At 62.4% G+C, this 56029-nt stretch carries 57 protein-coding genes and 1 tRNA gene (2 of these 58 only partly in view); 39 read left to right on the top strand and 19 right to left on the bottom strand.

Annotated elements, in window-relative coordinates; all coding sequences use genetic code 11:
• The 11 genes from purF to BLP10_RS12820 all read right to left on the bottom strand — a co-directional run.
• Positions 1-182: the 5' portion of an amidophosphoribosyltransferase gene (gene purF, locus BLP10_RS12875; RefSeq protein ID WP_091135111.1), read on the bottom strand. It extends 1306 nt beyond the left edge of the window; only the first 182 of its 1488 coding nucleotides appear in the window; it begins with the start codon at positions 180-182; its stop codon lies off the left edge, out of view.
• A 111-nt stretch (positions 183-293) separates the two neighbouring features.
• Positions 294-917, bottom strand: coding sequence for a CvpA family protein (locus BLP10_RS12870; RefSeq protein ID WP_091135003.1), 624 nt, complete (start codon positions 915-917; stop codon positions 294-296).
• 183 nt (positions 918-1100) lie between these two features.
• A complete protein-coding gene (locus BLP10_RS12865) occupies positions 1101-2006 on the bottom strand; it encodes a calcium-binding protein (RefSeq protein WP_091135001.1) in 906 nt (301 codons plus the stop codon).
• Positions 2007-2147: 141 nt separating this feature from the next.
• Positions 2148-3548 carry a DNA repair protein RadA gene (gene radA / locus BLP10_RS12860; RefSeq protein WP_091134999.1) on the bottom strand — a complete coding sequence of 467 codons (1401 nt, stop codon included), beginning with the start codon at positions 3546-3548 and terminating at the stop codon, positions 2148-2150.
• Positions 3548-4660, bottom strand: coding sequence for an alanine racemase (gene alr, locus BLP10_RS12855; protein ID WP_091135109.1), 1113 nt, complete (start codon positions 4658-4660; stop codon positions 3548-3550). The genes radA and alr overlap by 1 nt, the downstream gene beginning before the upstream one ends.
• Before the next feature lie 44 nt (positions 4661-4704).
• Positions 4705-6198 carry a replicative DNA helicase gene (locus BLP10_RS12850; RefSeq protein WP_091134997.1) on the bottom strand — a complete coding sequence of 498 codons (1494 nt, stop codon included), beginning with the start codon at positions 6196-6198 and terminating at the stop codon, positions 4705-4707.
• Positions 6199-6469: 271 nt separating this feature from the next.
• Complete coding sequence (gene rplI / locus BLP10_RS12845; RefSeq protein WP_091134996.1) at positions 6470-7033, bottom strand: 50S ribosomal protein L9; 564 nt, start codon at positions 7031-7033, stop codon at positions 6470-6472.
• Positions 7034-7058: 25 nt separating this feature from the next.
• Positions 7059-8021, bottom strand: a complete 963-nt coding sequence (locus BLP10_RS12840) for a DUF2232 domain-containing protein (RefSeq protein ID WP_091134994.1) — start codon at positions 8019-8021, stop codon at positions 7059-7061.
• Between the two features lie 128 nt (positions 8022-8149).
• Positions 8150-8410 carry a 30S ribosomal protein S18 gene (gene rpsR, locus BLP10_RS12835; RefSeq protein WP_036353512.1) on the bottom strand — a complete coding sequence of 87 codons (261 nt, stop codon included), beginning with the start codon at positions 8408-8410 and terminating at the stop codon, positions 8150-8152.
• A 2-nt stretch (positions 8411-8412) separates the two neighbouring features.
• On the bottom strand, positions 8413-8814 hold the full coding sequence (rpsF, locus tag BLP10_RS12830) for a 30S ribosomal protein S6 (protein ID WP_091134992.1): 402 nt from the start codon (positions 8812-8814) through the stop codon (positions 8413-8415).
• A gap of 985 nt (positions 8815-9799) precedes the next feature.
• Complete coding sequence (locus BLP10_RS12820) at positions 9800-10039, bottom strand: hypothetical protein (protein WP_091134988.1); 240 nt, start codon at positions 10037-10039, stop codon at positions 9800-9802.
• 126 nt (positions 10040-10165) lie between these two features.
• Between BLP10_RS12820 and BLP10_RS12815 the strand changes: the two genes are divergently transcribed.
• From BLP10_RS12815 to era, 5 genes are all read left to right on the top strand, one after another.
• Positions 10166-10924, top strand: a complete 759-nt coding sequence (locus BLP10_RS12815; protein ID WP_091134986.1) for a pyridoxine 5'-phosphate synthase — start codon at positions 10166-10168, stop codon at positions 10922-10924.
• The gene (gene acpS, locus BLP10_RS12810) at positions 10921-11355 is read left to right on the top strand and encodes a holo-ACP synthase (RefSeq protein ID WP_091134984.1); all 435 of its coding nucleotides are present in this window, start codon (positions 10921-10923) and stop codon (positions 11353-11355) included. The genes BLP10_RS12815 and acpS overlap by 4 nt, the downstream gene beginning before the upstream one ends.
• A gap of 179 nt (positions 11356-11534) precedes the next feature.
• A complete protein-coding gene (gene lepB / locus BLP10_RS12805; protein WP_091135107.1) occupies positions 11535-12290 on the top strand; it encodes a signal peptidase I in 756 nt (251 codons plus the stop codon).
• Between the two features lie 3 nt (positions 12291-12293).
• Positions 12294-13004: a ribonuclease III gene (rnc, locus tag BLP10_RS12800; protein WP_091134982.1), complete on the top strand. Its 711-nt coding sequence runs from the start codon at positions 12294-12296 to the stop codon at positions 13002-13004.
• Entirely contained in the window at positions 12991-13905 is a 915-nt protein-coding gene (era, locus tag BLP10_RS12795) for a GTPase Era (protein WP_091134980.1), read from the top strand. Before rnc ends, era begins: the two co-directional genes overlap by 14 nt.
• 59 nt (positions 13906-13964) lie before the next feature.
• Here era and BLP10_RS12790 read toward each other — a convergent pair whose 3' ends face one another.
• Positions 13965-14882 (bottom strand): OmpA family protein, encoded by a 918-nt coding sequence (locus BLP10_RS12790; protein ID WP_091134978.1) that lies wholly within the window; start codon positions 14880-14882, stop codon positions 13965-13967.
• 1111 nt (positions 14883-15993) lie between these two features.
• Between BLP10_RS12790 and recO the strand changes: the two genes are divergently transcribed.
• On the top strand, positions 15994-16725 hold the full coding sequence (gene recO / locus BLP10_RS12780) for a DNA repair protein RecO (protein ID WP_091134974.1): 732 nt from the start codon (positions 15994-15996) through the stop codon (positions 16723-16725).
• A gap of 67 nt (positions 16726-16792) precedes the next feature.
• The gene (gene parC / locus BLP10_RS12775; protein WP_091134972.1) at positions 16793-19039 is read left to right on the top strand and encodes a DNA topoisomerase IV subunit A; all 2247 of its coding nucleotides are present in this window, start codon (positions 16793-16795) and stop codon (positions 19037-19039) included.
• A 167-nt stretch (positions 19040-19206) separates the two neighbouring features.
• Here parC and BLP10_RS12770 read toward each other — a convergent pair whose 3' ends face one another.
• The 5 genes from BLP10_RS12770 to hemB all read right to left on the bottom strand — a co-directional run bounded on the left by BLP10_RS12770 (position 19207) and on the right by hemB (position 24240).
• The gene (locus tag BLP10_RS12770; protein ID WP_091134970.1) at positions 19207-19953 is read right to left on the bottom strand and encodes an arginyltransferase; all 747 of its coding nucleotides are present in this window, start codon (positions 19951-19953) and stop codon (positions 19207-19209) included.
• 102 nt (positions 19954-20055) lie between these two features.
• Positions 20056-20541: an RDD family protein gene (locus BLP10_RS12765; protein ID WP_091134968.1), complete on the bottom strand. Its 486-nt coding sequence runs from the start codon at positions 20539-20541 to the stop codon at positions 20056-20058.
• A 12-nt stretch (positions 20542-20553) separates the two neighbouring features.
• The gene (locus BLP10_RS12760; RefSeq protein WP_091134966.1) at positions 20554-21795 is read right to left on the bottom strand and encodes a threonine ammonia-lyase; all 1242 of its coding nucleotides are present in this window, start codon (positions 21793-21795) and stop codon (positions 20554-20556) included.
• Positions 21796-21824: 29 nt separating this feature from the next.
• Positions 21825-23102, bottom strand: a complete 1278-nt coding sequence (locus BLP10_RS12755; RefSeq protein ID WP_175493900.1) for a branched-chain amino acid ABC transporter permease — start codon at positions 23100-23102, stop codon at positions 21825-21827.
• 97 nt (positions 23103-23199) lie between these two features.
• A complete protein-coding gene (gene hemB, locus BLP10_RS12750) occupies positions 23200-24240 on the bottom strand; it encodes a porphobilinogen synthase (protein WP_091134962.1) in 1041 nt (346 codons plus the stop codon).
• A 191-nt stretch (positions 24241-24431) separates the two neighbouring features.
• Here hemB and BLP10_RS12745 point away from each other — a divergent pair, with 191 nt between their 5' ends.
• From BLP10_RS12745 to BLP10_RS12690, 12 genes are all read left to right on the top strand, one after another.
• Complete coding sequence (locus BLP10_RS12745) at positions 24432-25484, top strand: enoyl-CoA hydratase/isomerase family protein (protein ID WP_091134960.1); 1053 nt, start codon at positions 24432-24434, stop codon at positions 25482-25484.
• Positions 25484-25942, top strand: a complete 459-nt coding sequence (locus BLP10_RS12740) for a DUF6163 family protein (RefSeq protein WP_091134958.1) — start codon at positions 25484-25486, stop codon at positions 25940-25942. Before BLP10_RS12745 ends, BLP10_RS12740 begins: the two co-directional genes overlap by 1 nt.
• A 273-nt stretch (positions 25943-26215) precedes the next feature.
• On the top strand, positions 26216-27475 hold the full coding sequence (locus BLP10_RS12735; protein WP_091134955.1) for a L,D-transpeptidase family protein: 1260 nt from the start codon (positions 26216-26218) through the stop codon (positions 27473-27475).
• 172 nt (positions 27476-27647) lie between these two features.
• Positions 27648-28946 carry a serine hydroxymethyltransferase gene (gene glyA, locus BLP10_RS12730; protein WP_091134954.1) on the top strand — a complete coding sequence of 433 codons (1299 nt, stop codon included), beginning with the start codon at positions 27648-27650 and terminating at the stop codon, positions 28944-28946.
• Positions 28947-28961: 15 nt separating this feature from the next.
• The gene (gene nrdR, locus BLP10_RS12725) at positions 28962-29468 is read left to right on the top strand and encodes a transcriptional regulator NrdR (RefSeq protein ID WP_091134952.1); all 507 of its coding nucleotides are present in this window, start codon (positions 28962-28964) and stop codon (positions 29466-29468) included.
• Positions 29465-30580, top strand: coding sequence for a bifunctional diaminohydroxyphosphoribosylaminopyrimidine deaminase/5-amino-6-(5-phosphoribosylamino)uracil reductase RibD (gene ribD, locus BLP10_RS12720; protein WP_244510506.1), 1116 nt, complete (start codon positions 29465-29467; stop codon positions 30578-30580). The genes nrdR and ribD overlap by 4 nt, the downstream gene beginning before the upstream one ends.
• Positions 30580-31215, top strand: coding sequence for a riboflavin synthase (locus BLP10_RS12715; protein WP_091134950.1), 636 nt, complete (start codon positions 30580-30582; stop codon positions 31213-31215). The genes ribD and BLP10_RS12715 overlap by 1 nt, the downstream gene beginning before the upstream one ends.
• A 168-nt stretch (positions 31216-31383) precedes the next feature.
• Positions 31384-31872 carry a 6,7-dimethyl-8-ribityllumazine synthase gene (gene ribH / locus BLP10_RS12710; protein ID WP_091134948.1) on the top strand — a complete coding sequence of 163 codons (489 nt, stop codon included), beginning with the start codon at positions 31384-31386 and terminating at the stop codon, positions 31870-31872.
• A gap of 2 nt (positions 31873-31874) precedes the next feature.
• Positions 31875-32357, top strand: a complete 483-nt coding sequence (gene nusB, locus BLP10_RS12705) for a transcription antitermination factor NusB (RefSeq protein WP_091134946.1) — start codon at positions 31875-31877, stop codon at positions 32355-32357.
• Between the two features lie 26 nt (positions 32358-32383).
• Positions 32384-33370 carry a thiamine-phosphate kinase gene (thiL, locus tag BLP10_RS12700; protein WP_091134944.1) on the top strand — a complete coding sequence of 329 codons (987 nt, stop codon included), beginning with the start codon at positions 32384-32386 and terminating at the stop codon, positions 33368-33370.
• Entirely contained in the window at positions 33345-34550 is a 1206-nt protein-coding gene (locus BLP10_RS12695; RefSeq protein ID WP_091134942.1) for an MFS transporter, read from the top strand. Before thiL ends, BLP10_RS12695 begins: the two co-directional genes overlap by 26 nt.
• Before the next feature lie 156 nt (positions 34551-34706).
• Positions 34707-36833, top strand: a complete 2127-nt coding sequence (locus BLP10_RS12690) for a sodium-translocating pyrophosphatase (RefSeq protein ID WP_091135101.1) — start codon at positions 34707-34709, stop codon at positions 36831-36833.
• A gap of 93 nt (positions 36834-36926) precedes the next feature.
• Here the strand turns inward: BLP10_RS12690 and BLP10_RS22855 are convergent, their stop codons facing one another.
• Both BLP10_RS22855 and BLP10_RS12680 read right to left on the bottom strand, forming a co-directional pair.
• Positions 36927-37616 (bottom strand): hypothetical protein, encoded by a 690-nt coding sequence (locus BLP10_RS22855; protein ID WP_139165494.1) that lies wholly within the window; start codon positions 37614-37616, stop codon positions 36927-36929.
• 17 nt (positions 37617-37633) lie between these two features.
• Entirely contained in the window at positions 37634-38089 is a 456-nt protein-coding gene (locus tag BLP10_RS12680; protein ID WP_091134938.1) for an outer membrane protein assembly factor BamE, read from the bottom strand.
• Positions 38090-38192: 103 nt separating this feature from the next.
• On the opposite strand from BLP10_RS12680, the gene BLP10_RS12675 reads away from it, so the two are divergent.
• From BLP10_RS12675 to BLP10_RS12580, 20 genes are all read left to right on the top strand, one after another.
• On the top strand, positions 38193-38738 hold the full coding sequence (locus BLP10_RS12675; protein WP_091134935.1) for a ubiquinol-cytochrome C chaperone family protein: 546 nt from the start codon (positions 38193-38195) through the stop codon (positions 38736-38738).
• Positions 38735-39250: a YceD family protein gene (locus BLP10_RS12670; protein WP_091134933.1), complete on the top strand. Its 516-nt coding sequence runs from the start codon at positions 38735-38737 to the stop codon at positions 39248-39250. Before BLP10_RS12675 ends, BLP10_RS12670 begins: the two co-directional genes overlap by 4 nt.
• A gap of 145 nt (positions 39251-39395) precedes the next feature.
• Positions 39396-40430 carry a phosphate acyltransferase PlsX gene (gene plsX / locus BLP10_RS12665; protein WP_091134931.1) on the top strand — a complete coding sequence of 345 codons (1035 nt, stop codon included), beginning with the start codon at positions 39396-39398 and terminating at the stop codon, positions 40428-40430.
• A 13-nt stretch (positions 40431-40443) separates the two neighbouring features.
• Complete coding sequence (locus BLP10_RS12660; RefSeq protein ID WP_091135100.1) at positions 40444-41421, top strand: beta-ketoacyl-ACP synthase III; 978 nt, start codon at positions 40444-40446, stop codon at positions 41419-41421.
• A gap of 127 nt (positions 41422-41548) precedes the next feature.
• Positions 41549-41860 (top strand): integration host factor subunit alpha, encoded by a 312-nt coding sequence (locus BLP10_RS12655; protein WP_091134929.1) that lies wholly within the window; start codon positions 41549-41551, stop codon positions 41858-41860.
• Positions 41861-41881: 21 nt separating this feature from the next.
• Complete coding sequence (locus tag BLP10_RS12650; RefSeq protein ID WP_091135098.1) at positions 41882-42379, top strand: MerR family transcriptional regulator; 498 nt, start codon at positions 41882-41884, stop codon at positions 42377-42379.
• A gap of 160 nt (positions 42380-42539) precedes the next feature.
• Positions 42540-42616 (top strand) — tRNA-Asp (locus BLP10_RS12645).
• Positions 42617-43131: 515 nt separating this feature from the next.
• A complete protein-coding gene (locus tag BLP10_RS12640) occupies positions 43132-43497 on the top strand; it encodes an NADH-quinone oxidoreductase subunit A (protein WP_091134927.1) in 366 nt (121 codons plus the stop codon).
• A complete protein-coding gene (locus tag BLP10_RS12635; protein ID WP_091134925.1) occupies positions 43488-44072 on the top strand; it encodes a NuoB/complex I 20 kDa subunit family protein in 585 nt (194 codons plus the stop codon). The genes BLP10_RS12640 and BLP10_RS12635 overlap by 10 nt, the downstream gene beginning before the upstream one ends.
• A gap of 15 nt (positions 44073-44087) precedes the next feature.
• Entirely contained in the window at positions 44088-44690 is a 603-nt protein-coding gene (locus tag BLP10_RS12630; protein ID WP_091134923.1) for an NADH-quinone oxidoreductase subunit C, read from the top strand.
• A gap of 18 nt (positions 44691-44708) precedes the next feature.
• Positions 44709-45899 (top strand): NADH-quinone oxidoreductase subunit D, encoded by a 1191-nt coding sequence (locus BLP10_RS12625; RefSeq protein WP_091134921.1) that lies wholly within the window; start codon positions 44709-44711, stop codon positions 45897-45899.
• Between the two features lie 118 nt (positions 45900-46017).
• Complete coding sequence (nuoE, locus tag BLP10_RS12620) at positions 46018-47070, top strand: NADH-quinone oxidoreductase subunit NuoE (RefSeq protein WP_091134918.1); 1053 nt, start codon at positions 46018-46020, stop codon at positions 47068-47070.
• A 13-nt stretch (positions 47071-47083) separates the two neighbouring features.
• On the top strand, positions 47084-48385 hold the full coding sequence (nuoF, locus tag BLP10_RS12615) for an NADH-quinone oxidoreductase subunit NuoF (protein WP_091134916.1): 1302 nt from the start codon (positions 47084-47086) through the stop codon (positions 48383-48385).
• A 7-nt stretch (positions 48386-48392) separates the two neighbouring features.
• A complete protein-coding gene (gene nuoG / locus BLP10_RS12610) occupies positions 48393-50471 on the top strand; it encodes an NADH-quinone oxidoreductase subunit NuoG (RefSeq protein WP_091134914.1) in 2079 nt (692 codons plus the stop codon).
• Positions 50472-50488: 17 nt separating this feature from the next.
• A complete protein-coding gene (gene nuoH / locus BLP10_RS12605; RefSeq protein ID WP_091134911.1) occupies positions 50489-51514 on the top strand; it encodes an NADH-quinone oxidoreductase subunit NuoH in 1026 nt (341 codons plus the stop codon).
• A gap of 10 nt (positions 51515-51524) precedes the next feature.
• The gene (gene nuoI / locus BLP10_RS12600) at positions 51525-52013 is read left to right on the top strand and encodes an NADH-quinone oxidoreductase subunit NuoI (RefSeq protein WP_091134909.1); all 489 of its coding nucleotides are present in this window, start codon (positions 51525-51527) and stop codon (positions 52011-52013) included.
• A 141-nt stretch (positions 52014-52154) separates the two neighbouring features.
• Complete coding sequence (locus BLP10_RS12595) at positions 52155-52769, top strand: NADH-quinone oxidoreductase subunit J (RefSeq protein ID WP_091134907.1); 615 nt, start codon at positions 52155-52157, stop codon at positions 52767-52769.
• A gap of 11 nt (positions 52770-52780) precedes the next feature.
• A complete protein-coding gene (gene nuoK, locus BLP10_RS12590) occupies positions 52781-53089 on the top strand; it encodes an NADH-quinone oxidoreductase subunit NuoK (RefSeq protein WP_091134906.1) in 309 nt (102 codons plus the stop codon).
• 23 nt (positions 53090-53112) lie between these two features.
• On the top strand, positions 53113-55140 hold the full coding sequence (nuoL, locus tag BLP10_RS12585) for an NADH-quinone oxidoreductase subunit L (RefSeq protein WP_091134904.1): 2028 nt from the start codon (positions 53113-53115) through the stop codon (positions 55138-55140).
• A 2-nt stretch (positions 55141-55142) separates the two neighbouring features.
• Positions 55143-56029: the 5' portion of an NADH-quinone oxidoreductase subunit M gene (locus BLP10_RS12580; RefSeq protein WP_091134901.1), read on the top strand. 625 nt of this gene lie beyond the right edge of the window; 887 of the gene's 1512 nt are visible here — the first part of the coding sequence; it begins with the start codon at positions 55143-55145; its stop codon lies off the right edge, out of view.

Here is a 56029-nt window from a genome sequence, read left to right as displayed (position 1 = left end):
ACGATGCCCGCCGCCTCCTGGCCGCGGTGCTGCAGGGCGTGGAGCCCCAGGGCGGTGATCGCAGCGGCATCCGGATGACCGTAGATACCGAAGACACCGCATTCTTCACGCAGGGTGTCGCCGTCGAGGTCGAGGTCCACCTTCTTGGGGGTGACCTGCCACGTCTCAGACCTGGAAGACATCATGATTTCCTTGGGATCCGCGCCCCCACCGGCGCGAGCCCTATGTAATCGCCCGAAGGCGAAACGCCAATGGGTTTTCCTGTCGCTCTTCAAAGAGTGAACAGAAGAGGATCAGCTCCGGCGCTGGGGTGCCTGCGGTGCGGCAGGGGCGGCTGGGGCAGGGGCGGGCGCGGTGCCGCGCTGCGGATCGGGCTCAGCCGGCTCAACAGGCTCGTTGCCCTGGGCGTCAGGGTTCCGGAGTTTCTGGATCAGGGCCTCGGCATTTTCCGGCAACATGGCAATGATGCTGTCGCGGGTGTTCTCCATGGCCGGACGGGTGCGGGAGGCGGTGGCCCATTCAGGCTCCTTGCCCTGGAGCAGCCAGCTCAGGAAAGCCCAGCCGATCACGCAGATCAGGAAGCCGCGGGCCGCGCCGAAGACGAGGCCGAGTGTCCGGTCGATGGCGCCGATGCGGGAATCGAGGATCAGGTCGGAAATCTGGACCGTGATGATCGATACGATGATCAGGGTGATGACGAAGATGCCGCCGATGGCAGCCACGAGCGCGACCGTGCCGCTGCTGATGTATTGCTGCGCGATCGGCAGGGCGGCGGGGTGGAGGTACCAGGCGGCGGCGGCGGCCACGACCCAGGCAACGATGGCAAGGACCTCGCGGGTGAAGCCGCGCACGGCTGCCAGGAGAGCCGAGATCAGGACGATTCCGAGAACAACGAGGTCTAGGACAGAAAAGGGCATGGGCCGAGCCTACGCAGAAACAGGGACAAGGGCCGCAATCGCGGATGGAGGCCAGGGTGTATAGCCTCAAGCGATGCTTTCGTCACCCCTGTGATATGCGGTGTGGATGCGCAAGCCGCCAAGAGCAACGAAAAAGACCCGGCGGAGACCGCCGGGTCAAGGTGAGAGGAACCGTAGCTACCCTTAGAGGAAGAGGAGGTTGTCGGCCGTCAGATTCAGGCCTTTGGAGAGCTTCGCAATCTCGATGCCCTTGCCTTTGCCGGAGCCGTCGGCGTCGAAGTAAAGGAAGCCATTCTTCGAGTTGTAGTAGAAGAAGTCGCTCGAATCCTTGGCCTTGTCGGCGAGACTGAAGAACTTGTCTTCCAGCTTGCCCTTCTTGAGGACCTTGTCGAGCCTGAAGTCGGCCTTCTTGTTGCCGCCCTTGTCCTTGCCGCCTTTCATGGCGCCGAGAACATCACTCTTGGACATCTTGACCTTGAAGGAGCTGAGGGCCGAGAGATTGATCTGAATCGTGTCTTCGGCGACGTTGAAGTCCACGATGTGGTCGAAGTGACCTTTCTTGACCTTGGTGTCGAACACGAAAGTGTCCCTGCCGGCACCGCCGTAGAGGATGTCCTTGCCAGCGCCGCCGCTGATCAGATCGTCGCCGGCCATGCCATAGATCTTGTCGTTGCCGGCACCGCCGTAGATGGCGTCGGCGTTGTCCGTGCCATTGATCTTGTTGTTCTTCGATGTGCCGTTGATGACGTTGTAGTTGTCGTTCACGTCGTCCGTCACTGTGATCGTGAAGGCCACATTCTCGACAAGCGTGCCGTTCTTCATATCCTCAGCATTGATCGTGATCGCGAATTCCTTGAGCGCCCCGTTTTCGAAATCGAAAAACTCGCTGCCTTCAACCTTCGTGACCAGCTGATAGACCTTGTTCGCGGTATCGTATTTCACCTCGAAGCGATCGCTCGTGCCCCAGGAAAAGGACCAGTTCGCGTCAGCGGCGCCGCCCTCGATGCTGAAGGTGCCGATGACGGTGCCGACCTTCGCGGATTCGATGAGTGTCGTATTCGAGAGCTTGATTACAGGGGCTTCAGCCATTTTTTCCTCTAAGGAATTGAGGTTAATCTCGTTAGCTCTCGATGATGCAAACCAGCAGAGCTTAAGCTCGACTGTTACTATATAACTACAATGGGTCAATTAGGCCATATGGCCTAGCAGGGCGGACCGGGCGCAGGCGCTTTATGAGGCCCGCCGTCTGCGTGCAGCGATGCCGGCCACCAGATCGGTGATATGGCCGATGGAAGAGGCCGCGAGAGGCAGCTTTTCCTTTTTGCCCTTATCCACCCGAGGAGCCGGGGCGACGGCGCTGGAAAAGCCGAGCTTGGCCGCTTCCTTGAGGCGAGCCTGTTCCTGCGCTACCGGGCGGATCGCGCCGGAGAGGCCCAGTTCGCCGAAATAGACCGTGTCCGGCGGGAGCGGATTGCCGGATAATGACGAGACGAGCGCGGCCGCTGCCGCAAGATCCGCAGCGGGTTCGGTGATGCGCAGTCCGCCGGCTACGTTGAGATAAACATCGTGCATGCCGAGCTTGAGGCCGCCATGGGCCTCCAGCACGGCGAGAACCATGGAAAGGCGGCTTTGATCCCAGCCCACGACAGCGCGGCGCGGCGTGCCGAGGGAAGAGGGGGCAACGAGCGCCTGGATTTCCACAAGGAGAGGGCGGGTGCCTTCCATGCCCGCGAACACCGCCGTCCCTGCCGTCGCCATGTCGCGACCCGCGAGGAAAAGCTCTGACGGATTCGGAACCTCGCGCAGGCCCTGGTCCGACATCTCGAACACACCGATTTCGTCGGTGGGGCCGAAGCGGTTCTTGACCGCCCGAAGGATGCGGAAATGGTGCCCCGTATCGCCCTCGAACGACACCACGGCATCGACCATGTGCTCGACGACGCGCGGACCCGCGATCTGCCCGTCCTTGGTCACGTGGCCGACGAGAATGACGGCGGTGCCGGTCGTCTTCGCGAAGCGGATCAGCGCCTGCGCCGAGCCGCGCACCTGGGTGACCGTGCCGGGCGCCGATTCCACCGTCTCGGTCCACATGGTCTGAATCGAGTCGATGATGGCGAGCGCAGGCGGACGTCCCTGGCTCAGGGTCGCGATGATGTCTTCCACATTGGTCTCGGAGGCGAGTTCAACGGGAGCCTGGCCGAGGCCGAGACGTTCCGCGCGCAGGCGCACCTGCGCCACCGCCTCTTCGCCCGAGATATAGGCCACGCGTTCCCCGCGCATGGCGAGCGCTGCGGATGCCTGCATGAGGAGCGTCGATTTGCCGATGCCGGGATCGCCGCCGAGAAGGATGATGGAGCCGTGCACAAAACCACCGCCGGTGACGCGGTCGAGTTCCGCGATGCCGGAGGGCGTGCGCGGGGCTTCCTTGGTTTCGCCGGAGAGGCCCTCGAGCGGGAAAATTCGGCCCTTCGCCCGCGACGGACGCGTGGCGACCGGACCCGACATGGGACTTGCGGAACCGGTTTCCTCGGCAATGGTGTTCCAGCCGCCGCAGGCCTCGCACTTGCCCTTCCAGCGGTTATAGACTGCGCCGCATTCCTGGCACACGAAAGACGGATGACGCTTCGCCATCAGCCCTGGCTCTCGGTGTAGGTGCGCGCATAACGACGGCCCAAATTCGTGAGGATCTCATAGCCGATGGTGCCGGCGCGCCGGCCGACCTCATCGATGGTGAGGGAGCCGCCGATCATGGTCACGGTGTCGCCGCGCCTGACCTCGTTTTCGGGAATGTCGGTGACGTCGACGGTGATCAGGTCCATCGAGACGTTGCCTGCGAACGGGCAGGGGTGTCCAGCGACGAGAACCTGTCCGGCGAGCAGCTCCTCGCCGCTCTTGCCGCGCGCGCTCGCGGAGCGCGGATAGCCGTCCGCATAACCGATCGAGAGGGTCGCGATGCGGCGGCGGCCGAGTGCGAGCCAGCGTGCGTTGTATCCGACGGTGTCATCCTCGACCCAGCGCAGTTGTACGATGCGCGCCTTGAGGCCTGCGACGGGGCTCATGGGGTTGTCGTGATCCGGCGTCGGGTTGCCGCCATAGAGCGCGTAGCCCGGGCGCACGAGATCGAAATGCGGCTTCTCCTTGAGGAAAATGCCGGAGGAGTTGGCAAGCGATGCGCGCACGCCCGGAAGCGTTTCGCGAACCGCCCTGAAGGCTTCGATCTGGCGAATGTTGAGCGGGTTGTCGCTTTCTTCCGCGCTGACGAAATGGCTCATGAGAAGCGCGGTCTCGAAATCCTTCAGCTCCGCGCGGTCCTTCAGCGTCAGGCCTTGCTGAACCGTGAGCCCCAGGCGATTCATGCCCGTATCCACATGGATCGCCGCTTCCCGCTTCCCCCCTTGCGAGCGGCAGAAGGAGGCCCATTCCTCGATCTCCTCGAAGGAGCCGAGAACGGGACGCAGGTCGTGCTCGACATAAGTGGAGCAAGTGCCCGGAAACAGACCGTTCAGCACGTAGATCGTGGCCTCGGGCGCAACAGCGCGCACGCGGATGGCCTCGCTGAGGTGGGCCACGAAGAACGTGCGGCATCCCGCCTGAGCCAAGGCGGGCACGGCCTGCTCGATGCCGGTGCCGTAAGCATCCGCCTTGACGACGGCGGAGGCTTCCGCGCTGCCCGCATTGTCACGCAAGGTGCGCCAGTTGGAGGCCAGCGCCGCGAGGTCGATATGAAGCAGGCCGCCGGCCATCTCGGGGAGAATGCGGCTGGCGGTGCTGGTCTGTTCGGTCTTGGTCAATCGCCGATCCGTTCGGGTAGCTTGTCTTCGTCTGCGAGGTTGGTGAAGCGGGTGATGTCGGCCTGGAACGCAAGCTGCACGGTGCCGGTGGGACCGTGACGCTGCTTGCCGATGATGACCTCGGCCTTGCCGTGGACCTGATCCATCTCCGCCTGCCACTTGAAGTATTCCTCGGTGCCGGGCTTCGGCTCCTTGTTCTTCAGATAATACTCGTCGCGGTAGACGAACATGACCACGTCGGCGTCCTGCTCGATGGAGCCCGATTCACGAAGGTCGGAGAGCTGCGGCCGCTTGTCGTCACGCGATTCCACCTGACGGGAGAGCTGGGACAGGGCGATCAGCGGCACCGAGAGCTCCTTGGCCAGCGCCTTCAGGCCGGTGGTGATCTCGGTCAATTCCTGCACGCGGTTCTCGCCTTTCTTCGACGAGCCCGAGAGCAGCTGCAGGTAGTCGACGATGAGAACGTCGAGACCGCGCTGGCGCTTGAGACGCCGGGCGCGGGCGGTGAGCTGCGCAATCGAGATGCCGCCGGTCTGGTCGATATAGAAAGGGATCGACTGCATTTCACGGGCGGCTTCCGTGATCTTGTAGAAATCGTCCTCGCGCATATCGCCGCGGCGGATCTTGTAGGACGGAACGCCCGATTGCTCTGCGATGATACGGGTGGCGAGCTGTTCTGCCGACATTTCGAGCGAGAAGAAGCCGACGATGCCGCCGTTGACGGTCTTCATCGTGCCGTCCTGCTGCTTCTCCGCCTTGTAGGCCTTGGCGATGTTGAAGGCGATGTTGGTAACAAGCGAGGTCTTACCCATCGCCGGTCGGCCCGCGAGGATGATCAGGTCGGAAGGCTGGAGGCCGCCGAGGGACTTGTCGAGGTCGATGAGGCCCGTCGAGACGCCGGACAGCGCGCCTTCGCGCTTGTAGGCCGCGGCCGCCATGTCGATGGCGGCAGTGAGAGCATCGGAAAAGCGCTGGAAGCCACCGTCGGTGCGGCCCGTTTCGGCAATCGAATAGAGCCGCCGTTCCGCCTCCTCGATCTGGTCGCGGGGAGAGCTGTCGACAGGGGCGTCGAAAGCCACGTTCACCAGATCCTCGCCGATATTGATGAGGCTGCGGCGGATGGCGAGATCGTAGATCGTGCGGCCGTAATCCTCGGCGTTGATGACCGTGGTCGCTTCAGCGGCGAGGCGGGCGAGGTATTGCGAGACGGTGACGCCGCCCAGGTCCTGGTCGCCCAGGAAGGTTTTCATCGTGATCGGAGTCGCGACCTTGCCGGCCTTGATGAGGCCCGTCGCGACCTCATAGATGCGCCGGTGCAGATCCTCGATGAAATGCTCGGCTTCAAGGAAGTCGGAAACGCGGTAGTAAGCGTCGTTATTGACCAGGATCGCGCCCAGGAGGGCCTGTTCTGCCTCCAGGTTGCTTGGAGGCGTGCGGAATTGCGGCTCGGCGGTCTCTAAGCGGGCGATCAGGGCATTGGCGGTGGCCATCTGGCGCTCCGGAAACGGGGTTGGAGGGTTTAGAACCTCATAGACCCCAATTGGTGTTCGAACCGTTGCCGATCAGGGACAGTTGAAGACTCCGGAAGGGCTTTCCTCGCTGTCCTCGATTCTCACAAGCATGCTCCTTTTCGCCGGCTGCTCGGCTTGACTCCGCAAAACAGCGAAACCCAACGAAAAAGGCGCCCCCATCGAATCGATGGAGAGCGCCCATTCTGGAACAAAACAGGAACCCGAGCAAGGCTCAGGTTCGCGTTTGATCTTAGAGCTCCACGTCGCCGGCTTCGGCGAGAGCAGCGCCGACTTCGAGGCCGAGGTCGTCGAGGTTGGTCTCTTCGCGGGCGGTGACCGCCTCGCCACGAGCCTGACGCTCAGCTTCCTCGGGGCTGCGGGCGATGTTCGCCGTCACAGTCACCTCGACCTCCGGATGGAGGGAAACCGGCACGCTGTGCATGCCGAGGGTCTTGATCGGGGTGTTGAGAACGATCTGGTTGCGGTCAACCGTGAAGCCGTTCTGGGTCATCACCTCGGCGAGGTCACGGGTCGAAACCGAACCGTAGAGCACGCCGGTCTCGCCGGACTGGCGGAGCAGGATGAAGCTCTGGCCGTTCAGCTTCTCTGCCACGGCTTCGGCTTCCTTGCGGCGCTCGAGGTTGCGGGCCTCGAGTTGGGCGCGCTGCGCTTCGAAGTGCTTCTTGTTGGCCTCGTTGGCGCGCAGAGCCTTGCCGCGCGGCAGGAGGAAGTTGCGGGCGTAGCCCGAGCGAACCTTAACGGTTTCGCCCATCTGGCCGAGTTTTGCGACGCGCTCGAGAAGGATCACTTCCATCTGTTTTCTCCTTGAATGTTCGTGATCAGGTTGAAAGGGTTGGTGGTTGCTTAGGCTTGTTCCCGCCAAAGCGGCGGCGAAAGCCGAAAATCGTGTCGGCGAAGCCGAAGAAGGAAAGCGCCGTGATCATGATCCCCTGGGTCAGGAACAGCAGCGTATAAAGGCCGACAAGGATGAATCCTCGTCCCGGCTTACCCTGAGTGCGGTCATGGATGACGGCGAGGCCCTGCAAGGTGAAGGCCATCAGGAGCGCACCGAAAAGGGCATAGCCGAGGGCCCCTGCGAAGCCCTCGAACTGCGTCAGGATGAAGGCTGCGGGAAGCGCCCAGAGCACGGTGCGCGGCATTTCGAGACCCGGCACCGGGGGCCAGGGACGCGGCAGCCTTCCGGACGCCGAGACCACCTTCGCCGCGAGCCAGAGATAGAGTCCCATGAAGAACGTGAAGCCGAAGGCGGACAGGGCCGGTGCCATGGTCGCCAGCGTCTCCGTGAGGGATTCGCGCACGTTCTCGGTGCCCTGCTCGGGGGCTTCGAAGAACATGGTGACGAAGGCTTCGGATATCTGACGCGACCTGGATTGGAAAACCGAGTAGTCGCCGCCCGAGGAGATGATCCCGGTGGCGATGATGGTCAGCGCCGCCGTCGCTGCAACCCAGCCGAGGAGGCGCCCGATCGGGTACCATTCGATGGTGCCGTCGGCAGCGGGGCGACCGAGTAGGGCGAGATAGGCAAGCCACCAGGCGGGCAGGCCGGTGATGACCACGAAGCCGATGGCGCTGATGGGAGAAGCGGTGAACACCGCGATCGCGAGGCCGCCGATGACGGTGGCAACGAGACCGGAGCGATGGTTCCAGCCGAGAGCGACGATCAGGACGGGGAGCGGCGCAAGCATGGCGAGCAGGACGGCCAGCATGGTCTCTTTTACGACCACCACCGTCAGAAGGGCCGAGACGAGGCCCGCGCCAATGCCTGTTGCGATAAAGTTCATGGTTCTCGCTGTCCCGCTGCTCGAGGCAGGGTTAGGGGCCGCTTGCCCCAACTGACCCGGCGGGTTTTCACCGCTGGGCGAAAAGTGAAAGAGGCGGGCCGCGGATGAAGGCGGCCCGCCCGGTATTCTTAGCGGATCACGTAGGGCAGCAGGCCCAGGAAGCGGGCGCGCTTGATCGCCTGGGCGAGCTCACGCTGCTTCTTGGCCGACACGGCCGTGATGCGCGAAGGAACGATCTTGCCGCGCTCAGAGATGTAGCGGGACAGGAGCTTCGTGTCCTTGTAGTCGATCTTCGGCGCGTTCGGGCCGGAGAACGGGCAGGTCTTGCGACGACGGAAGAACGGACGGCGACCGCCGCCGGCTGCGCCACCAGTAGCACCAAATGCCATGATTAAGCCTCCTCGCCTTCGCTGCCGCCTTCAAAGCCGCCATCGCGCTCACGGCGCTCGCGGTCCTTGCGCTCATCGCGGTCGCGCTTCTGCATCATCACGGACGGCTCGGTCTCGAGCTCTTCGACCTTGATGGTCATGAAGCGAAGGATGTCTTCGTTGATGCGCATCTGACGTTCCATCTCGGCCACCGCGTTGGCGGGAGCGTTGAGGTTGAACATCGTGAAGTGAGCCTTGCGGTTCTTCTTGATGCGGTAGGCGAGGGACTTCACGCCCCACATCTCGGTCTTTTCGATGGAGCCGCCGTTCTGTTCGATGACGCCCTTGTACTGGTCGACCATAGCCTCGACCTGCTGCGGGGTGACATCCTGGCGAGCCATGAAGATATGCTCATAGAGAGGCATATTGGGCCTTTCTCAGGTTTGAGTGTCTGGCCTAATGCATTGTTTTCAAAGCGATCAGGCCGGTTTCGCGCGTCCGATCGGCGCCAAGCCCTTCGAGCCTGCAAGGCCCGAGCGGTTGTCGAAGGCGGAGACACGGGACGACGGGACCGAAACCCCTATGCGGCAAGCCGCACCGTCCGTTCAGCCCCCGGCCGGAGCGAACGCGAAGCGGGGGCTATAGGCGATTTGGGACGGGATGGCAAGGGAGATGAGCTGGCCAAACGTTCCAGCCTCATCGTCGTGGATGGCCTTGGCGGTCACCCTAAGGCCGTGGAGCGGAATCCGAGAACGTATGACGGTGCTGGTGCAGGTTTCCATCCCTTGCGGGGAGGGATTGGGGGTGGGGGTCGTAAAGTCAGAGCGCTGCGCTTCATCCAGAATGCCCGACAATCCTACAGCATTCCCCTCTCCCGGGTGGGAGAGGGGCAGGGGTGAGGGAAAGCCCTCTCCGGACAAGGCAGTCCCTCACCCGGAGCTGCGCTCCGACCTCTCCCACCCGGGAGAGGTCTTCCCGTGTCTCACTGGCTCAGCAGCTCACCCAGTTATTCGACCCCCACCCCTGCCCCTCCCCGCAAGGGGGAGGGAACACGCGCCACCCTCGTTTGACGCTCCTGGCTCGGCTGTGTGAGGCGGACGTAATGTTCTTACTTTGTTCTTGACTTTGGTCCTAAGCTGGGCTATAACCTTGCTTATCCCGACCCAACGAGGGGCGCGCTCGCGAGGCGTCGCATGTGTGGGGTTGGGAGCGGTCCTGTGCAGGTGCTGACGCAGCGCCTGGATGGGAGGCCCATCGCTGAAAGATGCGGTGTACGCCTAAACAAACCGTGCGCGAGGAGCCGTCAGGTTCTTCACACACTAGACACACGAGCCGGACGCCTCCTCGCGCCCTCCCTCGACCCAAACCCTCGGAGCCACAAGCTCGCGAGGCCATTCCCACATGCTCTTTTCAGATCACAAGAATTATCGAGACAACGGAGAGCAGCGCGAGTCCTAGCGCAAACCCTAATAACCTTCTGGTCAGGGCCAGGATGAGGGCAGGCATCGCGAAGAGAAGGAGAGGCGCGCTCGCAACCATGAGAAGGGTAGACGCCATGACGTTGAAGTTCGTGCCAATCGCAATCCTCAGAACCCACAGCCAAATGCCGATCGTAAGGGTAGAGATGACAAGGGTCGTAATGCGTAGCATCAGTTCAGGCTCTTGGTGATCATGAAACGATGTTTCATCATGCCCCTGTCCTTAAGTCAAACTAAGCCAGCCCATCGAGCCTCCTAAGACCTAGGAAATAAGCAGCCCTCTGCTACAAACACATCTATGAAAGCTCCTCCTCTTCGCCTCGGCGTCAACATCGACCACGTTGCAACCGTTCGTAATGCCCGCGGCGGTATCCATCCCGACCCGATCCGGGCCGCACATATGGCCGTGCTTGCGGGTGCTGACGGGATCACCGCCCATTTGCGCGAGGACCGGAGGCATATCCGCGATCAGGACATGGAGCGCCTGAAGCGGCAGCTGTTCGTGCCGATCAACTTCGAAATGGCCGCGACGCCGGAGATGATCGAGATCGCGACCCGGATCCACCCGCATGCCTGCTGCCTCGTGCCCGAGAAGCGGGAGGAGCGCACGACCGAGGGAGGACTCGACATCATCGGGGGCGCTTCCCATCTGCGTCCGATGATTCAGGAATTGAAATCCCAAGGCATTCGGGTCTCCCTCTTCGTGGAGCCCGAGATCGACGTCATGGATGCCGCCTGCGAGCTCGGCGCGCCAGTGGTCGAGCTGCATACCGGCACCTATTGCGAGGCCGTGGCCGCCGGCGAGGAGGCGAAGGTCGCACATGAGCTTGAGCGCCTGCGACGGGCCGCCGCCCATGGGGCGGATATCGGCCTCGAGATCCATGCGGGCCATGGTTTGGATCTGAACTCTGTGCGTTCGGTCGCCGCCATCCCGCAGATCATGGAGCTGAACATCGGCCATTTCCTGATCGGCGAGGCGATTTTCATGGGGCTCGACGAGGCTGTGCGCGCCATGCGGGCCGCCATGGACGAGGGTCGGGGGCAGGTGGCCGCATGATCATCGGAATTGGGTCCGATCTCTGCGACATCCGCCGAATCGAGCGTTCCATCGAGCGTTTCGGAGACCGCTTCACCCACCGAATCTATACCGAGGGCGAGCGGGCCCGAAGCGACCGCCGCGCGGCCCGGGCGCCGTCCTACGCCAGGCGCTTCGCCGCGAAGGAGGCCTGCTCGAAGGCGCTTGGAACGGGATTGAGCCATGGCGTGTTCTGGCGGGACATGGAGGTGGTGAACCTGCCCAGCGGCAAGCCGACCATGCGCCTGTCGGGCGGCGCTCTGGAACGACTCCGCACGATGATTCCCGAAGGCTACGAGCCCGTCATCCATGTCTCCCTGACGGATGATCCGCCATTGGCTCAGGCCTTTGTGATCATCGAGGCCCGGCCAGTGAATGAGGGCCGCGTTGCGGCGAGCCCCGCCATAGGTTAGAGCAGGGCCCGAGCAGGGAGGGCGCCGGCGCCCGACAGCTCGAAATCATCGAGAGCGGTTTGCACTTGGGGCATTGAAGTGCAAACCGCTCTCGACCGTTGCGACAACAAAGGCGGCTTCAAGCCGCTCATTTCTCAAGCATTAGGTCGATCAACGTGAGCGACAACGCCAAGCAAACCATGGGTAGCACCGTGAAAAAGAAGGAAGAAGAGGGCCTTTGGGAAACCATCAAGGTCATCATCCAGGCCCTTTTGATCGCGGTGGTGGTCCGCACCGTTCTGTTCCAGCCGTTCAACATCCCCTCGGGATCTCTCATCCCGACGCTGCTGATCGGCGATTACCTGTTCGTGTCGAAATACGCCTATGGCTATTCCAAGCACTCGATGCCGTTCAGCCCGCCGTTGTTCTCGGGCCGCATCTTCGGCTCGGAGCCGAAGCGCGGCGACATCGCGGTGTTCAAGCTGCCGAAGGACAACTCGACGGATTACATCAAGCGCGTGGTTGGGCTACCGGGCGACCGCATCCAGGTGGTCGGCGGCGTGCTGCACATCAATGGCCAGCCGGTTCAGCGCGAGCGGGTGGAAGATTACCAGACCGTGGACGAGTACGGCCGCAACACAGCCGTGCCCCGCTACAAGGAAACCTTCCCCGACGGTTCGAGCCACTTCGTGATCGAGCTGAAGGGTGACCGGGCCTATTGGGACAACACCGACGTCTATACGGTGAAGCCCGGCCATTACTTCATGATGGGCGACAACCGCGATAACTCCACCGACTCGCGGGATGACGCGAATGTCGGCCAGGTTCCTTACGAAAACCTCGTCGGGCGCGCGGAAATCATTTTCTTCTCCATCGACGAAGGGGCATCCCTGTGGCGCTTCTGGGAATGGCCGCAGCGCATTCGATGGAACCGCATGTTCGAGCGGATTAAGTAAGCCGTGGCCCGTCGCAAACCCAATTACGACGAGCTTCTGAAAAGGCTCGACTATCAGTTCCGGAAGCCTGAACTCCTCGATGAGGCGCTCACCCATGTGAGCGCACCCAAGTCGAGCGGAAAGAGCTATCAGCGCCTGGAGTTCCTCGGTGATCGCGTGCTCGGCCTCGCCATCGCCGAGACGCTGTACAAGACGTTCCCGAGCGCGCCGGAGGGTGAACTCTCGCGCCGTCTGGCTGAACTCGTGCGCCGCGAGAGCTGCGCCGAGATCGCCGTCGTCTGGGATGTCGGCCCCTTCCTCAAGCTCGGTGCGGGCGAAGCGCATTCGGGCGAACGGCGCAACCCGACGATCCTCGCCGATGTGTGCGAGGCCATCATCGGCGCCGTGTTTCTCGACGGGGGCTACGAGGCTGCCAAGGATCTCGTCGAACGTTCGTTCAAGGCGATGATCGAAGCCCCGCGCCGCGCCTTGCGCGATCCGAAGAGCGCCTTGCAGGAATGGGCTCAAGGACGCGGCCTGCCGCCTCCTACCTACACCATTGCCGAGCAGACCGGACCCGATCACGCACCTAAATTCCGCGTGATGGTGAAGGTGAAGGGCGCCGAAACCGAGTTCGGTCACGGCACATCGAAACGCATTGCGGAACAGGCAGCCGCGCGAAGCCTTCTCCTCAGAGAGGGCGTCTGGACGGAGGAAGAGCATGGAACAGTCTGAGCCGACCAACACCAAGGCGGGTTTCGTCGCGCTCATCGGCGCGCCCAATGCGGGCAAGTCGACCCTGCTCAATGCGCTCGTAGGCTCCAAGGTCTCCATCGTTTCCCGCAAGGTTCAGACGACCCGCGCCCTGGTGCGCGGCATCGCCATGGAAGGCGATACGCAGATCATCTTCGTTGACACCCCCGGCATCTTCAAACCGAAGCGCCGCCTCGACCGCGCCATGGTCACGTCAGCCTGGGGCGGGGCAGGGGATGCGGATGTGGTCGCCCTGCTGCTCGACGTGCGCAAAGGCGTCGACGAGGAGGCGGAAGCCATCCTCGACAAGCTGCCGGAACTGAAGCAGCCGAAGGTGCTGATCCTCAATAAGATCGACCTGATCGAGCGTTCGAAACTTCTGGAGCTTGCCGCAAAGCTCAACGAGAAGGTGCCGTTCACGCATACCTTCATGATTTCGGCCCTCAAGGGCGACGGCATCAAGACGCTGCTGAGCCAACTCGCGGCCCTCATGCCGGCAGGTCCCTGGCTCTATCCCGAGGATCAGGTTTCGGATGCGCCTCTGCGCATGCTCGCCGCGGAGATCACCCGCGAGAAGATCTACGAGCGCCTGCACGAGGAATTGCCTTACCAATCCACCGTCGAGACCGATCAGTGGCAGCAGCGGCCCGACGGCTCGGTCCGTATCGAGCAGACGGTGTTCGTGGAGCGCGACAGCCAGCGCAAGATCGTGCTCGGCAAGGGCGGCCAGACCATCAAGTCCATCGGTCAGGCAGCACGCAAAGAGATTTCCGAAATCGCGGAAGCTCCCGTGCATCTCTTCATCTTCGTGAAGGTGCGCGAGAACTGGAGCGATGACCCGGAGCGCTATCGCGAGATGGGATTGGAATTCCCGAAAGGATAAACGCTCTCGGTTCTGAAAATGGAAAGCCGCGAGGAGAAAGGCTCCTCGCGGCTTTTGCTTTACTGCTGGTTCTGACCCTGCAGCAGCGGGGTGATGCGGCGGAGGGTAACGCGGCGGTTCTCTTCCGCCGGACCCTGCGTGTTCACCTTCAGATACTGCTCGCCATACCCTTGCGTGGTCAGGTTTTCGGCAGGGATCTGGAACTGCTGCGTGAGGATCGTCGCCACGGTCTCCGCACGGCGATCGGAGAGGGTGAGGTTGTCCTCATCCGAGCCGACAGCATCCGTGTGGCCCTCCACCAGGAAGATCTCGTTCGGGTTGCGGGAGATCGCCTGACGCAGTCCGTCCGCAATCACGCGCAGGGAACCTGCCTGTTCGGGCCGTAGCTCCCAAGAGCCGAACTCGAAGGTGATCGTGTCCACGTCCACGCGGCGCATACGTTCGCGCAGCGGCTGAGAGCGGCGGATTTCATCGAGGGTATAGGGGCGAGCCACACGCTCAACCGGCGGAGCGGTGAACGCCTCGACGATATCGGCCTCCGTCGCACGCTCCGTCTCGACGATGTACTCCTCGCGCGGAATGCGGACCACCGGGGGTGGCAGTCGAAGAACTTCCTCTTCCACGTAGCCGTAGCCCGGACGCACGCCGATGCCGCTGCGACGGTTCTCGATCAGCACCACCTCGCGGCCAGCGGGCTCGCGCCGGATGCGGCGGATGAGGTTGCCATTCTCGTCTCGCACGGAGACGATCTCGGAGCCGTCAGGCCGGCGAACGATGGTCACTTCTTCGCCAGCACCGCGACGCTCCACGCGTACATCGTCCGCACCGTAGATCCGGCGGAAGCGCTCGGACTCGTCATGCCGGATGATGATGTCGTTGCCTTCGCGGATAATCGTGCGGTTGCCGGGCTCCTCGATGATGACCCGGTTGCCTTCCCTCCGCTCACGCCGTTGGTTGCGCAGATCCTCGATCCGCACGCGTGAGGCATCGAGCGGTTGGGTCGTGCTCGGCGCAGCCTGCTGAGGTGCTGCTGGGGCAGACGCAGGAGGTGGCGTTGGCTGGGCGCGCGGTGCGGGAGCGGGCTGGGCCGGGGTCGGCGCGCTCGGGGCTGGTTGAGCGCTGGGTGCCGGGCTAGTCGGAGCCGGAGTCGGAGCTACTGGCGGTGCGCTCCGCTCCTGCTGGGCGGCGGGAGGTGCCGGAGGGGTCCGCGGCTGACCTTGATCGGGACGTTGCGCATCGCTGGGGCGAGGCGCGGACGGTGCCGCTCTAGGCTCTGCCGGGGCAGGCGGCGTGGCCTGTTGAGGAGCAGGGGGCGTCGAAGGCCGCGCCGGGGCATCGGGAGTCTGAGGGCGCTGGCGCTCTGCGGGACGCTGTTCGCGCTCCTGTGCATTGGGGCGGGGGGAACGCTCACGCTCCTGAGCGTCTGGGCGCTGAGGCCTCGCAGGTGCCTGGTCCTGAGCTCGTTCCGCAGGGGCTGGCCTCGGCTCGGCAGGAGCTGCCGGGGTAGCGCGTTCTGCCGGCTGGCGCTGTTCTCGCCGCGGTTCCTGACGTTGCTCTTGAGCAGGACGCGGTGCCGCCGCAGGTGGCTCCCGCTCCGGGCTCGGGCGGGGGGCTGCACGGGGTGCCTCAGGCGCGCCTCCGCCGGGACCGCCACCGCCACGCTGGGGCCGCTGACCACCTTCCTCGCCGCCCCCGGGACGGCCCGGGCGACGCGGCTGACCGGGCGCGCCTTCTTCATCCTGACCTCCGGGTCTCTGACGCGCCCTCGGGGGCTGCTCGCCAGGTTCGGCTTGGGCCAGAGTGATGGCAGCGGGGGGCTGCGGCTGGAGCGCAGAGGCGTTTGCCGACAGCATCATCAACGGAATAGCGGTACTCGCCAGAAACAGGTTGGTGATCTTCATGACCTCAATTCACATGTGCATCCTAGGATGTTCGTGAATGCCAAGCTGCTCCAATGGTTCCATTTTTCACGTGCTGCCGACCTTGGGAAATATCTTAACATTTTGGCCCAATGCTCTTGGAAAATATGGCGAAAAGCCCACCCAATGCTTACATCAGGGCTTAGCCCACCAAGAGCACCCGCACCCGATGCAATGGACCGATGAAGGCGTCGTTCTCGGCGTCCGCAAACATGGCGAGACGAGCGTCATCCTCGAGCTGATGACGCGTGAGCACGGCCGCCATTCGGGCCTCGTGCATGGCGGCCGCTCCAAGACCCTGCAGGCGGTGCTCCAACCCGGAAATACGGTTCAGGCGACGTGGCGGGCACGCCTCGACGAACATCTCGGAAACTTTCAGGTCGAGGGTCTGAACCTCCGGGCGTCACGCCTCATGGGCTCCTCTATGGCGCTCTATGGGCTGGCCGCCCTGGCGAACCTCCTGCGGTTCGTGCCGGAGCGAGACCCCCATTTTGCCCTCTATGAAACCCTGACCGTTCTGGTGGACCACCTGGACGACCCCGATCTTGCGCCAGCACTTTTCGTGCGTTTCGAACTTGCCATGCTGACCGAGCTTGGCTTCGGCCTCGATCTCAGTTCCTGCGCAGCTACCGGTACGGAGCGTGACCTAGTCTACGTCTCCCCAAGGAGCGGACGGGCAGTCAGCGCTACGGCAGGCGAGCCTTACAAAGACCGTCTTCTCAAGCTCCCTGGCTTCCTGATCGGCCAAAGTCGGGCCAACCGACCGAGCGAGAGCGAGATCAAGGCGGGATTTGCACTCACGGACTTCTTCCTGCATCAGAACGTCTTCGATCCGCAGGGGCAGCAGGCGCCGGCTGAGCGGACGCGTTTCGTCGCACTGGCAACAGCTGGGGACGAATGAGGTTTGTTTCTGTTATGTTCTCATTTCAAGTGATAAAGAAGCGATTCGGTATTGAGGAATTCAGGTAATGGGTAAGCCGGTCAATCCACCGTCTGGCGGCGAGATCGAGAACATCAATCTCAAGGACGCCTTGGAAGAGCGCTATCTCGCATATGCTCTCTCCACGATCATGCACCGGGCGCTGCCGGACGCGCGAGATGGGCTGAAACCCGTCCACCGTCGCATCCTTCACGCCATGCGTCTTTTGAAGCTCGACCCCAAGTCGGCGCCGAAGAAATGCGCCCGCATCGTCGGCGACGTTATGGGTCAGTATCACCCGCACGGCGACCAATCCATCTACGATGCGCTGGTCCGCATGGCGCAGGATTTCGCGCAGCGTTATCCGCTGGCGGACGGGCAGGGCAACTTCGGCAACATCGACGGCGATGGCGCCGCCGCCATGCGCTACACCGAGGCGAAGCTGACGGAAGTTGCACGCCTGCTGCTGGATGGCATCGACGAGGATTCCGTCGATTTCCGCGAGACATACGATCAGGCGAACGAAGAACCGGTGGTTCTGCCCGCCGCGTTCCCGAACCTGCTCGCGAATGGCTCGCAGGGCATCGCAGTCGGCATGGCGACCTCCATCCCGCCGCACAACGCCGCCGAGCTGTGCGACGCCGCGCTGCACCTCATTTCGAAGCCCAATGCTTCGACCGAGCAGCTGATGCAGTTCGTGCAGGGTCCCGATCTTCCGACCGGCGGCATCATCGTCGATACGCCTGCTTCGATGGCCGAGACCTACAGCACGGGCCGCGGCTCTTTCCGCGTGCGTGCCCGTTGGAACAAGGAGGATCTCGGTCGCGGCAATTGGCAGATCGTCGTTACCGAGATTCCGTATTCGGTGCCGAAGTCCCGCCTGATCGAAAAGATCGCTGAACTTCTGCAGGACAAGAAGCTGCCGCTGCTTGCTGACGTGCGCGATGAGTCGGCAGAAGACATCCGCGTGGTCCTGGAGCCGCGTGCGAAGACGGTCGATCCGATCATCCTCATGGAATCGCTCTTCAAGCTCACGGAGCTCGAGAGCCGCATTCCGATGAACGTGAACGTGCTCGCCGGTGGCAAGGTGCCGAAGGTATTAAGCCTCGCCGAGTGCCTGCGCGAGTGGCTCGACCATCGCCGCGAGGTGCTGATCCGCCGCTCCAAGTTCCGCTTGTCCGCCATCGACCGGCGCTTGGAGATCTTGGGCGGCCTGCTCATCGTTTATCTCGACCTCGACCGGGTGATCAAAATCATCCGCGAGGAGGACGAGCCGAAGCAGGAGCTGATGCGCGTCTTCAAGCTCACCGAGGTTCAGGCCAACGCTATTCTCGACACGCGCCTGCGCTCCCTTCGCAAGCTCGAGGAGATGGAGCTGAAGCGCGAGCAGAAGAACCTGCAGGACGAGAAGGCGACGATCGAGGAACTGCTCGGTTCCGAGAAGATCCAGTGGAAGACGGTCGCCAGTGAGATCAAGGAGGTCCGCAAGACCTTCGGTCCGGATACCGCGCTCGGCAAGCGCCGCACCACTTTCGATCAGGCTCCCGACACCTCCGATATCGATTTCGCGGAGGCCATGATCGAACGTGAACCGATCACGGTGATCGTCTCCGAAAAGGGCTGGGTCCGCGCCATGAAGGGGCATCAGGAGGATCTCTCCTCGCTGCAGTTCCGTGGCGACGACAAGCTCAAGACGGCGTTCTTCGCCGAGACTACATCCAAGATCATCGTGGCGGCGACGAACGGACGCTTCTTCACGCTCGACGCGTCGAAGCTACCCGGTGGACGCGGATTCGGCGATCCGATCCGCCTCATGGTCGATCTGGAGGAGGGCGCCGACTTCATCGCCGCCTTCCCGTACAAGGCTGGCTCGAAGCTCCTTGTGGTCTCCGCCGACGGACGCGGCTTCATCGTGCCGAGCGACGAGATTGTCGCCAATACCCGCAAGGGCAAACAGATTCTCAACCTTGATGCGCCGGCGACTATGGCGGTCTGCACCGATGCTCAGGGGGATCACGTCGCGATCATCGGCGAGAACCGCAAGCTGTTGATTTTTCCCGCAAAGCAGGTGCCGGAGATGACCCGCGGCAAGGGTGTCCGCCTCCAGCGCTATAAGGACGGCGGCGTCTCCGATGCCAAGGTCTTCACGCTGAAAGAGGGCCTGACCTGGAAGGATACGTCCGGACGCAACTGGACGGTGGCGAAGGAAGACCTGCGGGACTGGATGGGCGACCGCACCGAAGCCGGACGCCTGCCGCCGAAAGGCTTCCCAAAGTCGAACAAATTCGGAGAGTGACGCTGAAAGGCTCGTCGAAAGACGGGCCTTTTTCTTGAAAGCGGCTCAAGCGATGCTGATCAGATCCGCTTCAACATCGCTTGAGTTCTCGCCGTCGGTGATTTGATGGACGCTCCGGGCTCCCGAGCGCGCGGAAGACCCTACTGGAATTTTATGAACGGGGAGAGCTATCCGACCCGGACCCAGCCGTGAGCGCCGAGGCGCTCCTGCGGGGTGAAGCGAGCTTTGTATCCCATCTTCTTCGAGCCTTCGACCCAGTAGCCGAGATAGAGGTAGGGCAGGCCCATGGCCTTGGCGCGGCGAATGTGGTCGAGGATCATGTATGTGCCGAGGCTTCTAGCCTGATGGTCGGGATCGAAAAAGGAATAGACCATCGATAGACCGTCGCTCATCTGGTCGACCAGGCTGACAGCGATGAGGTCGCCTTCACCTCGTCCGGTGATGCCGCTGTCGATGCCGCGTCGACGGTATTCGATCAGTTGCGTATCCACATGGCTGTCCTCGACCATCATGGAGTAATCGAGAACCGACATATCCGCCATGCCGCCATCTGCGTGGCGTGCGTCAACATAGCGGCGGAAGAGTGCATATTGCTCTGACGTCGGGCGATTGGGGGTCTCATTGCCGATCAGATCGGCATTGGTCTTGAGAACGCGCTTGAGATTCTCTGAAGGCCTGAACTCGTCCGCGAGCACACGCACGGAAACGCAGGCGCGGCAGGTGTCGCAGGCGGGTCGATAGGCAATCGTCTGGGAGCGGCGGAAGCCGCCCTGGGTGAGGATCTCGTTCAGCTCGCGTCCACGCCGACCGACGATATGCGTGAAAACTTTCCGCTCCTCCTTGCCTGGCAGATAGGGGCATGCGGAGGGCGAGGTGAGGTAGAACTGCGGTGCGTCGCGGGAATGACTCGTCAAGCCGGAAAGCCTTGTGGAGAAACCTTGAGCGCTGAATCAACGCTCAAGGATAACATTGGTGCCCGCTACGTCCAGGGAAAGAGGGGGGATGTCGCAGCCTTGTTATTCCGCGCGTACGACCATCATGCCCGTAAGCAGGTCACGGATGAAACGCCCGTCGTTTCGCAGGAAACCGACAAGGACATCGCAGGCCCAGAGCAGGAAGGTGGAAATCGCGACATAGAAGAACAGCGCATGCACGGCGGCAGCCAGCATGGAAGCGCCCCGGCCCGTCGATGGATCGATGACACGCAGTCCCATCGTGCGCATGCCGACAGTCGCCTGGCTCCGCCCACCGATGGTCACCGCGTTGTAGACGATGAAGATCAACGCGGTCAGCGGCAGAGCGAAGAACAGGCCCCAGCCGAGGCCGAGGGTGATGAGCCCGAGGAAGAAGATGCCGATGGAAATCAGCACCACCCAGAGCGCGATAACCAGAAGGTCGATCAGGTAGGCCCAGAACCGGCGAGCGATGACGCCTTCCGTCAGACGGGTATCAACCGGATAGGTGTTGTAGTCGACGGTCGGCGGATAGGGCCGGTTGACCATGGTCTCAAATCCTCAATAGGCGGTTTCCGACAGACAGCGGGAATCGATCCGCTGCGGCGCGAGACCCTCCGCCTTCAGAGCCTCGTACACCTCCAATGTATGTTGTCTGTCGCGCGTTTCGATAGTGATGTCGATGGAAACGCCTTTGGCGGGTACATCGAGGAAGAGCCTGCCATGGGAGACTTCGAGGATATTCGCCCCGAGGTCGCCCAGGAGCGTAGCCACACGGCCAAGGAGCCCCGGCCTGTCGTTGGTCGTGATCCGGAAGGACGCGATCCGGTCGTCCCGTTCAAGCTCGCGGACCATGACGGAGGCAAGGATGCGGGCGTCGATATTGCCGCCGCAGAGCACGAGGCCGACCCTTTTGCCCTCGAACCGCTTCGGCTCGGCCAGCATGGCGGCAAGGCCTGCTGCGCCTGCACCCTCGGCCATGGTCCGCTGCAGGGTGGCATAAGCGTTGACCGCGCGTTCGATCAGAGGTTCCTCAACCGCGATGATGTCTGAAACCAGATCGCGTACGATAGGGAGAGGCAGTTGTCCCACGGTCTTCACGGCGATGCCTTCGGCCAGCGTCGCGCCGCCGATGGGGCGGTCCTCGCCTCTGATGGCGTTGGTGAATGATGGATAGAGGGCAGCCTCCACGCCGATGATTTCGATGGAGGGCTTCAGGGCTTTCGCGGCAACGGCGATGCCCGAGATCAGACCCCCGCCGCCGATGGGTACGACGATCTGGTCGAGATCAGGAGCATCCGCCAGCATCTCCATGCCGATGGTGCCTTGGCCCGCCATGACCTTCGGATCGTCATACGGATGGACGAAAACAAGGCTTTCGGCCTCGGCGATCTCCCTTGCCTTCGCGGCGGATTCGTAGAGCGTCTCGCCGAACAGCACTACACGCGCACCGTAGGCGCGGGTGTTCTCCGCCTTCACCAGAGGCGCGCTTTCCGGCATGACGATGACGGATGGAATGCCAAGGCGGCGGGCGTGATAGGCCACGGCCTGTGCATGGTTCCCCGCCGACATGGCGATCACGCCGCGCTGGCGCTCCTCGGGAGAGAGGCTCTCCAGCTTGTTCACTGCGCCGCGCTCCTTGAAGGAGCCTGTCGGCTGCATGTTCTCGTGCTTCACGCAGACGGTGGCGCCGGTGATCTGGGACAGGCGCGGCGCGGGCACGAGGGGCGTGCGCAGAACCTGCCCCTGAATGGCGCTGGCGGCGCGCTCCACGTCCTGAAGGGTGATGGCATGATCGGCCAAGGCTTCCTCCGAAATTTTTATTATAGCCCTTAAACGGGCCTTGGTGTTGTCTCCTGAAAGCCCAGCAATCCGCCCGGCCTGAAGATCAGGAAGACGACGAGCGCGGTGTAAAGCGCCACGTCCCGTCCCTCGATGGGTAGATAAGCCGACCAGACGGTTTCGAACAGCCCAATAATGAAACCACCTAACAAGGCCCCTGGCACGGAGCCGATGCCTCCAATGATCGCGCCGATCAGCGCCTTGAGGCCATACTGGAAGCCGCCGGCAAACCCCAAGCCGCCATATTGCACCACGATCAGCATGCCTGAGAGGCCGGCCATGGCGCCTGCCAAGGCGAGGCTCTGAGTAAGGAGGCGAGGGCCGTTCACGCCCATGATCGCCGCCGCGCGCGGATCGTCTGCATAAGCCCGCCATGCCCGCCCGAAACCCGTTGCCCTCATCAGCCACAGGAGGCCGAGGGCGGCGGTCAGGCCTATGCCTGCCGTCATCAGGCTGATCGGCGTGAGGCTCACTTGGAAATCATCCGCGCGTGCGATGGGCCAGGCGTCTGCCCAGATCGGAGGCAGCCAGATCGTGACGGGGCTCTGCACGAGACGGAGATATTCCATCAGAGCGAGCGACAAGCCGACCGTCGCGATGAGGCTCGGCTGGGAACTCGCCGTGTCGATGCGGCTGATGGTGAAATAGCCGCCGACAGAACTATGCATGGCACCGGCAAAGAGCGCGCCGATGAGGCCCGCTCCGATGCCGAGAAGCGGAGAGTCCAGGCCTGAAACCAGGACGATAGCCGCTCCCGATACCGTTGCCGCCGAGCCAACGGCGGCGAGTTCGCCGAAGGCGAGATTGATCCGTCCGCTCAAGCCGAACACCAGCGCGAAGGACACGGAGAGAAGGGCATAGATCGCCGTTCGCGGCAGGCTCACCAGAATCTGCTGCAGCCAATAGGCGAGGCTGGGGGGAAGCTCGATCAACGCGGCATCGGACGGGCTTCCGGGATCGGCTGCCACCCCTTCCGGTGTGTTGAGATAATACTGCTTGAGCATATAGAGGCTGGCGCCCGAGACCGGCCCTTCCTCGGTGGCAAGGCCCGTTAGTTCCGCCTTGTCGATCGATAGGCCTTCGGCGGCAAAGGTGCAGATGGCGGAGCGGTCGAGCGGCGGACGGTCCGGAAATTGCGCGGTGTAGAGTACCTTCAGGCTGCGGGGAGCGGCCCCCTTCTGAATGCGCTGAACCGCTATCACAGCACCTGGATTGAGCGCGGGCAGGGTGGAGCGGCACACCCGTGCCTGATCGGCATCAATGGACAATCCGCACGCCGAGAGCAGGCAAAGACCTGCCAGACAGGCGATTACTCGCCATGCCCGGAGGATGCCTGCCCCTATCATGGAGGATCTTAGGCGCGGATCAGAACTGAGCCTTCAGCTTCTCCGCTACCCGGGGCGCGAAATAGGTGAGGATGCCGTCTGCGCCAGCACGTTTGAAGGCGAGCAGGCTTTCCATCATGGCCCGCTCGCCGTCGATCCAGCCGTTCTGGGCGGCAGCCTGGATCATCGCGTATTCGCCGGACACCTGATAGGCGAAGGTGGGCACCGCGAAGGCTTCCTTCACGCGCTGCACGATGTCGAGATAGGGCATGCCGGGCTTGACCATGATCATGTCCGCGCCTTCCTCAAGATCGAGGGCAACTTCGCGCATGGCCTCGTTCGTGTTGGCAGGGTCCATCTGGTAGGTGCGCTTATCGCCGACGAGCGTGGCGCTGGTGCCGATGGCATCGCGGAACGGGCCATAGAAGGCCGAAGCGTATTTCGCCGCATAGGCCATGATCTGCACATCGGAGAAACCTGCGGCATCGAGCGCTTCGCGGATGGCGGCCACGCGTCCGTCCATCATATCGGAGGGCGCGATGACGTCGGACCCGGCTTCTGCCTGCAGAACGGCCTGCTTGGCGAGCAGCGCAACCGTTTCGTCGTTGAGAATTCTGTCGCCCTCCATCACACCGTCATGTCCGTGGCTGGTGTAGGGGTCGAGGGCGATGTCGGTGATCACGCCGATCTCGGGCACGGCGCGCTTGATCTCGCGCACTGCACGATTGACGAGATTGTGCGGGTTGAGGGACTCCGACCCCGTCGGGTCGCGGAGTGACGGATCGGTATAGGGAAAGAGCGCGATGGCAGGAATGTTCAGAACTGCTGCCCGCTCAGCTTCCTTTACCACCTCCGCAATGCTCAGGCGCTCGACGCCCGGCATGGAATTCACCGGCTGGCGGCCGCTTGCACCTTCGACCACGAAGAGCGGCCAGATCAGATCGTTCGTCGTCAGCACGTTCTCGCGCACCAGCCGCCTGGACCATTCAGCCTTGCGATTGCGTCGCGGGCGGTGGGACAGGTTGAGAGAAGAAGCGACTTCTGATGCGGCAGGGCGGGGGAACGGCGATAGTTTCGACATGATCCTCATCCGGCGCGGGCTTCGATGCGCCGGCGCGTGGGAGAGGGTTAGCACATTTAAATCGCTCTAAAAAAGTGCTGGGGGCCGCATCAGGGCCATTACAGAGGGAAAACCGGCACAAGGCTGCCATGCATTGACGGTAACCTTGTGGCCTGTTTAATCCAAAACAGAGACAAGTGAGGAAGCGCTCCATGGACGAGACCGCGGAAATCATCTGCGAGAAGCAAGGTCAGGCCGGGGTCATCACCCTCAACCGTCCGCGCGCCCTCAATGCCCTGACATTGAACATGGTGCGCGAGATGCGCCGGGCCCTCGATGCCTGGGCCGATGACCCGCAGGTCACGCGCATCCTCGTCCAAGGTGCGGGCGAGAAGGCCTTTTGCGCCGGTGGCGACATCCGCCGTCTTACGGAGCTTCTCCAGGCTGGAGAGAGGGATGAGGCGCTCGCATTCTGGCGCGAGGAATATCAGCTCAACATACGGATCAAGCGCTATCCCAAGCCTTATATCGCTCTTCTCGACGGCATCGTCATGGGTGGGGGCGTGGGCGTGTCCCTCCACGGCTCCCACAGAGTCGCGGGTGAGCGCTACCTTTTCGCGATGCCGGAAGTCGGTATCGGCTTCTTTCCGGATGTAGGCGCAACCTATGCCCTGCCGCGGCTGCCCGGAGCGATGGGGGCCTATCTCGCATTGACGGGTGAGCGGGTGAAGCGGGCCGACGCGATCATGCTGGGCTTAGCCACGCATTCTGTGGCCAGCGAGGGAATGGCGGACCTTCGCCAAGATCTCATCGACGGCAAGCCCGTCGAGGCAGCTTTGGCCAGGGCTGCCGTCGATCCCGGACTCGGCCCCCTCTCGGAACATCGGGCCGTGATCGATTCCTGCTTCTCCGCGGAGAGCGTGGCCGCCGTCTTACAGCGCCTCGACGAAGCGGCGGATAAGGGTTCGGACTTTGCCGCAAAGACGGCGGCAGGCATGCGGACGAAGTCCCCCACGAGCATGAGCATTGCCTTCGAGCAGATCCGCCGGGGCGCGTCCCTCGACTTCGAGGAGGCAATGAAAACCGAATTCCGTATCGTCTCGCGGATTGGCGAGGGCGGAGATTTCTTCGAAGGGGTTCGGGCGGTTCTGATCGACAAAGACAATCAGCCTCGCTGGGAGCCGGCCAAGCTCAATGACGTGAAGAGCGAGGATGTCGACCGCTACTTTGCGAGCCTCGGCCCGCAGGAAATGGAGATCGCCTGATGCCGCGTAACGGCAACAACGGTATGCCCCACGATGCGGCGCGGGATTATCTCTCCGACCGGATCGAGGAGCGTCAGCCCGCTCCGGCCGCCATGCGCTGGGGCTTCATCCTCACCTGGTTCATGCGGGTTCTGGCGATCATCTGGATCATGAAGGGGCTTAGCTCCTGGGCCGTGATCCTCGGGATCTGGACCCCGATCGGGCAATTCGAAGCCCGTTCTACAGGCTACCAGGCCACGATCATCTATTTCGCTCTGATCGACCTGATCGCTGCCGTGGGTCTTTGGATGGCGAGCACTTGGGGCGGGATCATGTGGCTCTTGGCTGTCATGAGCCACCTGATTCTCGCCGCCTTCTTCCCCGGCATCGTCTCAAGCGGGATTCTGACGATCGTGTTCTTCCTGACCTTGATCGCGGTCTATATCGCCGTGTCCTGGCTGGCGGCGCAGGAGGAATAGGTTCGATCCTCCCAGGGAATATGCTTTTTCGAGCGGGCAGGGCTCCATTTGGTCAACGTGGCTGCGGCCAAGCTCCTCACGGATAAGTGTATCTGCTGGAACACAGTTCGGCGCTACATCATGGGCTGACTGGGTTTGGAGGACCTAAAGCGTAATCGAGGAACATTTTGCCATAAAACGGCCCCGATGTTCTTGGTTTTCGATACGGTTCGTTAATTCAATCCCGGCAGTTTCCGAAGCCGACCCACAACTAACAGAGAAGAGCCTGCGCTCATGCTGTCCCGCCGTGCCCTCCTGACCGGATCGCTTGCCCTTGTCCTGACACCTGCCACCATGGCCATGGCTCAGACCCAGGCCGAGTGGTCGCAGAATTACGAAGCCGTGTCCCGCTCCCGCGTGCAGCGGACCTCGACCCCCATGCTCTCGGCTGAATCCCTCGCCGCCACGGAGCAGATGATCGAGTACTACCGCAACATCGCCGCTCGCGGCGGTTGGCAGCCTGTTCAGGGCGTTCAAGGGCTGCGTGTCGGCTCCAAGAGCCCCGCCGTTGTCGCCCTGCGCCATCGCCTTATCACTACGGGCGACCTCGACCAGAACGCGGGCGAGTCGCCCATTTTCGATTCCTACGTCGAGGCTGCTGTCCGCCGCTTCCAGGCCCGCCACGGTATCAGCTCCACGGGCACGGTAACATCTTCCACCGTCGCTGCCATGAACGTGCCGGTCGAGATCCGCATCCGCCAGCTTGAGATCAACGTGGCGCGCCTGCGCAGCCTCGTGGGTGGCGGGCTTCCCAACCGGTATGCAGTCGCCAACATCCCCGCCGCTCTCGTGGAGACGGTGGAGGGCGGCATGGTCCATACCCGCCACGCCGCCGGCGTGGGTAAGGCCGACCGTCAGTCGCCGCTGCTGAATTCGAAGATCGTCGAGGTTAACTTCAACCCGTTCTGGACGGCTCCCGCCTCCGTGGTGAAGAAGGACCTCATTCCCAAGATGCAGAAGGAGCCGAACTACCTGACCGAGAACCGCATCCGCATCTTCAATGCGGCGGGTCAGGAGGTTCCCTCCAGCCAGATCAACTGGTTCTCGGACGAGGCGACCCGCTATCGCTTCCGTCAGGATCCGGGTGGCGACCTCAACTCCATGGGGTTCGTGCGCATCAACATCCCGAACCAGCACGGCGTGTACATGCACGACACACCATCCAAGGGCATCTTCGGCGATGATTTCCGCTTCGTTTCCTCGGGCTGCATCCGCATTCAGAACGTGCGCGACTACATCGAGTGGCTCCTGAAGGACACCCCCGGCTGGAGCCGCGAGCAGATCGACGCCACCTTCAAGTCCGGCGAGCGCATCGACGCCCGCCTGGCGCAGCCGGTTCCGATCCACTGGATCTACATGACCGCCTGGGCCACCCCGGATGGCCTCGTACAGTTCCGCGACGACATTTACAACAAAGACGGCCTCGGCGCTTCCATCCCTGTGGCCAGCCGCACCCCGACCGAGCCGGATCAGGAGATGTTCCTCCAGAATTAAGGCTTCAGGCCCGAATGTCAGCAGCCCGCCCATCCGGCGGGCTGTTGCATTTCAAAAGACTGGTGGCGACATCTGAGGCGGGTTGGCGGGTTCCATCAGCTCATGATAAAGGCCAGGGCCATCCGGAACTGAGCGCCAGACAGGTGGGGCTCACAGCAAGGCGAGAACGATCATGAGCGCGAGCGAAGCAAGAAATCATCTCTCCAACAGCTTTTTCTCGGCCAGTCTCGCCGACAGCGATCCAGAGATCGCCCGCGCCATCGGGCTTGAGCTTGGCCGCCAGCGTGACGAGATCGAGTTGATCGCCTCGGAAAACATCGTTTCCCGCGCCGTCCTGGAGGCCCAGGGCTCGGTGATGACCAACAAGTACGCGGAAGGCTATCCGGGCCGCCGCTATTATGGCGGCTGCCAGTTCGTGGATATCGCCGAGGAACTGGCCATCGACCGCGCCAAGCGCCTGTTCGACTGCAAGTTCGCCAACGTCCAGCCCAATTCCGGCTCCCAGGCCAACCAGGCCGTGTTCATGGCGCTTATGAAGCCGGGCGATACCTTCATGGGCCTCGACCTCGCCTGCGGCGGCCATCTGACCCATGGCTCTCCGGTCAACATGTCCGGCAAGTGGTTCAACGTGGTGAGCTACAAGGTCCGCGAAAGCGACCAGATCATCGACATGGACGAGGTGGCTGAGCTCGCCCGCACCCACAAGCCGAAGGTGATCGTGGCCGGCGGTTCGGCCTATTCCCGTTTCTGGGATTTCGCCCGCTTCCGCGAGATCGCGGACGAGGTCGGCGCCTTCTTCATGGTCGACATCGCCCACTTTGCCGGTCTCGTCGCCGGCGGCGCGCATCCGTCGCCGTTCCCCCATGCGCACGTGGTCACCACCACCACCCACAAGACCCTGCGCGGCCCGCGCGGCGGCATGATCCTCACCAATGACGAGGACATTGCCAAGAAGGTCAATTCCGCGATCTTCCCCGGCCTCCAGGGCGGTCCGCTCATGCACGTGATCGCCGCCAAGGCGGTGGCCTTCGGCGAGGCGCTGCGCCCCGAGTTCAAGCTCTACGCCCGCTCCGTGGTCGAGAACGCCAAGGTGCTCGCCGACACCATGCTCGCCAACGGCTATGCCATCGTGGCCGGCGGAACGGACAACCACCTGATGCTGGTGGATCTGCGCCCCAAGAAGCTCACCGGCAAGGCCGCCGAGGCTGCGCTGGGCCGTGCCCACATCACCTGCAACAAGAACGGCGTGCCCTTCGATCCCGAGAAGCCGATGGTCACCTCCGGCATCCGCCTCGGCACCCCCGCCGCCACGTCACGCGGCTTCGGCGTCGCCGAGTTCAAGAAGGTCGGCGAGTTGATCGTCGAAACCCTCGACGGGCTGGCGAAGAACGGTGAGAACAACTCCTCGGTCGAGGAATCGGTGAAGGCCCGCGTTCACGAGCTGACTCGCCGCTTTCCGATCTACGCTTAAACTTCGGACTCACCGATGCGCTGTCCCTATTGCGGGAGTCTCGACACCCAGGTGAAGGACTCCCGGCCCACGGACGATTCCTCGTCCATCCGCCGCCGCCGCATCTGCCCGGATTGCGGCGGTCGCTTCACGACGTTCGAGCGCGTGCAGCTGCGCGAGCTGACGGTGGTGAAGCGGTCGGGACGGCGCGTGCCCTTTGACCGCGACAAGCTCCAGCAATCGGTGGATGTGGCCCTGCGCAAGCGTTCGGTCGATCCTGAGCGCGTGGAGCGCATGATCAACGGCATCGTGCGCCAGCTCGAGAGCATGGGCGAGGGCGATGTGCCGAGTGAAACCGTGGGCGAACTCGTCATGGAAGGCCTGAAAGGTCTCGACGATGTCGCCTATGTGCGCTTCGCATCGGTCTACAAGAACTTCCGCGAGGCCAAGGACTTCGAGGAGATTCTTGGCAAGCTGGCTGAAGAGCCGGAGCCCGATGAGCCTCCGCGCCTGAAGAAGAAGCCCGCGCAGTCAGAGCAATGAGCGCCGACCGAACACAGCGGGACGAGCGCTTCATGCGCCTCGCCATTGCCCTGGGCGAGCGCAATCTCGGGCTGACGTGGCCCAATCCGTCCGTGGGTTCCGTTGTCGTGGACGAGAGCGGTGATGCTCCCGTCATCCTCGCACAGGGCGCCACCCAGCCAAGCGGCCGTCCGCATGCGGAGCGCGTTGCGCTCGCCGCAGCCGGAGCGCGCGCCAAAGGCGCTACGCTCTATGTCTCGTTGGAGCCGTGCTCTCATCATGGCAGGACGCCGCCTTGCGCGGACGCAGTGGTGGAGGCAGGTGTCGCACGGGTCGTCTCGGCTATCGAAGACCCGGACAAGCGTGTCGCCGGTCTCGGCCATGAGCGCCTGCGTGCGGCTGGAATCGAAGTCGTGCCCGGTTGCTTGAAGCCTTTGGCGAGACGCGCTCATCGCGGACACATCACGCGCGTCACCAAGGGCCGCCCTGCGATCACCGTTAAACTTGCGCGTACCACGGAAGGGCTCGCCGGTTCCAGGCAGGGACCGCGCCTGATGATCACGGGCGAGATTGCCAATGCCAAAGTGCATCTGATGCGCGCCCATGCCGATGCGATCATGGTCGGCGTCGGCACCGTGTTGGCCGACGATCCGCTTTTGAACGTGCGTTTGCCGGGGCTCGAAAACCGTTCGCCGATCCGCATTGTCATCGACACCCATTTGCGAACGCCTCTCAACGCTCGCATTGTGACAGGCGCGCAAGACATTCCGACCTGGATCGTCACGAGCGTCGGCGCGCCCATTGAGGCAGAGCATGCTCTCGTCGCCCGGGGTGTCGAGGTTCTCCGGGTGTCTGTCGACGAGGCGGGTCGTGTGTCCTTGCAGGAAGCCCTGCAGCTTCTCGGCACGCGCGGGCTGACGCGGGTTTTCTGCGAAGGTGGCCCCGGTCTGGCGGATTCGCTGGCTCAAGCCGATCTCATCGACGAGCTGATCCTCGTCACCGGGCGCTCCGCGCGTGGGCAGGGCGATGTGCCTGCGCTCGGCCTCGCGCTGCAGGACCGGATGGACGAACTCAATCTTTATGCCGACGAGCAGGTCGGTCCTGATCTTTTCATGTTCTGGGAGAAGCCCTGATGTTTACGGGTATCGTCACCGATGTCGGCGAGGTCGTCTCGGCGGAAGGCGCACAGGGCACCCTGAAACGTCTGCGCATCAATGCGTCCTACGATCCCACAACGATCGCCCTCGGCGCTTCCATCGCCTGCGGTGGGCCGTGCCTCACGGTCGTGGCGGTTGGAGAACGTGAAGGCGGCTGCTGGTTCGATGTGGATGCAGCGGCCGAGACGCTGGACCGCACCACGGTCGGCGAATGGAAGGCAGGCACGAAGATCAACCTGGAGCGTTCGCTCAAGATCGGCGACGAGCTTGGCGGGCATATCGTGACCGGCCATGTGGACGGGCTCGCCACCATCGTGAAGGTCGAGGAGATTACGGCGGGTGACAACCCCTGGGGCCCGACCGCACGCTTTACAATTAAGGCACCTTCCCACCTTTCCGGCTTCATCGCCGAGAAGGGCTCCGTCTGCCTTGACGGCACGTCGCTGACCGTGAACACGGTCGATGGCGATCACTTCACCGTGCTCATCATCCCTCACACGCTCACCGTCACCACCTGGGGGGAGCGCAAGGAGGGCGACAGGCTCAATATCGAGGTCGATCTCATGGCTCGCTACGCAGCACGCCTTGCAGACGCCCGCCGGGCGGGGTAGGGGAACGGCCAACATCCCGCTTTGTCCAGGCTCCGTCCTCATCCTGAGGAGGGCCGCAGGCCCGTCTCGAAGGAGGTTCCAGCGCGCTCTGGATGCTCCTTCGAGACGGCGCTTCGCGCCTTCCAGGATGTGGGTGGGGGCTCATGATCGATCTTCGAAGGGTTTCCCATGGTCTCGCATTCCGCCACCCCCCAAGCCCCCCGCCCTCCGGTTCCCGGCGCCCGCATTCTCATCGTCGAGGCGCGGTTCTATGACGACATCGCCAATGAACTGCTGCGAGGAGCCCAAGGCGCTGTCGAGGCCGCCCAGGCCTCCATGGAGGTGTTGACCCTGGATGGCGCTCTCGAAATTCCGTCCACCGTCGCCATTGCCCTTGATGCGGCCGAGAAAGCAGGCAAGCCCTATGACGCCGTCGTGGCGCTGGGCTGCGTGATCCGTGGCGAGACGGGACATTATGACATCGTGGCCGGCGAGAGCGCCCGCGCGCTGATGGATCTCTCGGTTGCCCGCAAGATCCCGCTCGCCAACGGCATCCTGACCGTAGAGAATGAGCAGCAGGCCTGGACCCGGGCGAGCGTGAATGAATTGAATAAGGGCGGTGGTGCGGTTGAAGCGGCACTTGCCGTCCTGCGCATCAAGAACAAGCTGGAGGCCTGATCATGACGAAGCCTGCTGAGCGTTCCGCCGCTCGCCTTGCTGCCGTCCAGGCCCTCTATCAGATGGATCTTTCCGGCAAGACCGTCGTGGATGCTTTGGCGGAGTTCGAAGCCTTCTGGATTGGCCGAGAGGTCGAAGGCATCGAGTTCAAGCCGTCCGATGTGGAGTTTTTCCGCAATGTGATCTCCGGCGTGGTGCAGAACCAGCGCGCCATCGACATGAAGATCGACAAGGCTCTCGATGAGGGTTGGCCCCTGCGCCGCGTGGAGGCTGTGCTGCGCGCCATCCTTCGCGCCGGCGGCTACGAGCTGATGTTCCGCAAGGACGTGCCCGCCCGCGTCGTCATCACCGAATACGTGGATGTGACGCACAGCTTCTATGGCGAGGACGAGCCTGGCCTCGTGAACGCCGTTCTCGACACGCTCGCCCGCGATGTGCGTCCAGGCGAGCTGGAAAAGAAGGCTGCCGGGCAGTCAAAGCGCTAGGTCCCGATGGCAGGGATCGTCAGGCCATGAGTTCCCATCGCCTCACTGAAAGCGAGCTTATCGCTCGCTTCTTCGCGCCGCTGGCGGGTGAGGGTGCGCTTGGCCTGAAGGACGACGCCGCCTCTTTCTCTCCGGAGCCCGGGCACGATCTCGTGCTCACGACCGATGCGTTGGTCGAGTCGGTCCACTTTCTTCCCGAGGATTCCCCAGCTTCCATCGCCCGAAAGGCTCTGGGCGTAAACGTGTCGGATCTCGCCGCGAAGGGCGCGGAGCCGGCAGGTTTCCTCTTGAGCCTGGCTCTTCCTGAAGGCTGGACGGAGGAGTGGCTTGCGCAGTTTGCCGAGGGGCTCGGAGAGGCCTCGCGCGATTTCGTCTGTCCGCTGCTCGGCGGCGATACGGTGAAGGCAATGGGCGCTCTCACTCTCTCGGTGACCGCCATCGGGCAAGTGCCCATGGGGCGTATCGTTCGGCGCACGAACGCTGAAATCGGTGACGTGATCTGCGTGAGCGGCACCATCGGCGATGCGGCACTGGGGCTGAGACTCCGTAAGGATCCCGCCTGGAGCGAAAGTCTGTCTCGCGAGGCGAAAGCCCATCTGGCCGATCGCTACCTTCATCCGCAGCCGCGGCATCGGCTCGCGCGCATCGTCAGGGATCATGCCCATGCGGCCATGGACGTTTCCGACGGGCTTGCGGGCGATCTTGCGAAGATGATGCGCGTGAGCGGCGTCTCAGCTGATATCGAGGCGGAGAGTGTGCCGCTTTCCCCGGCTGCGCGGGAGGCGATCAAGGCCGACCCAAGCCTCTTCGATCTCGCCCTGACGGGTGGCGACGATTATGAGATTCTCTGCACCGTGCCTGAAAAGAAACTCGACAGCTTCCTGAAAGAGGCCGATAGCGTGGGCGTCATGATGTCCGCCATAGGCCGAGTCGTTCAAGGGCGTGAAACCCCGGTCTTTCGGATGAAGAACTCTGAAAGACGCTACAATGCAGGCTCCTTCTCCCATTTCTGATGCTCTCGCGAAGCGCAACGCCATCGTCCTGGCTATTGCCATGGCGCTCGGCGGATCGAGTCCCGCCATCGTCGTGTCTCTCGGCGGCCTCGTGGGGATGAACCTCGCCGAGAACAAGGAGCTCGCGACGCTGCCCGTCAGCCTGCTCAACCTGGGTCTGGCGCTCGGCACCATCCCGGCTGCCATTCTCATGCGAAGGGCAGGGCGACGCATCGGCTATATCGTGGGAGGCGGAATCGGTCTTCTCGGCGGGTGCCTGGCGGCCTTCGGCATTGCCTCCTTCAGCTTTATGCTGTTCTGCCTCGGCACTCTCATCATCGGCATGTACGGCTCGTTCAACCAGAGCTACCGGTTTGCTGCGACCGATACGGCCTCGGAGGCGTTCAAGCCGCGGGCGATTTCCTGGGTCATGACCGGCGGTCTCGTAGCCGGCGTGATCGGACCGCAAACCGTCATCTGGCTGCGGGACGCCGTTGCAACCGCGCCTTTCTCCGGGGCTTTCCTCGGGCAGGCGGCGCTGGCGCTGCTCTCAATGGTAGTCGTCTCCTTCCTGCGGCCCGCACCGGTGAGCGCGACACCGAAAGCCGGCGCGGGTGGACGGCCCTTGAGCGAGATCGTCCGGCAGCCTCGTTTCATTGTCGCGGCGGTTGCTGGGCTCGTATCCTATGCGCTCATGAGCTTCCTTATGACCGCCGCGCCCATCGCCATGGTCGGGTGCGGTCTCCCCATCGAGTCGGCGGCTCTGGGCATTCAATGGCACATCCTGGCCATGTTCGGCCCCAGCTTCTTCACAGGACGCCTGATCGTCCGCTTCGGCAAGGAGCGGGTGACGGCTGCGGGACTCGTTCTTATCGCCGTCTCTGCCGCCATCGGGCTGTCGGGCATCGCCGTCGCTCATTTCTGGGCCACCCTGATCGTATTGGGGATCGGCTGGAACTTCGGCTTCATCGGCGCGACGGCCATGGTGACCGATTGCTACCGCCCGGAGGAGCGCACGAAAGTCCAGGCGGCCAACGACTTCCTGGTCTTCGGCTCGGTGGCGGCCGCCTCCTTCTCATCCGGCAAACTGCTGAACTCGGGCGGATGGGAGACTGTCAACTGGATGGTCTTCCCACCGGTTGTCATCGCTCTACTTCTGCTGGCTTGGCAGTATAGGGTTCGAGCAGCGGTACCAGCATAAAGTCTTACAGGCTTCCTGTGATTTAATTGCCAAGTATCGTTGCGAAGCGCCTTCTTTTTTGCCACCAAATATAAACTTCGCTGGGGGTGGAGGCCGTTCGAGGCCAAAATTCGGGCCTTGAGAAGCGGCTTTCTGCTTTCCCATAACAAGGATGGCATGATGGCACTCACCCTTATTATTTTGGGCGGGCTTCTCTCGATTGCGTATGGCTTCTGGGCCATCAGCGATGTGATGAAGCGGGACGCCGGTTCGCAGCGCATGCAAGAGATCGCAGGCGCAATCGCCGAAGGCGCTAAAGCCTATCTCCGCAGGCAGTACACGACCATCGCCGTTGTCGGCGTGGTGCTGTTTGCCATCATCACCTACTTCCTCGGTATTCGGGTCGGCATCGGCTTCGCTATCGGCGCGATTCTGTCGGGTGTGGCAGGCTTTATCGGCATGAACGTTTCGGTTCGTGCCAATGTCCGCACCGCACAGGCCGCCACGCAATCCCTCGGCGGCGGTCTCGACGTGGCCTTCAAGGCCGGCGCCGTTACGGGCATGCTGGTGGCAGGCCTCGCGCTCTTGGGCGTGGCGCTCTACTATGGCTATCTCACCCGCATCGGTGGCCTCAATCCTGCCGATCGCGTGGTGATCGATAGCCTTGTGGCCCTGGGCTTCGGCGCTTCACTGATTTCGATCTTCGCCCGTCTCGGCGGCGGCATCTTCACCAAGGGTGCGGACGTCGGCGGCGATCTCGTGGGCAAGGTCGAGGCAGGCATTCCCGAAGACGATCCGCGCAATCCCGCCACCATCGCCGACAACGTGGGCGACAATGTCGGCGACTGCGCCGGCATGGCTGCCGACCTGTTCGAGACCTATGCGGTGACGGTCGTCGCCACCATGGTGCTGGCAGCGATCTTCTTCGCGGGACAGAACATCCTCGACTCGATGCTCATGTACCCGCTCGCCATCGGCGCGGCCTGCATCGTCACCTCGATCATCGGCACGTTCTTCGTGAAGCTCGGTCAGAACGAATCCATCATGGGCGCGCTCTACAAGGGCCTCATTGCGACCGGCATTCTTTCCGCCATCGCCATTGGCCTCGTCACATGGCAGATGATCGGTTTCGGGCAGGTCGCAGGAGCCGAATTCACAGGCCAGGATCTGTTCTGGTGCGCGATCATCGGCCTTGCGGTTACGGCCTTCATCGTCGTGATCACGGAGTACTACACGGGCGTCGGCTTCCGGCCCGTCCGCTCCATTGCCCAGTCCTCCGTGACCGGCCATGGCACCAACGTGATCCAGGGCCTTGCGGTATCGCTGGAATCGACGGCTCTTCCGACCATCGTGATCATCGCAGGCATCATCATCGCCTACACGCTTGCAGGTCTGTTCGGCATCGCCATCGCGGTGACGGCAATGCTGGCTCTCGCCGGCATGATCGTGGCGCTTGATGCTTTCGGCCCGGTGACCGACAACGCAGGTGGCATCGCGGAGATGGCGGGACTTCCGAAGGAAGTGCGCAAGTCGACCGATGCGCTCGATGCGGTGGGAAACACTACGAAGGCCGTCACGAAAGGCTATGCCATCGGCTCCGCAGGGCTTGGCGCTCTCGTGCTCTTCGCTGCCTATACGTCGGATCTGGCCTTCTTCACACGGAATGCGGAGCAATACCCGTACTTCCAAGGCGTGAACCCGGATTTCTCGCTTACCAACCCCTACGTGGTGGTGGGACTTCTGTTCGGCGGCCTCATTCCATTCCTGTTCGGCGGCATCGCCATGACGGCGGTGGGCCGCGCAGCAGGTGCGGTTGTCGAAGAGGTTCGCCGTCAGTTCCGCGAGAAGCCGGGCATCATGCAGGGCACCGAGCGTCCCGATTACGGCCGCGCGGTGGACATGCTTACCCGCGCCGCGATCAAGGAGATGGTCATCCCCTCGCTCCTGCCGGTGCTGGCACCCATCGTGACCTATTTCGTGATCCTGTGGGTTGCCGGTAAGTCGCAGGCCTTCTCAGCCGTGGGCGCAATGCTGCTGGGCGTGATCGTAACGGGACTCTTCGTCGCCATCTCCATGACCTCGGGCGGCGGCGCCTGGGACAACGCGAAGAAATCCTTCGAGGATGGCTTCACGGACGCTTCCGGTACGACGCATCATAAGGGCTCAGAGGCGCACAAGGCGTCTGTCACGGGCGATACCGTCGGCGATCCCTATAAGGACACGGCTGGCCCAGCCGTGAACCCGGCAATCAAGATCACCAATATCATCGCATTGATGTTGCTTGCGATCCTGGCGCACTCGTAACGCCTTCGGAAGCTACAACGCACCGACCTCGCAGCTCACGCTGCGAGGTTTTTTGTTCTTGTCTTGATGAGAAAGGAAATCGTTGGGCAGAGGTCAGATCTCAACCAAGCCCAACTCATGCGCTTTCTGAAATGCTTGCGAATTAAGATTGTTAGGGAGCGGGCGGCCAGCGCGGAGTTCTGCCTTGAACAATGAGAACAATGCGGCCAGTGATGGCGAAAGGGCTAGGAAACTTTGAAGGATGTAGTGCGCCAGATCGGGTCTCCCAATCGCAACGAAGTATTCTCCCCACATCATAGGCTTGACATGAAGCGCATAAGTTTTGGCAACTAGATTTGCGAGCGCTTCTTGCTGAGGCGCTGCTTGAAAGATGGGCCAAACATTATGGGAGAGATCATTTGTGACAGCTAGAATGCTGGGTTGGTTGGGACCGCTTCCTGGAAACGTCCAGGTTTGCAATCCAAGTCCTGGACCTATTGCATCGAAATTACGCACGTAATCACCGAGGAACGGGGAGGAGCCCGGACCTTTTCGCCAACTTGGCTTTGCCTTTCGAACCCAGCTTTCCCAATGCTTTGAACGGATGCGCCAATAAGGCGAGCAGGTCACATCACAGCCACTACGATTATGTGAACTCGACTGTAGAGAAATGGCGAAGGTAAGATCGCCGTCCACAGTTGCTATTTGCAATTTTGAGGATGAAAGAATCCAGTCCCCATTAGGAAATGGCCCTTGAGCTATTATCGCTTCAAGGGCCGCTATGAGTACGTCTTTTGGAAGCATCCTTTAGGTCGGTGGCCTCAGCTGCCGAACGGATTGAAGTTGTTCGAGCCCTTGAAGATCTGACCGAGGAAGCTCGTCTCTTCGCCGCCGGACGGGGTCTTGCGGCTGATGAAGTCGAACACCTGACCATCCTGAATGCCGTAGAGGCCCACGCGCTCGACGCGAAGGTTCTTGTCGAAATAGACAGCGGTGACGCGTTGATCCACCACCTGCTCGCCCATGAACTGAAGGGTGCGGCGGGAGCGCTGGCTGATGTAGTACCAGTTCCTGTTGCCGACGGTGGACACCGTCGAGGGAGTGCCGAGAGTCTGGAGCACCTGTTCGGCGCTCATGCCCTTCTTCACCTGAGCTACGGCATTCTCGTCCAGCTGGTATCCGCGGGCAAACTCCTCGCCCATGGTGCAGGCGGCAACGGAGGTGGCCAGGAAAGTCGCAGTGGCCAAGCGTACCAAAAGGGTATGATATCGACGCATCGTACGGTTCTTCCAGGAATGCGGCGCGGATGAGCTTGCGCCTGTGGATCGTGATGGCGTAACCCGAGGTTTCAGTTTTGACAAGCTTGGAAGGGGAAAGTCTGTGATATTCAGTCTCTTCCGCAAAGATCCCCGGCGCGTGGCCATTGCAACTCTCTACGAGAGAATCGCCACGGCATCCCGGAATCCGGGTCTTTATGCGGCACTTGGTATCCCGGATACCCTCGAGGGACGTTTCGAGTCCCTTTCGCTCCATATGGTCCTGTCCTTGAGGGCTCTTCGGGAGCTTCCGCCTCCCGCAGACGATGTCGCCAAAGACCTGACGGATGCCTTCTTCAGGGATATGGACGCCTCCTTACGAGAAATGGGCGTGGGCGACACGGTCGTGCCTAAGCGCATGAAGAAGGTTGCTGCGTCTTTCTATGGGCGGGCTCAGGCCTATGACCCTGCCTTGAATGGCGGAAACGAAGCTGGGCTCGCTGAAGCTCTGGGCCGGAATGCCCTAGGTGGCGATGCACCTGCCACGGCGCTTGCGCGTTATGCCTTGGCAGCCGACAAGGGTCTTAAGACCGTCACGCTCGACACATTACTTGAAGCCGGGCCGGCTTTCCCGTCGCCCGAGGCCTTCACAGAGGAGAGAAGCCGATGACTCCTGAATCCGTAGGTCCCTTGTCCCGCCTCGTGGATGTCATGAACATTCCGCCTCGGGGGCAGGAGGTTCACGTGGTGGTGAGTGCCGAGGAACGCGACGCCCTGGCGAAGGATTTCGGGCTTCCAGGCATCCAGGCTCTCTCGGCCGACTACCAGCTCACCAGCACCGCCAAGGGCATCCATGTGACGGGCGTGGTCAAGGCTTCCATCACGCAGGTCTGCGTCGTCACCCTCGATTCGTTCGATTCCGACATCGAGGAGGACGTTGAGGTGGATTTCGCCGAGCCGTCGGGTATGCCCGCCGAGCCTCCTACCGATATCAACGAGTATGAGCCGCCGGACGAGATCATTAACGGGCAGATCGATCTTGGCGCGCTCACGGCTGAGTTCCTGGCCCTCGGGCTCGACCCCTATCCGCGCAAACCCGGCGTCGATTTCGATTATCGGGATCCGAGCGACGAGAAGGATTCGCCCTTCGCCGCCCTGAACAAGCTCAAGGCGGACAAGTAGCCTCGAAACTAGGGAAAACCACGGCTCAATGCAGCCATGCGCTCCCGCCTGCCGCCAGGGGGAGGGCTATAGAATTCGGTTGCGATACACCCGCAAACCGGTATTTTCCGCCCCCTGTTCACGCCGAAAGAAAGAAAAAACGGTTATGTCGAAGCCAGTGCGTATTTCGCTCGATGCGATGGGAGGGGACCATGGCCCATCGATCGTGATCCCGGGCGCGGCCCTGGCCCTCGAGAGACATCCCGATATCCGCTTTCTCATGTTCGGCAACGATGCGGTCATCGCGCCCCTTCTGAATGCTCACCCCAAGCTGAAGGCGGCGACCGAGCTTCACCATACTGAAATCTCCATCTCCATGGACGAGAAGCCGAGCCAGGCGATCCGCATGGGCCGTGGGAAGTCCTCCATGTGGAAGGCCGTTCAGGCCGTGCGTGACGGGGAGGCGGATGCCTGCGTGTCCGCCGGCAATACGGGCGCCCTCATGGCGACCGCCAAGATTTGCCTGAAGACGATGGCGCATATCGAGCGCCCCGCGATTGCGGCCATGTGGCCCACCATGCGGAGCGAGAGCATCGTGCTCGACGTGGGCGCGACCATCGGCGCGGATGCGGGGCACCTGGTTGACATGGCCATCATGGGCGCCGCAATGGCTCGCATCGTGTTCGATCTGGAGCGTCCGACAGTGGGTCTGCTCAATGTCGGCACTGAAGAAATCAAGGGAATCGAGGCGGTTAAGGAAGCCGGCCGTATTCTCAGGGAGATGAATGCTCCTTATTTGCAGTATCATGGCTTCGTGGAAGGCGACGACATCGGCAAGGGAACCGTCGACGTAGTGGTCACCGAGGGCTTTACGGGGAATATCGCGCTCAAGACTGCTGAAGGAACTGCCAAGCAGATCGGCCAATATCTGCGCTCCGCCATGAGCCGTACCCTCATGGCCAAGATCGGCTATCTGTTCGCGAAACAGGCTTTTAACGCTCTCAAGGACAAGATGGACCCGCGCAAGGTCAATGGCGGCGTTTTCCTGGGCCTCGAAGGCGTGGTGGTGAAGAGCCACGGCGGCACGGACGATCTGGGTTTCGCGAGCGCCATCGACGTGGCCTACGACATGGCGCATTTTGAACTGATGAACACGATCCGGGGCATGTTGGAGCATGATCCCGTCGGGCACTCGGCCTGAGGAAAGCATTACCTTGAAACGTATTCGTTCCGTTGTGCGCGGCGTCGGGTCCTATCTGCCGAGGCGCAAGTTGACCAATCAGGACCTGGAAAAGATGGTCGATACCACTCACGAGTGGATCGTCCAGCGGACCGGGATTGAACAGCGCTACATCGCGGACGAGGACGAGACCACCTCGGTCCTCGGCATAAAGGCTGCCGAGGCGGCCCTCACCGATGCGGGATTGACGGCGCAGGACATCGACCTCGTCGTCTGCGCCACCTCGACGCCGGATCACACCTTTCCATCGACCGCCACGATGATCCAGAACGGCCTGGGCATCACCCACGGCGCGGCTTTCGACCTGCAGGCGGTCTGCACCGGCTTCGTCTATGCGGTCGCGACCGCCGACAAGTTCCTCCAGTCCGGCTCGCACAAGCGGGCCCTGGTGATCGGGGCAGAGACCTTCTCACGCATTCTCGACTGGAACGACCGCACCACCTGCGTACTCTTCGGCGACGGCGCCGGCGCGCTGGTGCTCGAGGCCCAGGAAGGCGAGGGGGCGCCGACGGACCGGGGCGTTTTGACCTCGCAGCTGCGCTCGGATGGACGTTATCGGGACAAGCTCTACGTCGACGGCGGTCCTGGCTCCACGAAGACGACCGGCGTCTTGAAGATGGAGGGCAAGGAAGTCTTCAAGTTCGCCGTCGGCATGGTCACCGACGTGGTGAAGGACGCTTTCACGGCCAGCGGCACGACACCGGAAGAGCTGAAGTGGTTCGTGCCCCATCAGGCCAACAAGCGCATCATCACCGCCAGCGCCGACAAGCTCGGCATCGCGCCCGAGAAGGTGGTGATTACGGTGGACAGGCACGGCAACACTTCGGCTGCTTCGATCCCGCTCGCACTCGACGTTGCCCGCAAGGATGGGCGCATCAAGGATGGCGATCTCGTTATGATCGAGGCGATCGGCGGCGGCTTCACTTGGGGCAGTGCGCTCATCCGTTGGTAGGAATATAGGCCATCTAGCCTATATGGTAACGCCTTGACGCCAAGTCTAAGGTTGACCATACGGAGCCATCTGCATAGCGTCTTAACTGATTGAAAGACCAAAGAACTCATTCTGGCTGGGGAGCTCAATGGCTGGCAAAACTGTGACGAGAGCGGATCTGAGCGAGGCTGTCTACCAGAAGGTGGGCCTCTCAAGGACCGAATCGGCCGAACTGGTCGAGCGGGTGCTTGCCGAGATCTGCGACAGCCTGGCCGCCGGCGAAACCGTCAAGCTGTCGTCCTTCGGCTCTTTCGTCGTTCGCAGCAAGGGCGAGCGCGTCGGCCGCAACCCGAAAACCGGCGTCGAAGTGCCGATCGATCCGCGCCGGGTCATGGTCTTCAAGCCGTCCAATGTGCTGAAGGCCTATATCAACGGCGAAACCGTCGAGCGAGAGGACTAACCCGCGATGGAAGGCGGCGCGATGGACAAGAGCCCCGACGCGTTCCGCACCATCAGCGAGGTGGCAGAGGATCTCGATCTCCCGCAACACGTCCTGCGTTTCTGGGAAACTCGTTTCAAACAGATCAAGCCGCTGAAGCGTGGGGGCGGGCGGCGCTATTATCGCCCTGACGATGTGGATCTGCTCAAGGGCATCCGCCAGCTCCTTTACGGCGAAGGCTACACGATCAGAGGCGTGCAGCGCATCCTCAAAGAGGAGGGCGCCCGCTTCGTCCAGGCCCTGGGCCGAGGCGAGGAGAGCGTGTCCGCTCCACGCCAGGAGGCGAAGGAGGAAGCCGCCATCGGCGAGATGGATGATTTCTCCGATTCTTCCTACGACGAATCCCCGCATGTCTCATCGCAACCTGTGCTGCCCGCGGATTCTCTGCAAAGGCTGCAATCGGCCCTCGATGAGCTGATCGAGTGCGACCGGGTTCTACGCTCCCTGAAGGACCTCTCCGGGCCTGCCGTATCCGAATAGAGCCATGCCGGGAACAGAGGCTAATGCCCTCGATCCGTCCCGTACCGGCATGTGCCCTGCGGGTTTTTGAGATTCATCTAAAAATGCGGGCAGGGAACGCTTGACAGGGAACAGGGCGGCCCTTAAACCGCACCCACTCACCGCTTCGGCGGTCCGATGCGCGGGCGTAGCTCAGTCGGTTAGAGTGCCGGCCTGTCACGCCGGAGGTCGCGGGTTCGAGCCCCGTCGCCCGCGCCACTTCTCCCCAAAAGACAACGTGAATCGCTTTTCCTCCGGGCTCCTGTGCGCCCTGAGCATGGCTGCTTTGCCAGAGCGTGGCACATTTTCCGATTCTAGGCATTTCCCTCAAATTCGCAGGCATCGGCGGCCTCAGCCGGGGCAGGCATCAGGCGAGGCTGCTCGGAAAGCATCCGGAGTTTTTACCGGTATTTCCCGTGGGCTGGCGCAGGATTGGGGGTGTTGGATGGGCTTCGGACCGATTCAAAGGCTTATGCCAAGGCCGAAACTGCCGCAAATCAGGCAAAACCGAGGACCGGCCGTAAGGTGGCCCAGGCAGGAAAGTAAGCCAAATCTTAGTTTGGAATGGTTCTTTTTACGGCAGCTCAAACACTTGTCACGGAAGGGGAACTCGGCTAAGCCAACCGCCACAAACCGCCGTTTGTCGCAGGATCTTTCATCGGGCCTTTCTGTGGCTTAAATGCGTGGCATGTCGCTGGCCTTTCCGGCCACGCTTCGTTCCTTCTAGGTGTCGTATGACGAATCTTCTCGCCGACTACCTGCCTCTCGTGATCTTCATCGGCGTGTCGCTCCTGATCGGGGTGGCGCTGCTCGTGGCACCCTTCATCGTTGCCTACAGCAAGCCCGATGCGGAAAAGCTGTCCGCTTACGAGTGCGGGTTCAATGCCTTCGATGACGCACGCATGAAATTCGACGTGCGTTTCTATCTGGTGGCCATCCTTTTCATCATCTTCGATCTGGAAGTCGCCTTCCTGTTCCCCTGGGCCATTGTTTTCGGGGACCTGGGCTGGTTCGGCTTTCTCTCGATGATGCTCTTCCTGGGCGTCCTGACCGTCGGCTTCGTCTATGAGTGGAAGAAGGGAGCCCTGGAATGGGATTGATCACCGATAACCAGTCCACTCTGGTGGCCCCGGCTCCGCGCGGTATCATCGATCCCAATACCGGCAAGCCGGTCGGCTCGAACGATCCCTATTTCGTCTCCATCAATGACGAACTGTCCGACAAGGGCTTCCTCGTCACCTCGACCGAGGACCTCATCACCTGGGCGCGCACCGGCTCGCTCATGTGGATGACGTTCGGCCTGGCCTGCTGCGCCGTCGAGATGATGCAGATGTCCATGCCCCGCTACGACGTCGAGCGCTTCGGCTTCGCCCCTCGCGCCTCGCCGCGCCAGTCGGACGTGATGATCGTGGCCGGCACGCTCACCAACAAGATGGCTCCTGCGCTCCGCAAGGTCTACGACCAGATGCCGGAGCCGCGTTACGTCATCTCCATGGGCTCCTGTGCCAATGGCGGCGGCTATTATCATTATTCCTATTCGGTGGTTCGTGGCTGCGACCGCATCGTGCCGGTCGACATCTACGTGCCTGGCTGCCCCCCGACCGCGGAGGCGCTCCTTTACGGCGTTCTGCTTCTCCAGAAGAAGATCCGCCGTACCGGCACCATCGAGCGCTGAGCAAAGGTCTGACTGATGAGTGCTGAGCTCCAAGCCCTGAGCGACCACATTGCCTCGTCCCTCGGTGAGGTGATCGAAGATCGCGCCATCGCCTATGACGAGCTGACGCTTGTCGCCCGCACCGAGGAAATCGTGCGTGTGGTGTCGTTCCTGCGTGACGACCCGCAATGCCGCTTCGTCTGCTTCATCGATATCTGCGGCGCGGATTACCCCGCCCGCGAGAAGCGCTTCGACGTGGTCTATCACTTCCTGGCGCCTCACCATAACCGCCGTATCCGCGTGAAGGTCCAGACCGACGAGGTGACCCCGGTCCCCTCGCTGATCGACCTCTTCCCGGCGGCGAACTGGTTCGAGCGGGAGACCTACGACATGTATGGCGTCCTGTTCTCGGGGCACCCCGATCTTCGGCGCCTGCTGACGGATTACGGTTTCGAGGGGCACCCGCTCCGCAAGGACTTCCCCATGACCGGTTATGTCGAAGTTCGCTACGACGACGGTCAGGGCCGCGTGGTCTACGAGCCCGTGAAGCTCAACCAGGAATTCCGCAACTTCGACTTCCTCTCTCCCTGGGAAGGCACGGACTATGTGCTGCCCGGCGATGAGAAGGCCAAGGCATAAAGGCGGAAAGGGCGACCCATGGGCGAGCATAATATCCGCAATTTCACGATCAACTTCGGTCCGCAGCATCCGGCTGCGCACGGCGTGCTTCGCCTCGTGCTGGAGCTCGATGGCGAGGTGGTCGAGCGCGTCGATCCGCATATCGGCCTGCTCCATCGTGGCACCGAGAAGCTGATCGAGTATAAGACTTACATTCAGGCCAATCCGTATTTCGACCGGCTCGACTACGTTGCGCCGATGAACCAGGAGCATGCGTACTGCCTCGCAGTCGAAAAGCTCCTCGGCATCGAGGTTCCGCGCCGTGCGCAGCTGATCCGCGTGCTGTTCTCCGAAATCGGCCGCTTGCTTTCGCACCTTCTCAACGTGACCACGCAGGCCATGGACGTCGGCGCGCTCACGCCGCCTCTCTGGGGCTTCGAGGAGCGTGAGAAGCTGATGATCTTCTACGAGCGCATCTCCGGTTCGCGCATGCACGCCAACTACTTCCGGCCCGGCGGCGTGAACATGGATATCCAGCCCGAGCTGATCGACGACATCGAAGCCTTCTGCGACCCGTTCCTGAAGGTTCTCGACGATCTCGACACCCTCGTCATGGGCAGCCGCATCTTCAAGCAGCGTAACGTCGATATCGGCACCATCACCCTCGACGATTGCTGGAAATGGGGCTTCTCAGGCGTCATCGTCCGCAGCTGCGGCGTGGCCTGGGACCTGCGCAAGTCGCAGCCCTATGAGTGCTATGAGGAGATGGAATTCGACATCCCCGTCGGCCTCAACGGCGACAATTACGATCGCCAGGTCATCCGCATGGAAGAGATGCGCCAGTCCGTGCGCATCATGCGCCAGTGCCTCGACAAGCTGCGCGCTCCAGACGGGCAGGGGCCGGTGAACACGCTCGACGGCAAGATCGCTCCGCCCTCGCGCAAGGACATGAAGCGCTCCATGGAAGCGCTGATCCATCACTTCAAGCTCTACACGGAAGGCTTCCACGTCCCCGCGGGCGAGGTTTATGCCGCCGTCGAGGCTCCGAAAGGCGAGTTTGGCGTGTATCTGGTGTCCGATGGCACCAACAAGCCGTATCGCTGCCATGTTCGCGCTCCGGGCTTCGCGCACCTGCAGGGCATGGATTTCATGTGCCGCGGCCACATGCTGGCCGACGTCGCAGGCGTTCTCGGTTCGCTCGACATCGTGTTCGGTGAAGTGGACCGGTAAGTAATAATCCGGGCTCGATTTCGGGTCCGGCACCACGCTTCGGAAAAGGCGTGATGAATACGTTCAAGTCGTGAATGGCCGGGCTCGCCCGGCCATGACGATGAGGAGAAGAGTCAAAATGGCCGTTCGTAAGCTCGCGCCTGAAGAAATGCAGCCAGAGAGCTTTTCGTTCTCGTCCGAGACGGAAGCCTTTGCTGAGCAGCAGATCGCCAAGTATCCGCCCGGCCGTCAGGCCTCGGCGGTGATCCCGCTTCTGTGGAAGGCGCAGGAGCAGGCCGGCGGCTGGCTGCCGCGCAAGGCTATCGAGGCTGTGGCAACGCGGCTCGACATGCCGTTCATCCGCGTGATGGAGGTGGCGACCTTCTACACGATGTTCAACCTGGAGCCGGTCGGCCAATATTTCATCCAGTTCTGCGGCACCACGCCGTGCGTGCTGCGCGGCGCAGGCGACATCAAGAAGGTGCTGGAGAAGCGCATCGGCGAGCAGAACCATGTCACGGCCGACGGCAAGTTCTCCTGGCTCGAGGTCGAGTGCCTGGGTGCGTGCTGCAACGCCCCCATGGTGCAGATCAACGACGATTACTACGAGGATCTGACGACGGAGAACTTCGAGAAGCTTCTCGACGATCTCGCGGCAGGCCGCCCCGTGAAGACCGGCTCCCAGATCGGCCGCAACCGCTCCGAGCCCTTCGAAGCCGTCAACACGCTGCAGGACCCGTCGCTCTATGACGGTTCTCAGATCGGAGCATGGCGCAAGCGCTTCGAGGAGCAGGCTCAGCCTGCCGCTACCGGCGAGGCTGCCGCGGCGGCGGCATCCATCCCGCAAGACGTCAAGGCTGCAAAGCCTACGGCAGGCCGCGCCATCGAGAGCGAAGCTGCCGATACGCCGGCTAAGCGCGCCAAGGAAGGCGAGACGCCAGTCAATCCGGTCGATCAAAAGGAAGCCGGAGATCCGTCGGTCGCTACCAAGGGCAAGTCGCATACGGAAGAGGGCGCACAGGCCGCTCCGCAGAGCAGCAAATCCTACGTGGCATCGCCCGGCAAGGACGCTGTTCCGACAAGTCCTACGACACCTGAAGCCGGTACGCCTCTGGCCCAGGCCGAGACACGCCGCGACGGCAGCGAGAGCAAGCCGGGCGTGGTCGTCGACAAAGACAACAAGACGTCCTGAGGGGTGATTTAAGATGCTTCACGATAGAGATCGCATTTTCACCAACCTCTACGGCTTCCATTCGCCGGACCTTCAGGCCGCGAAGATGCGCGGCGCGTGGGACGGAACCAAGTTCCTCCTCGAGAAGGGCCGTGACTGGATCATCGACGAGATGAAGGCATCGGGTCTGCGCGGCCGTGGCGGCGCGGGCTTCCCGACGGGCCTGAAATGGTCCTTCATGCCCAAGCAGTCGGATGGGCGTCCGCACTACCTCGTCGTCAATGCCGACGAGTCGGAGCCGGGCACCTGCAAGGACCGTGAGATCATGCGGAACGACCCGCATCTTCTTGTCGAGGGCTGCCTCATCGCGTCCTTCGCCATGGGCGCGCATGCGGCCTACATCTACATCCGCGGCGAGTACATCGCCGAGAAGCACGCGCTCCAGCGCGCTGTGGACGAGGCTTATGCGGCCGGCCTGATCGGCAAGAACAACATCCACGGCTATCCCTTCGACCTCTATGTCCACCACGGCGCAGGCGCTTACATCTGCGGCGAGGAGACGGCGCTCATCGAGAGCATGGAAGGCAAGAAGGGCATGCCGCGCCTGAAGCCTCCGTTCCCGGCGAACATGGGCCTCTACGGCTGCCCGACCACCGTGAACAACGTCGAGTCGATTGCGGTCGCCGGAACGATCCTGCGTCGCGGCGCATCCTGGTTCTCCGGCATCGGTCGTCCGAACAACGTGGGCACCAAGCTCTTCTGCGTGTCCGGCCACGTGAACAAGCCCTGTAACGTAGAAGAGGCCATGGGCCTGACCTTCCGCGAGCTGATCGATACCCATTGCGGCGGCATCCGCGGCGGCTGGGACAACCTGCTCGCGGTCATTCCCGGCGGCTCGTCCGTGCCTTGCGTGCCTGCGGATCAGATCATCGACGCGCCGATGGATTTCGACACCCTTCGCAACCTGCGTTCGGGTCTCGGCACCGCCGCCGTGATCGTCATGGACAAGTCCACGGACATCGTTCGCGCCATTGCCCGCATCTCGTACTTCTACAAGCACGAGAGCTGCGGCCAGTGCACGCCGTGCCGCGAAGGCACCGGCTGGATGTGGCGCGTGCTCAACCGCATGGCGGAAGGTCGCGCGCAGAAGCGCGAAATCGACATGCTGCTCGAAGTCTCGACCCAGATCGAAGGCCATACCATCTGCGCGCTCGGCGACGCGGCTGCCTGGCCGGTCCAGGGCCTGATCCGGCACTTCCGTCACGAGATCGAGAAGCGGATCGACGATTACGCGGCAAACCCGCATTCTGAATCCGTCATGATTGCGGCGGAGTGAGATAGAGATGGCTAAAATCATCGTTGATGGCGTCGAAGTCGACGTCCCCGCCGAATACACGCTGCTCCAGGCCGCCGAGGCCGCGGGCGCGGAAGTTCCGCGCTTTTGCTACCATGAGCGGCTCTCGATCGCCGGCAATTGCCGCATGTGCCTCGTCGAGGTGAAGGGTGCGCCGAAGCCGGTGGCGTCCTGCGCCTGGGGCGTACGCGATTGCCGCCCCGGCCCGAATGGCGAGCCGCCGGAAATCTCCACCAAATCGCCGACGGTGAAGAAGGCGCGCGAAGGTGTGATGGAGTTCCTGCTCATCAACCACCCGCTCGATTGCCCGATCTGCGACCAGGGCGGCCAGTGCGACCTGCAGGATCAGGCCATGGCCTATGGCGTCGACACCAGCCGTTTCCATGAGAACAAGCGCGCGGTGACCGACAAGTACCTCGGCCCGTTGGTTCGCACTTCCATGAACCGCTGCATCCACTGCACCCGCTGCGTGCGCTTCACCGCCGAGGTGGCAGGCGTGCCGGACATGGGCGCCCTGTGGCGCGGCGAGGACATGGAGATCACGAGCTATCTCGAGAAGGCTCTCGGCTCCGAGTTGCAGGCCAACATCGCGGATCTCTGCCCCGTCGGCGCGCTCACCCACAAGCCCGAGTCGTTCCATTTCCGTCCGTGGGAGCTCACCAAGACCGACTCCGTCGACGTGATGGATGCGGTCGGCTCTTCGATCCGCGTCGATTCCCGTGGCCGTGAGGTCATGCGCATCCTGCCGCGTGTGAACGAGGCGGTGAACGAGGAGTGGATTACGGACAAGACCCGCCAGATCGTTGACGGCCTGCGCCTACAGCGCCTCGACCGTCCGTTCGTGCGGGAGAATGGCCGCCTGCGTCCCGCTTCCTGGCAGGAGGCGTTCGCTACCATCGCCGCGAAGGTGAAAGGCACGGATGCAAAGAAGATCGGCGCCATCGTCGGCGATCTCGCCGCCGTCGAAGAGATGTTCGCCCTGAAGCTCCTCATGCAGAGCCTCGGCGTCAGGAACATCGATGCCCGTCAGGACGGCACTGTGCTGTCGCCCACTCACGGACGCGGCTCCTATCTCTTCAACACCACCATCGCCGGTATCGAGGATGCGGATGCGATACTGATCGTGGGCTCCAACCCGCGCCTTGAGGCTTCGCTCGTCAATGTGCGCATCCGCAAGCGTTGGCGCGCAGCTCCTCCGCCGATCGCCCTCATCGGCGAGAATGCCGACCTGACCTATCCCTACGAGTATCTCGGCTCCGGTCCGGAGACTCTCGCCGAGCTGGCTGGCGGCCGTCACAGCTTCATCGAGAAGCTGCGCGCTGCCGAGCGTCCGCTGATCATCGTGGGGCAGGGTGCTCTTGTCCGTCCGGACGGCCTCGCGATCCTCTCCGCCGTGGCTTCGCTCGCTCGCGATGTGGGCGCGGTGAAGAATGGCTGGAACGGCTTCTCGGTTCTTCACACGGCTGCCTCGCGTGTGGGCGCCCTCGATCTCGGCCTTGTGCCGGGTGAGGGCGGCCTGACCACTCAGCAGATGGCACAAGGTGGTGTCGAGGTTCTCTTCAACCTCGGTGCCGATGAGATCGACATCGCTCCCGGCGCGTTCGTGATCTATCAGGGTACGCACGGCGACCGTGGCGCTCACCGCGCAGACGTGATCCTTCCGGCTGCCACCTACACCGAAAAGTCCGGCACCTACGTGAATACGGAAGGTCGGGTGCAGCTTGCCAACCGTGCGGCCTTCGCTCCTGGCGAAGCCCGTGAGGATTGGGCGATCCTGCGCGCCCTGTCGGACGTTCTCGGCCATCGCCTGCCGTTCGACTCGCTCAACGCTCTTCGCGCCAAGCTCTATGCGGCTCACCCGCATTTCGCTGCCATCGATAGAGTGCAGCCGGCCGATACGGCTTCCGCCATTCAGGCGCTTGCCGGACTCGGCGGTGCCCCGGGCCGCGAAGCGTTCACGAGCCCGGTCAAGGACTTCTACCTGACGAACCCGATCGCCCGCGCCTCCGGCGTCATGGCCGAGTGCTCGGCGCTCGCCCGTCAGCTGAAGCTCGAAGCGGCCGAGTAAGAGAGGAGAAAAGAACCATGGAATTTGGAGATATTCTCCTCGCAGTCGCGATCATGCTGGGCAAGAGCCTGCTCCTGCTCGTCGCGCTTCTCATCTTCATTGCCTATGCGCTCTATGCCGACCGCAAGGTGTGGGCCGCGGTTCAGCTGCGTCGCGGCCCGAACGTGGTCGGCCCCTGGGGACTGCTGCAATCCTTCGCGGACCTTCTCAAGTTCGTGCTGAAAGAGCCGGTCATTCCGGCTCCCGCCAACAAGGGCATGTTCCTTCTGGCGCCGCTGGTGATGTGCACCCTCTCGCTTGCTGCCTGGGCGGTCATTCCGCTGAACGCAGGCTGGGCGATTGCCGACATCAACGTGGGCATTCTGTACATCTTCGCGATCTCGTCGCTCGGCGTTTACGGCGTCATCATGGGCGGCTGGGCCTCGAACTCGAAGTATCCGTTCCTCGGCGCGCTCCGCTCGGCGGCGCAGATGGTGTCCTACGAGGTCTCCATCGGCTTCGTCATCGTGACGGTGCTCATGTGCGCGGGCACCCTGAACCTGTCTGGGATCGTCGAGTCGCAGAACACGAGCCTCGGCATCCTCGGCTGGTACTGGCTGCCGCTGTTCCCGATGTTCGTGGTGTTCTTCATCTCGGCCATGGCCGAGACGAACCGCCCGCCCTTCGATCTGCCGGAAGCGGAGTCGGAGCTGGTTGCCGGTTACATGGTGGAATATTCCTCCACTCCGTACCTGCTGTTCATGCTCGGCGAATACGTGGCCATCATGACCATGTGCGCGCTCGGCACGATCCTGTTCCTCGGCGGCTGGCTGTCCCCGATTCCGTTCGCGCCCTTTACCTGGGTGCCTGGCGTGATCTGGTTCGTGCTGAAGGCGAGCTTCCTCTTTATCCTCATCGCCATGGTGAAAGCCCTGGTGCCGCGTTACCGCTACGATCAGCTCATGCGCCTCGGCTGGAAGGTCTTTCTTCCGCTGTCGCTGGCCATGGTGGTCATCGTGGCAGGCGTCCTGATGGTGACCGGCAACGCGCCGGGCGTCCGCTAAGGAGATCGACATGAAGATCGCTCAATTCTTCAACGCCCTTCTCCTGAAGGAATTCGTGGCCGGGTTCATCCTGACCACGAAGTACTTCTTCAAGCCGAAGGCCACGCTCAACTACCCGTTCGAAATGGGGCATCGTGGGCCCCGTTTCCGAGGTGAGCATGCGCTTCGCCGCTACCCCAATGGGGAAGAGCGCTGCATCGCCTGCAAGCTCTGCGAGGCCATCTGCCCGGCTCAGGCCATCACCATCGAGGCTGGCCCGCGCCGCAACGACGGCACCCGTCGCACGACGCGTTACGACATCGACATGGTGAAGTGCATTTATTGCGGCATGTGCCAGGAAGCCTGCCCGGTGGACGCCATTGTGGAAGGGCCGAACTTCGAGTTCTCGGTAGAGACCCGCGAAGAGCTTTATTACGACAAGGCCAAGCTTCTCGAGAACGGGGAGCGCTGGGAGCGTGAAATCGCGAGGAACATCGCGAAGACCGCGCCTTACCGGTAAAACCGCTTCCTGCCCGGCAAGGGCAGGGGGCAAGCATGTCCGGCGGGTTGTTCCCGTCGGGTTCGGAATTTATAGACAGGTCACCGGATTCGCCGGGGCCACGTCGGAAGGGGCCGCTCTCGGGGCGGCTTGTGTTTGAGCATGACGGTTACCGCCGCCTTCTTTTATCTGTTCGCGACAATCACGATTGCCTCGGGCTTCATGGTCATCGCCTCGCGCAATCCTGTGCAGTCGGTGCTCTTCCTCATCCTGGCCTTCGTCAATGCGGCGGGCCTGTTCCTGATGATGGGAGCCGAGTTCCTGGCGATGATCCTCATCATCGTCTATGTGGGCGCGGTCGCGGTGCTCTTCCTCTTCGTCGTCATGATGCTCGACGTGGATTTCGCGGCGCTCCGCCAGGGCTTCCTGCAGTACCTGCCGGTGGGCGGCCTGATCGGCATCGTCCTGCTCATTGAGCTCATCTTCGTCGTGAGCGCCTATGTGGTCGATCCGGGCCTCGTCCGCACGCCTGCGGTCCCGATCCCGGCCGCCGACGTGATGACCAACACCGAGGCCCTCGGCCATGTGCTCTACACCCGCTATTTCTACTTCTTCCAGGCAGCGGGCCTCATCCTGCTGGTGGCCATGATCGGCGCCATCGTGCTGACCCTGCGTGAGCGCGTGGGCGTTCGCCGCCAGGACATCTCGATGCAGAACGCCCGCACCCAGGAAACCGCCGTCGAGCTGCGGAAGGTTCCCTCCCGCCAGGGCATTTAAGGAGACACGCGATGGTTATCGGACTGGGCCATTATCTCACCGTCGCCGCCGTGCTCTTCACGCTCGGCGTGTTCGGCATCTTCATCAACCGGAAGAACGTCATCGTCATCCTGATGTCCATCGAGCTGATCCTGCTCTCAGTGAACATCAACATGGTGGCCTTCTCGACCCATCTCGGCGACATCGTCGGCCAGGTTTTTGCCCTCCTGATCCTCACGGTCGCGGCGGCAGAGGCCGCCATCGGCCTTGCCATTCTGGTGGTCTTCTTCCGCAACCGCGGCTCCATCGCGGTTGAAGACGTGAACATGATGAGAGGCTAAGCCCACAGGGCTGAGTAAACGCAATGTACCACGCAATCGTTTTCCTGCCGCTCGTCGGCTTCCTCATCGCAGGTATTTTCGGCCGGGTTCTCGGTCCGAGGCCCAGCGAGATCATCACGACCGCGCTGCTTTTCATCGCGGCAGTTCTCTCCTGGGTGTCCTTCATCAGCGTCGGCTTCGGCGATGGTGCGACCCGGGTCCAGGTCGCCCAGTGGATGTCCGTAGGCGACCTTCAGGTCGATTGGGCGTTTCGCATCGATACGCTCACCGCCATGATGCTGGTGGTGGTCAACACCGTGTCGGCGCTCGTGCACCTCTATTCCATCGGCTACATGCACGAGGATCCGCACCGTCCGCGCTTCTTCGCCTATCTGTCGCTCTTCACCTTCGCCATGCTCATGCTGGTGACGGCGGACAACCTAGTCCAGATGTTCTTCGGCTGGGAAGGCGTGGGTCTCGCGAGCTACCTTCTCATCGGCTTCTGGTACAAGAAGGACTCCGCCAACGCCGCGGCCATGAAGGCCTTCATCGTCAACCGCGTCGGCGATTTCGGCTTCCTGCTCGGCATCTTCACGATCTTCGTGCTGTTCAATGGCGTCACCTTCGACTCCATCTTCCCGCGCGTCGCGGAATTCGCCGATGCCAAGTTCATGTTCCTTGGGATCGAATGGCATGCCCTGACGATCGCCTGCCTGCTGCTCTTCATGGGCGCGATGGGTAAGTCGGCTCAGTTCCTGCTGCACACCTGGCTGCCGGACGCGATGGAGGGACCGACACCGGTTTCCGCTCTCATCCACGCCGCCACCATGGTGACCGCTGGCGTGTTCATGGTCGCGCGCCTGTCGCCTGTCTTCGAGTACGCGCCCGCCGCTCTCACCGTCGTCACCGTCATCGGCGGCATCACGGCCTTCTTCGCGGCGACCGTCGGTCTCGTTCAGAACGACATCAAGCGCGTGATCGCCTATTCCACCTGCTCGCAGCTCGGCTACATGTTCGTGGGCCTCGGCGTCGGCGCCTATGGCGCTGGCGTGTTTCACCTCTTCACGCACGCCTTCTTCAAGGCTCTGCTGTTCTTGGGCGCAGGCTCGGTCATCCATGCCATGCACCATGAGCAGGATATGCGCTACATGGGCAATCTGCGTCGCTACATCCCGCTCACCACGGCGATGATGGCCATCGGCACCCTCGCGCTCACCGGTTTCCCGTTCACGGCAGGCTACTACTCCAAGGACGCGATCATCGAGGCAGCCTACGCCTCGCACAGCACGGCCGGTTCCTTTGCCTTCCTGGCGACCGTGGTCGCGGCCTTCATGACCTCGTTCTACTCCTGGCGCCTGTTCTTCCTCACCTTCGAGGGCAATGCACGCTGGTCCCATGCGGATCACCACGCTCATGGCCATCACGAAGGCGTGGAGCATGACGACCACAGCCATGACGTGGAGCCCGCAACCCATGCGGATCACGAGCACGGCCACCATGGGCATCATATGCCTCACGAGAGCCCGCTGGTGATGCTGGTGCCGCTCATCGTGCTGGCTATCGGCGCAGTCCTTGCCGGTATCGTCTTCCACGGCGCCTTCATCGGCGAGGGGTATCAGGAGTTCTGGAAGGGTGCCCTGTTCACCCGTCCGGAGAACAATATCCTGGAAGAGATGCATCATCTCCCGGGCTGGGTGCCGCTGCTCCCGACCGTCATGATGATCCTCGGCTTCCTGCTCGCCGTGTACATGTACATCATCGATTCCAAGCAGCCGGCACGGCTCGCAGCGGATCACCCGATCCTGTACCGCTTCCTGCTCAACAAGTGGTACTTCGACGAGCTGTATGACGCGATCTTCGTGCGTCCCGCCATGGCCATCGGCCGCTTCTTCTGGCGCACGGGCGATCAGAAGATCATCGACGGGCTCGGCCCGGACGGCATCTCGGCTCGCGTGCTCGACGTGACGCGTGGCACCGTGCGGATGCAGACCGGCTACGTCTATCACTACGCCTTCGCGATGCTGATCGGCGTTGCGGCTCTCGTGACCTACTATCTCTTCAGGGGAGCTTAACAATGTTCGGCTTCGGCATCCTCTCGGGCCTTCTCATCCTCCCGCTCGTCGGCGCGGCCTTCATCCTGACGCTTCGCGGCGACAGCGAGGCGGCCCGCTCCAACGCTCGCTGGGCGGCCCTTGCCACCACGCTCGCCACCTTCGTGCTTTCGCTCGTGGCCTGGAACCGTTTCGATACGGCGACAGCCGCATTCCAGCTGGTGGAAGTTCATCCCTGGCTTGCCGAGAACATCAGGTTCAAGCTCGGTGTCGACGGCTTCTCCATGCCGCTCATCCTGCTCACCACGTTCCTGATGCCGTTCTGCATCCTGGCGTCGTGGGATTCCATCGGCCATCGGGTGAAGGAGTACTACGTCGCTTTCCTCGTCCTCGAGACCACCATGATCGGCGTGTTCTGCGCGCTCGACCTCGTGCTCTTTTACCTGTTCTTCGAGGCAGGCCTCATTCCGATGTTCCTCATCATCGGCATCTGGGGCGGCAAGCGGCGCATCTACGCCAGCTTCAAGTTCTTCCTCTATACGCTGCTCGGCTCGGTGCTGATGCTGCTCGCCATCATGGCCATGTACTGGCAGGCCGGCACCACGGACATCCCGACGCTGCTCGCGTTCAAGTTCCCGTACAACCTGCAGATTTGGCTGTGGCTCGCCTTCTTCGCCTCGTTCGCGGTGAAGATGCCCATGTGGCCGGTCCATACCTGGTTGCCCGATGCGCACGTGGAGGCGCCGACGGCCGGTTCTGTGATCCTGGCGGGCGTGCTCCTGAAGATGGGCGGATACGGCTTCATCCGAGTGTCGCTGCCGATGTTCCCGGAGGCGTCGCTCTACTTCGCGCCGCTCGTGTTCGCGCTTTCGGTCATTGCGATCGTCTACACCTCGCTGGTGGCGCTGAT

It is taken from the genome of Microvirga guangxiensis (assembly GCF_900102135.1).
Classification (GTDB): Bacteria; Pseudomonadota; Alphaproteobacteria; order Rhizobiales; family Beijerinckiaceae; genus Microvirga; species Microvirga guangxiensis.
Note: the sequence above shows the minus strand (reverse complement) of the source record. Positions and strands in the feature narration are given on the sequence as shown.

Excerpts from the sequence above, each read along its gene's own strand:
- BLP10_RS12870 (WP_091135003.1), bottom strand. The coding sequence starts at position 917 with ATGCCCTTTTCTGTCCTAGACCTCGTTGTTCTCGGAATCGTCCTGATC.
- BLP10_RS12865 (WP_091135001.1), bottom strand. The coding sequence starts at position 2,006 with ATGGCTGAAGCCCCTGTAATCAAGCTCTCGAATACGACACTCATCGAA.
- radA (WP_091134999.1), bottom strand. The coding sequence starts at position 3,548 with ATGGCGAAGCGTCATCCGTCTTTCGTGTGCCAGGAATGCGGCGCAGTC.
- alr (WP_091135109.1), bottom strand. The coding sequence starts at position 4,660 with ATGGCCGGCGGCCTGCTTCATATCGACCTCGCGGCGCTGGCCTCCAAC.
- BLP10_RS12850 (WP_091134997.1), bottom strand. The coding sequence starts at position 6,198 with ATGGCCACCGCCAATGCCCTGATCGCCCGCTTAGAGACCGCCGAGCCG.
- rplI (WP_091134996.1), bottom strand. The coding sequence starts at position 7,033 with ATGGAAGTGATCCTTCTCGAGCGCGTCGCAAAACTCGGCCAGATGGGC.
- BLP10_RS12840 (WP_091134994.1), bottom strand. The coding sequence starts at position 8,021 with ATGAACTTTATCGCAACAGGCATTGGCGCGGGCCTCGTCTCGGCCCTT.
- rpsR (WP_036353512.1), bottom strand. The coding sequence starts at position 8,410 with ATGGCATTTGGTGCTACTGGTGGCGCAGCCGGCGGCGGTCGCCGTCCG.
- rpsF (WP_091134992.1), bottom strand. The coding sequence starts at position 8,814 with ATGCCTCTCTATGAGCATATCTTCATGGCTCGCCAGGATGTCACCCCG.
- BLP10_RS12820 (WP_091134988.1), bottom strand. The coding sequence starts at position 10,039 with ATGCTACGCATTACGACCCTTGTCATCTCTACCCTTACGATCGGCATT.
- BLP10_RS12815 (WP_091134986.1), top strand. The coding sequence starts at position 10,166 with ATGAAAGCTCCTCCTCTTCGCCTCGGCGTCAACATCGACCACGTTGCA.
- acpS (WP_091134984.1), top strand. The coding sequence starts at position 10,921 with ATGATCATCGGAATTGGGTCCGATCTCTGCGACATCCGCCGAATCGAG.
- lepB (WP_091135107.1), top strand. The coding sequence starts at position 11,535 with ATGGGTAGCACCGTGAAAAAGAAGGAAGAAGAGGGCCTTTGGGAAACC.
- era (WP_091134980.1), top strand. The coding sequence starts at position 12,991 with ATGGAACAGTCTGAGCCGACCAACACCAAGGCGGGTTTCGTCGCGCTC.
- recO (WP_091134974.1), top strand. The coding sequence starts at position 15,994 with ATGCAATGGACCGATGAAGGCGTCGTTCTCGGCGTCCGCAAACATGGC.
- parC (WP_091134972.1), top strand. The coding sequence starts at position 16,793 with ATGGGTAAGCCGGTCAATCCACCGTCTGGCGGCGAGATCGAGAACATC.
- BLP10_RS12765 (WP_091134968.1), bottom strand. The coding sequence starts at position 20,541 with ATGGTCAACCGGCCCTATCCGCCGACCGTCGACTACAACACCTATCCG.
- hemB (WP_091134962.1), bottom strand. The coding sequence starts at position 24,240 with ATGTCGAAACTATCGCCGTTCCCCCGCCCTGCCGCATCAGAAGTCGCT.
- BLP10_RS12745 (WP_091134960.1), top strand. The coding sequence starts at position 24,432 with ATGGACGAGACCGCGGAAATCATCTGCGAGAAGCAAGGTCAGGCCGGG.
- BLP10_RS12740 (WP_091134958.1), top strand. The coding sequence starts at position 25,484 with ATGCCGCGTAACGGCAACAACGGTATGCCCCACGATGCGGCGCGGGAT.
- BLP10_RS12735 (WP_091134955.1), top strand. The coding sequence starts at position 26,216 with ATGCTGTCCCGCCGTGCCCTCCTGACCGGATCGCTTGCCCTTGTCCTG.
- glyA (WP_091134954.1), top strand. The coding sequence starts at position 27,648 with ATGAGCGCGAGCGAAGCAAGAAATCATCTCTCCAACAGCTTTTTCTCG.
- nrdR (WP_091134952.1), top strand. The coding sequence starts at position 28,962 with ATGCGCTGTCCCTATTGCGGGAGTCTCGACACCCAGGTGAAGGACTCC.
- ribD (WP_244510506.1), top strand. The coding sequence starts at position 29,465 with ATGAGCGCCGACCGAACACAGCGGGACGAGCGCTTCATGCGCCTCGCC.
- BLP10_RS12715 (WP_091134950.1), top strand. The coding sequence starts at position 30,580 with ATGTTTACGGGTATCGTCACCGATGTCGGCGAGGTCGTCTCGGCGGAA.
- ribH (WP_091134948.1), top strand. The coding sequence starts at position 31,384 with ATGGTCTCGCATTCCGCCACCCCCCAAGCCCCCCGCCCTCCGGTTCCC.
- nusB (WP_091134946.1), top strand. The coding sequence starts at position 31,875 with ATGACGAAGCCTGCTGAGCGTTCCGCCGCTCGCCTTGCTGCCGTCCAG.
- thiL (WP_091134944.1), top strand. The coding sequence starts at position 32,384 with ATGAGTTCCCATCGCCTCACTGAAAGCGAGCTTATCGCTCGCTTCTTC.
- BLP10_RS12695 (WP_091134942.1), top strand. The coding sequence starts at position 33,345 with ATGCAGGCTCCTTCTCCCATTTCTGATGCTCTCGCGAAGCGCAACGCC.
- BLP10_RS12690 (WP_091135101.1), top strand. The coding sequence starts at position 34,707 with ATGATGGCACTCACCCTTATTATTTTGGGCGGGCTTCTCTCGATTGCG.
- BLP10_RS22855 (WP_139165494.1), bottom strand. The coding sequence starts at position 37,616 with ATGCTTCCAAAAGACGTACTCATAGCGGCCCTTGAAGCGATAATAGCT.
- BLP10_RS12680 (WP_091134938.1), bottom strand. The coding sequence starts at position 38,089 with ATGCGTCGATATCATACCCTTTTGGTACGCTTGGCCACTGCGACTTTC.
- BLP10_RS12670 (WP_091134933.1), top strand. The coding sequence starts at position 38,735 with ATGACTCCTGAATCCGTAGGTCCCTTGTCCCGCCTCGTGGATGTCATG.
- plsX (WP_091134931.1), top strand. The coding sequence starts at position 39,396 with ATGTCGAAGCCAGTGCGTATTTCGCTCGATGCGATGGGAGGGGACCAT.
- BLP10_RS12655 (WP_091134929.1), top strand. The coding sequence starts at position 41,549 with ATGGCTGGCAAAACTGTGACGAGAGCGGATCTGAGCGAGGCTGTCTAC.
- BLP10_RS12650 (WP_091135098.1), top strand. The coding sequence starts at position 41,882 with ATGGACAAGAGCCCCGACGCGTTCCGCACCATCAGCGAGGTGGCAGAG.
- BLP10_RS12640 (WP_091134927.1), top strand. The coding sequence starts at position 43,132 with ATGACGAATCTTCTCGCCGACTACCTGCCTCTCGTGATCTTCATCGGC.
- BLP10_RS12635 (WP_091134925.1), top strand. The coding sequence starts at position 43,488 with ATGGGATTGATCACCGATAACCAGTCCACTCTGGTGGCCCCGGCTCCG.
- BLP10_RS12630 (WP_091134923.1), top strand. The coding sequence starts at position 44,088 with ATGAGTGCTGAGCTCCAAGCCCTGAGCGACCACATTGCCTCGTCCCTC.
- BLP10_RS12625 (WP_091134921.1), top strand. The coding sequence starts at position 44,709 with ATGGGCGAGCATAATATCCGCAATTTCACGATCAACTTCGGTCCGCAG.
- nuoE (WP_091134918.1), top strand. The coding sequence starts at position 46,018 with ATGGCCGTTCGTAAGCTCGCGCCTGAAGAAATGCAGCCAGAGAGCTTT.
- nuoF (WP_091134916.1), top strand. The coding sequence starts at position 47,084 with ATGCTTCACGATAGAGATCGCATTTTCACCAACCTCTACGGCTTCCAT.
- nuoG (WP_091134914.1), top strand. The coding sequence starts at position 48,393 with ATGGCTAAAATCATCGTTGATGGCGTCGAAGTCGACGTCCCCGCCGAA.
- nuoH (WP_091134911.1), top strand. The coding sequence starts at position 50,489 with ATGGAATTTGGAGATATTCTCCTCGCAGTCGCGATCATGCTGGGCAAG.
- nuoI (WP_091134909.1), top strand. The coding sequence starts at position 51,525 with ATGAAGATCGCTCAATTCTTCAACGCCCTTCTCCTGAAGGAATTCGTG.
- BLP10_RS12595 (WP_091134907.1), top strand. The coding sequence starts at position 52,155 with ATGACGGTTACCGCCGCCTTCTTTTATCTGTTCGCGACAATCACGATT.
- nuoK (WP_091134906.1), top strand. The coding sequence starts at position 52,781 with ATGGTTATCGGACTGGGCCATTATCTCACCGTCGCCGCCGTGCTCTTC.
- nuoL (WP_091134904.1), top strand. The coding sequence starts at position 53,113 with ATGTACCACGCAATCGTTTTCCTGCCGCTCGTCGGCTTCCTCATCGCA.